The sequence below is a fragment of the Exiguobacterium sp. BRG2 genome, assembly GCF_031844245.1.
Classification (GTDB): Bacteria; Bacillota; Bacilli; order Exiguobacteriales; family Exiguobacteriaceae; genus Exiguobacterium_A.
Window position 1 is genome coordinate 230,438 of sequence record NZ_JAUZUW010000002.1, and the last position, 57,671, is coordinate 288,108.

Sequence of the window (57,671 nt, forward strand, 5' to 3'; positions counted from 1 at the left end):
CGTCTTCGTCAAGTTTTTGGAAGGAAATGAGGAACAGGCGGAACAACTCGGACGATTGCTCCACCGTCTCGGAACCGGATTGCCGGACCGACAATCGTTCGAGACATATCTGGAACTGATGCGTCGTGACAAAAAGAATCACCAAACTACGATCCGATTCGTCCTTGAGAAAGAAGGACGTTTTGACTTAGAGGCAATCAGTGAAGAACGATTGCAACAAGCGTTCAATCAAACAATGAGGTGTTTAGAATGGGATTAAGAGGAACAGTACAAGTACCGGGCGATAAATCAATGACACACCGTGCTTTTCTGTTCGGTGGAATCGCTAAAGGAACGACACATGTCAGAAATGCACTCGAAGGAGCGGACTGTCTCGCTTCATTAGAAGCGATGCGAGCGCTTGGGGCACACGTCGAGCGAACAGCAGGAGAAATTCGCATCACCGGTACGGAAACGTTTCATGAAGCAACGATCGATTGTGGAAACTCGGGAACGACGATCCGTCTTTTAAGTGGGATTCTAGCAGGCGGTCAAGCAACGTATGTACTCGATGGAGATGCTTCCTTGCGCAGACGTCCGATGAAACGGATCACGGAACCACTTGCCTTGTTCGGAGCGAACATAACAGGTGAGACGGCGCCGCTTCACATTACGGGAACGCCACTTGTCGGAACGACGTATACGTTACCGGTCGCAAGCGCGCAAGTGAAAAGTGCCGTCTTACTCGCAGGTTTACATGCGACGGGCGAGACGACGGTCATCGAGCCGATTCTATCACGGGACCATACGGAACGGATGCTGCCGCAGTTTGGCGTTGACGTATCGATCGATGACTACGAAGATGGTCGACATATTCGTGTTCAAGGTCCTGTACATTTACAAGCGACGTCACTCGACATCCCGGGGGATCCATCGTCAGCAGCGTTTTGGTGGACGGCAGCAGCGATCGGGCAGGATAGTCGGATCACGACGACGCACGTCTTGATGAATCCGACACGGATCGGTTTTTTACAGACGTTGCGCCAGATGGGGGCAAGTGTCGAAATCGATCATCGCTCAGAAGATGGTGGAGAGGAGACGGCAGATGTGACCGTCGAGACGACATCGTTGCAAGCGACCACGGTCGAAGGTGAACAAATCCCTTCCTTGATCGATGAGATCCCGTTACTTGCATTGCTTGCGACGCAAGCAGAGGGACGAACGATCATTCGCGATGCGGAAGAGCTCCGTGTCAAGGAGACGGACCGGATCGAGACGGTCGTGACGGCGTTACGGCGTCTCGGGGCGAATATCGAGGCGACGGATGACGGTATGATTATCGAAGGACCGACACCTTTGCAAGCAGCGGAAGTCGACAGTGCAGGTGATCACCGACTCGCGATGATGTTGACGATCGCGGCGACAATCAACCCGGAAATTATAGTGCATGGACGCGAAGTAGTTGAAGTCAGCTACCCAACGTTCTATGATGATTTAAAGAAACTTCAATCCGACCGATCTGAGTAAGAAATAGGCGGATGACAGAAAGTGGGGCGTTTGCCTTGAATGAACAAGTATTGAATGGCATCATCGAAGAACTAGAACACGGCCATACCTCGGAAGCCTTAGCGACACTAGAACAACTCGAAAAGACAGGGACGGATGAGGATCGCCTCGCGGTTGCCGATCTCTATATCGAACTTGGATTATCAGACCGAGCAGTTAATCTATTGGCACCGCTTTACGTCGAATACGCAGGTAACGCCGGAGTCGCCTTGTTACTGGCAGAATGTTATATCGATTTGGACCGGGAAGAGGAAGCGATTTCTGTCCTTGAGCAGGTCGACACAACGGACATGGAATATGGTCCCCGTTCTCTCGTATTACTCGCTGACCTCTATCAGTCACAAGGTCTTGACGAAGTGGCATTAGCGAAGCTGAAGGAAGCACGTAATCTCGCTCCTGAAGAACCATTACTGGCATACGGATTAGCCGAGCTCTACATGACGCTCGGTGCGTTTGATCAAGCGGTACTACTATTCGCTGAAATCGCAGAGCGTCCAGAGTTACGTGCTGAATTGCCGCTCGATGCCCTGTACGCGGAATCACTCGCGATGACAGGACAATTTGAGGATGCGATTCCACTGTATGAACGTGCTGTCGCAGAACGTTCCGACTTGCATACGCTGTTTGGTCTTGCGATGACGGCTCACCGTGTCGGTCAACACCAAAAAGCAGTCGAGACATTCCAACAATTGATTGCGCAGGATCCGGATTATACATCAGCGTATGTACCGTACGCGGAAAGCCAAGCCGAACTTGGGCTGACGAAAGAAGCACTGAACGTCATCAAGCAAGGGATGGAGCGCGATGATTATAATGACGAGTTACGGACGATGGAAGCCTTATTCCTTCTCAAACTCGGCGATCGCGCAGGAAGTGTTCAAGCGTTACGTGAAGCACTCGCTTTAAACCCGGAATCAATCGTCGCAGCGGAACGTTTGCTTTCGTTACTGGCAGAAGACGAGGATCATGAAGCAATGATTGAGACGATCTCAGCCATTGAAGAACATGTCACGGCTCCAATTCTGACATGGTACCGGGCGCGCGCTTTATATGCGTTAGAGGAATACACGCAAGCGATGGAGAACTATGCGATAGTCGAAGGCGCATTCACGGAAGACGCGCTTTTCTTGAAAGAGTATGGTTTTGCACTCGTCGAGGAAGGACGGCGTGAAGAGGGACAACGTCTCTTACGACGCGCTGCACAGTTGACACCAGAGGATAACGAACTCGTCGACTATGTTGAACGAATGGATGGATGACTTCACGGGAGAAGGGAGTAGGATTGAGATGATAGAGAGAAAGCAGCGATTCTTACGCCGCATCTTGACCTATTACACGTTAAAGCGACGGGAAGCAAAATGGATCATCGATTACTGGTTGCGTAACGAGGCAAAACTCGAGCAGGTACACTTCGTTCAAAATGCGACTTTCGCTCCGAAAGCCATTATCATGACGACATATGGATTCGATGCGGAACCGTTTCTTTTTAAAAAAGGGGACGTCACGACGCTAGATCCAGAAAAAGCGTATCATGACATTCGTTTGACATCGGAAGATATCTACATCGAGCTAAACTTCCAAGGCATGATGATGGACGATGAATACTTGTCTTTACTGGAAGAAAATCCATTTCGTCCGGAAGTCGCTGTTGAACCGCGTTTAGCAGATGAAGCGACTCATTTCATCGCTGTCACGGTCAATCGACAAGAAGAAGAACGGTTGGTCCGATTGATCGATGAAGCACTTGATGCACGCGATCAACATCGATTCCACTCCCTTTCCGAACAGTTACGTCTCGTTCGAAATCAACTCCCTTAATCAAAGAACTCTATTGCTTATAACAGGCGATAGAGTCTTTTTCGTATGTGAAGATTTGTGCAAAATATGAAGAAAAATAGGGTGGAATTTCATAAAACGTTCACATTAAGAGAGCAGGAGGAAATGTGGATATGATACATTAAATGTGACGAATTGTAAGTAAGAAAGAAAGGGGGAAATGACTTGCGTTTCAAACCATCCGACGTACAGCGGACACGAAGCGAGCAAGCGTATATCGACACGCTAATCGTGCCTTTGCTTCCGATCGGTTTCGATGAGGCGATGCATGCTTATGCGGAATGCGCAGACATGACATTGACGGTGGCGTCCGAAGTCGAACGCCAGCTATCTGGACGGGCGTTGCTCTTACCTGCCATGACCTACATCGATGTACCGTCGATCGAACAGTTGGAAGGATGGCGTCAAGCGGCTGCTTCCGGGCAATTCCGTTTCATCACCTTCATCACCGCTGATTTAAGGTGGAAGGAGACTGCCGCAGAAGAGATTATCTACGTGCCACGTCTAGCTCTTGAGACGATGAGTCGTGACCAACAAGGTCAGATGGTCGGGAATTTTGTTGGACAAGTTCTCGAACAGTTAGGAAACCGTTGGACCGCGCTATGAAGCGGTTGACGCAATGATTTTATTAAGATACTATTACCATGTGAGAAATTTGTGTGAAGTACTGTCGTCTTGGGGCACAGCGTACATCACAAGGGGGGATCGAGATGGCTCAAAACGGGTCTAACGTAACACGTCGTCAATTCTTGACGTATACATTGACAGGCGTCGGCGGTTTCATGGCTGCGACAATGGTCATGCCGATGGTCAACTTCGCAGTTGATCCAGTCCTGAAGAAATCAGGAGCAGGCGATAAAGTAAAAGTAATGAAGTTGTCGGATATCACGACAGAACCAAAACGGGTCGACTTCAAGAAACAAACGCAAGATGCGTGGTATGAGTTCGAAGAAACGTTGTCGGCTTGGGTGTTCAAAGATGATAAGGGAGAAATTTTGGCCCTTTCACCGATTTGTAAACACTTAGGTTGCCAAGTCAGCTTCGGCGCAGATCCAACGCACCCGGAGCAATTCTATTGCCCATGTCACTTCGGACGGTATACGAAGGATGGCACGAACGTACCTGGTACGCCTCCAACGAAACCACTCGATGAGTATGAAATGCAACAGAAAGATGGTTACCTCTACCTTGGTAAACCAGTCGAAAGAGGTGCGTAAGCGATGATGCAAAAAATCTATGATTGGATTGATGAGCGCGTTGATATTACGCCGCTCTGGCGAGACATCGCCGATCATGAAGTACCGGAGCACGTCAACCCGGCACATAACTTTTCAGCTTTCGTTTATTGTTTTGGCGGATTGACGTTCTTTACGATCGTCATCCAGATTCTTTCGGGGATGTTCTTGACGATGTATTATGTACCGGACATCATCAACGCACACGCGTCCGTCTACTATCTACAAAACGAAGTCGCACACGGACAAATCGTTCGTGGTATGCACCACTGGGGTGCGTCTGTCGTTATCGTAATGTTGTTCCTACATACATTACGTGTCTTCTTCACTGGTTCATACAAAAAACCACGTGAATTGAACTGGGTCGTCGGAGTTCTCTTGTTCTTCGTCGTCTTAGCTCTCGGTCTGACAGGATACCTATTGCCTTGGGACATGAAAGCGTTGTTCGCGACAAAAGTTACGATTCAGATTGCTGAAAGTATCCCGGTCATCGGTGGTATCGCGAAGACCCTCCTTGCGGGTGGAGAAATCGTCGGCGCAAGTACAATCGCTCGATTCTTTGCGATTCACGTCTTCTTCCTTCCTGCAGCATTGTTCGTCTTGCTCGGGGCCCACTTCTTGATGATCCGTAAACAAGGGATCTCTGGACCACTTTAAACCGACTATCATCTAGACAACAAAAAAGGGGGAGAACACGATGCATCGTGGTAAAGGAATGAAATTCGTCACCGATTCACGGGTGTCGATCAATAACCGGATGCCGAACAAGTCAAAAGACTATTCGGAATATCCAGGTCGAACGGAAGCGTTCTGGCCGAACTTCTTACTTCGCGAATGGATGGTTGGAGCGGTCTTCTTGATCGGCTTCATGACTCTGACAATCGTAGAAGCAGCACCACTTCAAAACATTGCCGATCCGACGAATACGTCGTACATTCCACTTCCGGACTGGTACTTCCTATTCCTCTATCAGCTCTTGAAATACCAATTCGCTGCAGGTCCATACATCTTGATGGGAACAGTCATCCTTCCAGGTCTTGCGTTCACAGCACTTCTCGTCGCGCCATGGCTCGACCAAGGTCTTGAACGCCGTCCTGCGAAACGGCCAGTCGCCGTCAGCATGATGCTCCTCGCAGTCGTCTCGATCGTCTTCTTGACATGGGAATCTGTTCAAACGACACACTGGGATACCATCCACAAGCAAGGTGAGTTGACGATGAACGAAGGACCAAAAATTGATACATCGGCAAAAGGATACGAAATTTATTCGAACCAGTCATGTGTCAACTGTCATGGTAAGAACCTCGAAGGTGGAGCAGCAGCTCCAGCGCTCGTCGGAACGAAAAAGACTGAAAAAGAGATTTATGATATCGCAGTCAAAGGTGTCGGTTCGATGCCGGCTGGTCAGTTCAAAGGCTCAGATGCCGATCATAAAGAACTTGCGAAATTCATCGCTTCATACGGTGAAGGCGGCGAAAACAATAAATAAGCCAAAAGCCGGGGGAGCAATCCTCCGGCTTTTGTCGATGATGAGGTGAAACGATTGCAAGGAATATTTACTTTACTCCGTCATAAAGCCGTGCTTTGGATCGTCGGATTGATCAACTTAGCAGGCACCTTATACGGCTACTACTGGTATGAACCACAACTCGCGACATCGAAGTGGTACTTCTATCCGTTCATTCCGGATAGCCCAACCGCATCGCTGTTCCTTACGATCATCGTTTTTCTATGGATTTTCGGACGACGTTCCCGCTTGTTTGAAGCGCTCGCGTTCGTGACATTGATCAAATATGGTGTCTGGGCGGTCGTCATGAATGCCTTGATGTTGAACGAACTCGGCACATCAAACGCCTACTTAACAACGATGGCACTGATGCTGATGGTGTCGCACGGAGCGATGGCGTTTCAGGCGTTGTTATTCAGTCCTTTGATGACATTTCGCATCAAGGAACTTGTTCTCGTTGCGATTTGGGTCGTTCATAACGATGTCGTCGATTATGTCCTTGGGCAATGGCCCCGGTACCCGGCGCTTGCAGAGCACATCAAATGGATCGGATACGGTTCTTTCTGGTTGACTGGATTATGTCTTTTGATGGGATATCTGTTTGTCGCACGCGATTCAATTGACAATAAGGTCGCTTGAACATAAAATAGACCTATAAATAAAAAAGAAAGGAACGATGTCTCGTGGCAAACTATTTGATTTATCTCGCGATCATCATGATCGTCCCGATTTGGGCTCAGATGCGGGTGCGGAGCACCTATAAAAAATATCAAGATGTTCCGATTCAGAGTGGGGTGACAGGAGCACAGGTCGCTGACTTCATCATGAAGCAGAACGGGATTACGAACGTCCGGCTCGAGCCGATTGGTGGAACGATGTCCGATCATTATGATCCGACAAATAAAGTCGTCCGGCTTTCAGAAGACGTCTATTACGGTTCGACGGTCTCAGCCGTTTCGATTGCAGCACACGAAATTGGTCACGTCATCCAAGATGCGACGGATTATAACATGATGCGTGTCCGGCACCGCATTGCACCTGTCGCCTCAATCACGTCGAACTTATCGTTCCCTCTGTTGTTGATTGGTCTATTCGCTGGGTTCACTGGTCTTGCGATGCTAGGTGTCGTGCTGATGCTTGGAGCGGTCATCTTCCAACTCGTCACGTTACCGGTCGAGTTCGATGCTTCGAACCGAGCAATGGCGCAATTGACAGATCACGGAATCATCGACGCGGAAGAAGAACGTGGTTCACGCCGTGTCTTGAACGCAGCCGCTTGGACGTACGTCGCAGCAACACTTGTCGCCGTCGCCGAGTTTCTTCGTCTCGCACTGCTCGTCTTCAACCCGTCAAGTGATGACTAAAATGAAAAACACGGATTGCTCGTTTGAGCGATCCGTGTTTTTTTTACGTTTCTTTGATTGGGACTCGATTTTCGTCGAACGTGAATCCTTCTCCCGTTACTTCATAGACATCATGCAACGTGATGAAGGCGTGCTGGTCGACACTTTTAACGAGCGTCTTCAAGCGATTGATTTCATTGCGAGCGACGACGACGTACAATACTTCGAGATCCCGTCCAGAGTAACCGCCTTTTGCGATTAGACGGGTCGTGCCACGATTCATCGTCGCATGAATACCGTCGGCAATCTCCGTCCGGTGATCACTGATGATCATCGCTGCTTTACCGGCATACGTGCCCTCTTGCATCCAATCGATGACGCGGGCACCGACGTAGACGGCAAGTAACGTATACATCGCTTGCTTGTAGTCGAGATACGTCAAGGATGCGACGATGACGAAGAAATCGAAGATCAAGAATGTTCGACCGATCGACCAACCGAAGTAGCGTTTCGTCAAACGCGCGATGATATCGACACCACCAGTCGTACCACCATTGTTGAAGATGATACCAAGACCAACGCCGATGAATACACCGGCAAAGAGCGCAGCAAGCACCATATCGTCACGCAGGTCGATGACGAGTGGTGAATATTTGGCAATCAATCCATACCAGAAGGAAAAACTGAATGTACCGATCAACGTGTAGACGAAGGTCGTCCGACCAAGAATTTTATAACTGACGAAAAAAAGTGGGACATTCAATACTAAGTTCGTGATCGATGGTGATAATCCGAACAGACCTTTTAGAATCAGCGTGATTCCGGTGAAACCGCCTTCTGCTAACTCATTTTGAACGTTAAAATGATAAATACCAAAAGCAAAGATGAACGATCCGACTAAAATCCAGAGGATGTTCTGGATCCGAATCGGGAATTGGAATGGAGGTGCCATTTCCGTATGCTCCTTTCAAATCAAGACTCTTTCTCTAGGGTAACGGCACGGTCGGAAAAAGACTAGCTTTTCCTATGAAAATCATTCGAAAAGTGATCAGTATGGTCATTCCGATTGATATTGCTTAGAATAGAGACGAATAGAAGACATAAAGAGAGTGTGGTTTTATCATGAAAAAAGCAATTGGGATTCTTTGTTATCCATCCGTCGGCGGGAGTGGGGTCGTCGCGACGGAGCTCGGAATGAAACTTGCGGACCGTGGACATGAGGTCCACTTCATTACGTCGAGCATGCCGTTTCGCCTGACGGAATATCGACCAAACATCACGGTCCACTTGGTTGAAGTCAACCAGTATTCCGTTTTTAAATATCCACCATACGACATTACGTTAGCATCAAAAGTCGCAGAAATCATTGATTTATTCGATCTTGATGTCATCCATGCCCATTACGCCGTTCCGCACGCGGTCTGTGCAGATCTCGGACGAAACATGGCTAAGAAAAAAGGCGTCGCCGTCGTGACGACGTTACACGGAACGGACATCACCGTCATCGGGCAAGATTTAGAGATGCAACCGGCTATTCGATACGGCATCGAACGATCAGACGCGGTCACGGCCGTCTCAGAGAGTCTAGCACTTGAGACGAATGCGACGCTCAATGCACACTACGACATCGATGTCATTGCGAACTCGATTGACGAGAGTGTCTATTATCCGATGCGGGATGAACGCTTGAAGCGGCATTACGGCATCGAAGCGGACGAAGTCGTCGTCATTCATATCTCGAACTTCCGACCGGTCAAACGAATCGATGATACGCTTGCGGCGTTCGCCATTGCAGCGAAAGACCGGAAGATGCGTCTGTTGCTCGTCGGGGATGGTCCAGAAATGGGACAAACGAGACGTCGCGCAAAGGAACTCGGCATTTACGACAAAGTGATCTTTGCCGGTAAACAGGAACACGTCGCGCAATTGCTCGCCATTAGTGATATTCATGTCCTGTTGTCAGAAAAAGAAGCGTTCGGGCTCGTCGTCCTTGAGGCGATGGCAATTGGGGTCCCGAGTGTCGTCTCGACAGCAGGTGGCTTACCGGAAGTCATACAGGACGGCGTCACCGGATATATCGTTCCGACTTACGACGTTAAGGTCGCTGCGGCGCGCATCGGTGAACTTGCGGATGATCCGTTGTTACGAGAACGGATGGCAGAAGAGGGTATTCGCGATACTCGTCGTCGTTTTGATTCGAATGAGATCGTCCGTCGTTATGAACAAGTCTATGAACGGGTGTGTGCGCGTCATGAACTTGCTTGAAGGGGCGCATCATATCATTCAGACGATCGAACAAGCGGGTGGTGAGGCTTATATCGTTGGTGGTGCCGTTCGCGACATGTTACTCGACCGGACACCAGGAGACTATGATTTAGCGAGTTCGATGTTACCGGAACAGATCATCGACTTATTCCCTGTCGTCATTCCGACTGGGCTCGAGCATGGAACCGTAACGGTCGTTCTCAACCACATACCGTACGAAATCACGACGTTCCGCTCGGAAGCAACCTATAGCGATCGTAGGCGACCGGATGCGGTGACGCTTGGCGTTAGTTTGGAAGAGGATTTGACCCGGCGTGATTTTACGATCAACGCGATGGCACTCAGACCATCCGGACGTGTGGATTTGTTCGGCGGAGCGCGCGACATCGAAGAGCGAATTATCCGGACGGTCGGCGAACCAGCTGAACGTTTTAATGAAGATGCGCTTCGGATGATGCGGGCGTTCCGCTTCATGAGCCAACTAGATTTCTCGCTTGACGAGGCAACTGAACGAGCAATCGTTAAACTCGCTCCGCATCTAGAGGCCGTTGCGATTGAGCGGATCGCAATCGAGTTCGAGAAACTCTTACTTGGTCCTGGAAAACAGCAGGCGTTACAGGCGATGCTCCGGACAGGAATCGAACGCTACCTCCCCGGTATGACTTCAGAAATCGTCAAAGGACTAGCGCAGCAGTCGTTTCAGGGTGTCTCAAAAGATGCCGTCTGGACACTCGTACTCGATGCCGGTCTTGCGAAAGATCAATTGACGCGCTGGAAACGATCGAAACATCAAGTGCAGCTCGCTGTGCGTTTAACACCTCTGTTACACCGACCGTTACAAGACTGGGATCGTTATCAGTTGTCGGACGAGGAACTGATGATCCTTCAGGAAATGACCGGAACGGATTATCCAGAGCGATCAGACTTACCGATTCGCAGTCGTAAAGAGCTCTCTGTCGACGGAAAAGACATGATCGGCCTCGGTCTTCAAAAACAACAGATCAAGGAAGCACTTTTGCATTTGGAATACAGTGTCGTCACGCGTGCTTGCCCAAACGACCGCGTGACATTACTGAAGGAGGTAGAGCGATGGCGCACTCAGTCCGAGAACAAATCTTGATCGCACTTCGTCAGCGGACGTGGTACTCCGGACAGGAATTAGCAGAGACGTTAAATATTTCACGTACCGCCATTTGGAAACATATGCAAACCTTAAAGGAAGAAGGATACCAGATCATCTCGAATAAAAAACTAGGCTATCAATTAGTCGATGAAGGCGATTTGCTGACGCCGATTGCCATTGAACAATGGTTAACGACAGCGCGTCTTGGTCGCCACATCCTTCATTTCGAAGAACTGGACACGACGCAGCGGATTGCACATGAGCAAGCGCAACAGCAAGCGCAGGAAGGAACACTCGTCGTATGCGATCACCAGACGAATGGACGCGGACAGCTAGGGAGAACGTGGCATGAAGCGAAAAATGAAGGCATCGCAATGAGTCTACTCGTCCGACCGGATGTACCGATGCACCAAGCAGGTCAATTAACGCTCGTAGCAGGTATTGCACTTGCCCAGTCTCTTCAAACATTCAATGTTCCGGTTACGATTAAATGGCCGAACGATATCTTGATCAACGGTCGTAAGGTGGCAGGCATTTTGACGGAAATGCAGACCGAGGCGGACCGAATCAGTTCAGTCATCATTGGCATCGGGATCAATGTGCATCACGAGCAGTTTCCGGAAGGGATCAAAGATCGTGCTACCTCGCTCGTCCGAGAATCAGGAAGAACTTTCCGACGTGCGGAGGTCGTCGCGACTTTTTTGAATCGATTTGAACGACTATACACACAGTGGCTCGAGCTAGGGTTCGGATCTTTCGTCTCCGAGTGGGAAACACTCGCAGATCGCTTACATGAACGAGTGACGTTACGGACACGTCAGATGACCGCTTCCGGAACATTGCTTGGTATTGACGAGACGGGCACGATTCGGATTGAGACGGAAACGGGGGAGACCCGTTTCCATTCGGCAGAGCTGATTTACTGGGAAAAAGAATGAGGGTTTGAATCAGACGGTTTGCAGAGAGCTTTTCCCGTCATGTATAATAAAGCCACGGATGGTATCCGCTTGCCGGAACCATACCGAATTGACAGGTGCCAGTTTTAGCTGTTTCAACTGCCTTGATCTTAACGGACAGGGACAGAAGGACGATATTCAATTATTCCGCCTTCTTTTCCGCATGCATTTATTTTGGAGAAGAAGGCGTTTTCCTTTTGTCCTCCCTACACACGTAAGGAGAGAACACGATGCACACAATGAGTCCATTACTCAAAAAACAACAAGCTGGAGAGAAGCTCGTCATGTTGACGGCGTATGATTATCCTTCAGCAAAACTATCAGAGGCAGCAGGAGTTGATATGTTGCTCGTCGGCGATTCCCTCGGGAACGTCATCCTCGGCTATGACTCAACGATTGCTGTCACGGTCGACGACATGGTTCATCATGCGCGCGCGGTACGCCGCGGCGCACCACAGACGTTCATGATCGTCGATATGCCGTTCGCAAGCTATCACGGTTCATTTGATCGCACGCTTGAATCAGCAGCGCGTATCTTCCAAGAATCGCAGGCAGATGCCTTGAAACTGGAAGGGGCAGGGGAGATTTTAAAAACGATTCGTCGTTTGACGGACGCTGGGATGCCTTGTGTCGCGCATCTCGGATTAACACCACAATCCGTCGGTGTCCTTGAAGGATTTAAAGTCCAGGGGAAATCACTAGAAGCAGCCGAACAACTGATTGCAGACAGTTTGGAAGCAGAGCGTGCCGGAGCGAAGATGCTCGTCCTCGAATGTGTACCGCATCCGCTCGCGAAACGCATTCAAGAGCTCCTCTCGATTCCGGTCATCGGCATCGGTGCTGGCGCAGACGTCGCCGGTCAAGTACTTGTTTATCATGACATCTTGACGTATGGTGTCGGTCGTTTACCGAAGTTCGTTAAAGCGTACACGGACTGGAATACTTCAGGAACGGAAGCAATCGCTGCTTACGTCAAAGACGTCAAAGCCGGTGCTTTCCCTGAACTAGCACACTCGTTCCAGATGGACGAAGAACTGATTGGTGCGCTTTATGGAGGGACCAAAGAATGAAAATCATCCAGGACGTCCAGACGTTACGCGAACGTTTAGCGGGAGCCGGTTCAATCGGTTTTGTACCGACGATGGGATTCTTGCATGAAGGGCATGCCTCCTTGCTCAAACAAGCACGACAAGAGAACGATGTCGTCGTCTTGAGTATTTTCGTCAACCCGACACAATTCGGACCAAACGAAGATTTGGATCGTTATCCACGAGACGCGGAACGCGATCAGAAGATCGCGGAGGCAGAAGGGGTCGATTATCTGTTCTATCCGACGAACGAGACGATGTATCCGCTGGATATGGCCCGTGTTACGGTCCGCTCCGGTGATGATGTCTTATGCGGCGCATCACGACCAGGACATTTTGATGGTGTGTTGACGGTCGTCAGCAAACTATTGAACGTCGTCCGTCCAACCCGTGCATATTTCGGTTTAAAGGATGCACAACAGCTCGCATTGATTGAAGCGTATGTCGCTGATTATTTTGTTCCGGTTGAGATCGTCCGTTGTCCGATCATTCGCGAAGCGGATGGTCTAGCGAAATCATCACGCAATGTCTATCTATCGGAAACAGAGCGGACGCAAGCACCGGGCATCCAGCAGGCGTTGCAACAAGCGAAACAAGCACTCGATCAAGGGGTGCCTGTTGAAACGGTTCTCGATCGGACGCGCGAAGCACTTCAATTCGAAGGGACGACGATCGATTACGTCGAAGCCGTCGACTATCCCTCACTAAGACCCGTTACGGAACAAACGACGACGATTCTCTTAGCTGTCGCCGTGCAGTTTGCATCGGCACGCTTGATCGATAATTTACTATATACGAGAGGAGCATGACGATGTTACGCACATTCATGCACGCTAAACTACACAAGGCCCGGGTCACCGAGGCAAACTTACACTATGTTGGTTCGATTACGATCGATGAAGATTTACTCGATGCTGTCGGGATTCTTGAAAATGAAAAAGTCCAAGTGACGAACAATCAGAACGGTGCACGGATTGAAACGTATGCGATTAAAGGTGCTCGTGGTTCAGGTGTCATCTGTTTGAACGGTGCGGCAGCTCGCCATTTCCAAGTCGGAGATGAGGTCATCATCATGGCGTACGCGCAACTATCCACGGAAGAAATCGCGACACATGTTCCAAAAGTGGCTGTTCTAAATGAACAGAACGACATCAAACAAATGTTGTCTCAAGAAATCGCCCACACGATCTTATGAAATTTTAGAGACCCGATCATGTCAGCGGGTCTCTTTTTTTGTTAAGATGAAGAATGAAATGCCATCCGGTCATGGAGAGGATGGATAAAAGGTGGAGGATCAGTGTTGAAGAAAAAGTACGTCGTAGTCGACCTGGAAACGACAGGTCATTCCATAAAGGCTGGCGATGAGATGATTGAGATCGGCATGGCGGTCATTGAAGATGGACAGTTGACAGAACAATTGTCTGCCTTCGTGCGTCCGACCCAACCGATTCCTCCGTTCATTTCCCAGTTGACGGGCATCACGGATAAAGATGTCAAAGAGGCCGAGACATTCGATGTCATTGCACCACGTGTCTTATCATTGCTCGATGGTGGTGTCTTCGTCGCACATAATGTGCAGTTCGATTTAAACTTCTTAAACGATGCGTTAGAAGAGGAAGGATACTTGCCGTACACAGGTCCTGTCATCGATACGGTCGAACTCGCACGAATCTTACTTCCGACAGCAGAAAGCCACGCGCTGTCGCATCTGTCAGAGTCATTACAACTTGCCCATCAAGAGGCGCACCGGGCAGGGAGTGACGCTTCGGCGACGGCTGAATTGTTGCTTGAACTACTCAAACGACTACATACGTTGCCGCTTGAGACATTGAAGCACTTAAGACGTTTATCACCACGCCTGTTCAGTGCCATCGAAGAGGAAATCGACCATGCGATTCGTTTAGTCGGCATCGAGGAGGATTCACAGTTTGATCGTTTCCGTAAAATCGCTTTGAAAAAGCGCCAGACGATGGAGCGGTTGGCACATCCACCCGTTCTTGAACCGTTCGGACCATTCGTTGATGAATTGAATGCCGTGACATTCCCTCGTCTATTCGAAGGATATGAAGAGCGACGTGGGCAGCTCGAGATGATGCGTCATGTCTATCAATCGCTCGATCAAGAAACGCCGTTACTTGTCGAAGCGGGAACGGGAACCGGGAAATCGCTCGGTTACTTAGTCCCGGCAGCGCACTACGCGCTCGAACATGAAGTGCCAATTGTCGTCAGTACACACACGATTCAATTACAGGAGCAACTGTTCGCGCGTGATTTACCGCTCTTGCGTCAATTGTTCGATACGCCGGTCCAGATTGCATTGCTTAAAGGACGAAGTAACTATATCGATTTACGGAAATTCGAGTTTTTCTTGAATGATCAAGAGGATGCCTATAACTTCACGCTCGCAAAAGCGATTCTGCTCGTCTGGTTGACGGAGACGGAAACAGGAGATTTAGAAGAAGTCAGCTTACCAGGCGGTGCAGCGCAAGGCAATATCGGAATCAAGCAATTGATTCAATCCGATAGTCAATCGCAGCTCGGACGGTTTGATCCCTGGTACAGTCGGGACTTCTTCCAACATGCGATTCGCCAAGCAAAGGATGCGACGATCATCGTCACGAACCATGCGTTGTTGTTTAGTGATCTGCAGTTCGAAGCAGGGGTCTTACCGAAAGGAAGTCCGTTGATTCTTGACGAGGCACACCAAATCGAAGAAGTCGCGAGCCATCATTTTGGTCTCGTCTTTGATGGACATACGTTTGATCGTCTGTTCCGCCAACTCGGGTATTCATCTGACAAAAAATTATTACACCGCTTGCTCGATCTGTCGGAAGAATGGGATATCGCCGAGATGGTTGAAGCCCATAGTGAGACGGTCGATGAAGCACTGACGACGTTACTCGAAGAAGCAGACGGTCTATTGATGATCATTCAAGCGTACGGGCTTGAACTGGCTTCCCGCAAAGCACGACGGGAAGGAATGGTCAGCATTCGCTTCAAGCGACTCGACCGTTCGATGCGTGCTGTCCAAGAGAGTGCCAAGCGGGTTGAATTGGTGTTGCGGCGTTTGCGTCAAGCAATCCGGGCGATTCATAAACTGTTCCATGAACACCGGGAGCAGATGAGTTATCGGGAGCGTTCGCTCGTCGCGGATTTAAAAGCGATCACGTCACAAATCGAAGAAGCGGAGCTCGCGATCTTCGAGACGATGCTTGCCCCGCACGATGACACGGTATCTTGGATCGAGACGTCTGTTAAGAACCGGAAACTAACACGGGTCTACACACAACCAATCGACATTTCAGAGCGACTGCGTCGCGAAGTCTTTTCGAAACGGACGTGTATCCTGACGTCGGCGACGTTGACTGTCTCGAACAAGTTCCAGTTCATTGAGAACCGTTTAGGGCTCGATGCGTTCGAGACACGTCGTTTCGTCGTTCCGTCACCGTTCGGATATGCCGAAAACGTTCGACTGATGATTCCGACGGACCTTCCGCTTCTACAGGATGTGCCACTGCCGGAATTCGCGGAGACGATTGCGGAAGCCATCTTACAAATCGCAGAGGTGACGGAGGGACGGATGCTTGTCTTATTTACCTCGAACGACTTGCTACGACTGACGCATGAGGCGACGAAGCCGTTGCTGCCAGACCGGTTTACATTACTCTCGCAAGGGGTCACGCAAGGTTCACGGCAACGACTGATGAAACAGTTCAAGCAACTCGATGCCTGTATCTTGTTCGGGACGGCTAGTTTTTGGGAAGGGGTCGATATCCCGGGAGATGATCTCAGTTGTCTCGTCATCGTCCGCCTACCATTCGCGCCACCGGATCAACCAATCGTCCAAGCACGCTCGGAACGGATTGAAAAACTCGGAAAATCATCATTTTTCGAATACAGCCTACCGCAAGCAATCATTCGCTTTAAACAAGGGTTTGGTCGCTTGATCCGGACGACGAACGATCGTGGTGTCGTCTTCGTGCTCGATCGCCGGATCGAGACGACGCGTTATGGAAAACGATTTGTCACGAGTCTGCCGAAAGTGCCTGTTTTATCAAAACCACTCGACGAACTGACGGCAGAACTAGAATTGTTCTTGAATGATGGCGATTGAGTCTATTCAGATAAACCCTATCGCATTATAATAGATAGAGAAAAATGAGGGAGGACATACAGATGGATTCAAAAATTGAAACACTTGCGACCGTCAAAGTGAATCGCCATGACGATACGTATAAAATCGTCGACTTATTGAACCGGACGCTGAAAACGGAAGATTTAATGTTCGGTCTTGCTCTCGATGAAAAAGATAAGGAGCAGATGGTCTTCACCATCTACCGCACATGAAGTGGAAAGTCACGCTTGGTCTGCTGAGCGCACTCATCATCTTGGCTGTTCTTGGAACAGCCGTTTATCAGGTGACGATCGCTGAGGCAAAAGACCGGGAACAGAGCGTCGCCGAGCAAGCAGAGGCACGTCTGAAAAAAGAACTCAAGCCAACGGACGTCCGGTTCGAATCTATCTTTAACGGGAAACGCCAATATGTCGTTTTTACGATGAAGCAGAGTGGACAGGCGGTACGGGCGTTCGTTCCGAAAAAAGGAGCGATTGAGACACGACCGGTTGCTGATGGTATTGCCATCAAGACGGTCATCGCGGATCATCCGGAACTCGGAGACATCGTGTCTGCTAAGTACGGCTTTGAGGATCGTGCCGTCATCGAGATCGTTTCAAAGACGACGACAGGCTATGATTATTCGTATTACACGTATCAAGAAGGTTCTTTCATCAAACGATTACGAATCAAGTAAAGGGAGTGGGCGACATGTTATCGAAACGCGTACGACAATTGACACCATCTACGACGCTAGCCATCACAGCGAAAGCCAAGGCACTACGTGAAGAAGGTCAAGACATCATCGGTTTAGGTGCGGGAGAGCCCGACTTCAATACACCGGAATTCATCATCCAAGCAGCATTCGAGGCAGCAGAAGCAGGCGATACGAAATACACGCCGTCTGGCGGAACGGTTGCCTTGAAGGATGCGATCATTGAAAAAACACGCCGTGACTTATGGATGCCATATGAACGTTCAGAAGTCATGGTCGCTTCAGGAGCAAAGCATGCACTATCAACGTTGTTCCAAGCGATTCTCGACCCAGGCGATGAAGTCATCGTCCCAGCACCATACTGGGTCAGTTATCCAGAGCAAATTAAACTCAGTGACGGCGTACCGGTCATTTTAGAGACGGACGAATCGTCTCGCTTCAAAGTGACACGGGAATTGCTCGAGCAACATATTACCCCAAAAACGAAAGCACTCGTCTTGAACTCACCATCGAATCCGACAGGAATGGTCTATTCGAAAGAAGAGCTCGAGATGGTAGCAGATGTTGCAATCAAGCACGATCTACTCGTCATCAGTGACGAGATTTATGAAAAGTTGCTCTATAACGGTGCGACACATATTTCGATCGCGTCCTTACCAGAAATGCGCGAACGGACGGTCATCATCAATGGTGTCTCGAAGTCCCATGCGATGACAGGCTGGCGGATCGGGTATGCAATCGGACCGAAGGAGATCATCTCTGCGATGACAAACTTAGCGAGCCATTCGACGTCGAACCCGACATCGATTGCGCAAGCGGCATCGGTTGCTGCGTATGCTGAAGGTGATGCACCGGTCGAAGCGATGCGTGTCATCTTTGAAGAACGACTTGAAAAAATCTATGCACGACTCATCGAGATTGAAGGATTAACGTGTCTGAAGCCGGAAGGGGCATTCTACTTGTTCCCACATGCAAAGCAAGCTGCCGAGATGTGTGGATTCGATAATGTCGATGACTGGTGTACAGCTGTTTTATCTGAAGCGAAGGTCGCCTTGATTCCAGGTTCAGGATTTGGTGCACCGGACTATGTCCGCCTATCTTACGCGACGGATCCGGCACGTGTCCTAGAGGCACTCGACCGGATTGAAGGATTCATCACGGCACATACAGCCGTTTAATAGAGAGAGGATGTTGACTGTTGAAAGCAATGATTCGGGATGTAAACAAATATGTAGGAGAAGAAGTGACGATCGGGTGTTGGTTAGCAAACAAACGCTCAAGCGGTAAAATCGCCTTCCTCCAACTACGGGATGGCTCTGGATTCATGCAAGGTGTCGTCGTCAAAGAAACGGTCGGCGAAGATTTATTCAAACAAGCAAAAGGCTTAACACAGGAATCATCACTATGGGTGACCGGTGTCATCAAATCAGATGGCGGTCGGACAGCAATCGGTCATGAAATGGAAATTTCAAAAATCGAAGTCATCCATGAAGCGATCGATTATCCGATTACACCGAAAGCACACGGAACGGACTTCTTGATGGATAACCGTCACCTCTGGTTACGTTCAAAGCGCCAGCATGCGGTCATGGTCGTTCGGAACGAATTGATTCGTGCGACGTACGAATTCTTCAACCAAGAAGGATTCATCAAAGTGGATCCGCCAATCTTGACAGGTAGCGCACCAGAAGGAACAACAGAATTGTTCCACACGAAATATTTCGATGAAGATGCGTACCTTTCACAATCTGGTCAGCTTTACATGGAAGCGGCAGCAATGGCACTTGGAAAGGTCTTCTCGTTCGGTCCAACGTTCCGTGCTGAAAAATCAAAAACACGTCGTCACTTGATCGAATTCTGGATGATGGAGCCTGAGATGGCATTCCACGATCACGAGATGAACCTCGAAGTCCAAGAAAACTATGTCTCGCACCTCGTGCAATCAGCACTGAAAAACTGTCGTGCGGAACTTGAGTTGCTTGGACGTGACTTGACGGTCCTTGAAAACATTAAAGCACCGTTCCCGCGCGTCAAGTACACGGAAGCAATCGATATGCTCAAGGAGCAAGGATTCGACGATATCGAATTCGGTGATGACTTTGGTGCACCACACGAGACAGCAATCGCAAACAGCTTCGCACGTCCTGTCTTCATCACGCACTGGCCAAAAGCAATCAAACCGTTCTACATGAAAGAAGATCCGGAAAACCCAGACTTCGTCTTGTGTGATGATTTGATTGCCCCTGAAGGATACGGGGAAATCGTCGGTGGTTCACAACGTGAAGAAGATCATGAAAAACTCCTCGCTGAGATGAAGAAACATGGTCTTGACGAGACAGGTGCTTATAAATGGTATCTCGAAACACGCCAATACGGTTCTGTTCCACACAGTGGCTTCGGTCTTGGTTTAGAGCGGACAGTCGCTTGGATCACAGGTGTCGAGCACGTTCGGGAAACAATTCCGTTCCCACGTCTGCTAAACCGCCTCTATCCATAAGCAGTAAGGAAAAACATCGACCCATCGTCTCGACGGGTCGATTTCTTGTTTAGACTAGAGAATCGAGGAAATACGATGAATCATAATTTAGTGCAATTATTCGAGGAAGGGACGGTCGTCTTACCGAAACGATTGTTCACCGAAGCAAAACGATTAGGTATCAGTTTTGTCGAGTTCACGTTAATTGGTCAACTGTTTGCCTGTCGGGCAGAAGGCATGGAGATGCCGTCTCCGGAAGAGTTAAGTAATCGACTTGGACTATCCGAGACGGAAACGATCGAGACGACTCTCGGTCTATTGCAAAAAGGATTACTAGCGATGGAGAATGTCAACGGATCAGAACGTTATTCGCTTGTGCCACTTTACGAAAAACTGATGGCACCACCGGAACAGGAAGCACCAAACTTTGATACAATCAACCCGTCTGTCTTCCAACAGTTCGAACGGGAACTGGGCATGATGTCCCCATTTCAGATGGAGCAAATCATTCAGTGGTTGACGATCGAAAATATTTCGGAAGAGCTCGTGCTCGCTGCACTTCGAGAAGCGGTCTATCATAACGTTCGCAAGATGACTTATATCAATCAAATTTTACGAACATGGGAACGCGAAGGCATCAAGACACTTGAGGATCTTGCCGGGCGAGGAGGCTGAGTAGATGTTACGGAAAGCAGAAATCGATCGGATTGAAGCGACGTTAGAAGAGATGTTTCCGGATGCATTTTGCGAGTTGATTCACCGCAATCCGTTTGAACTGGTCGTTGCGGTCGCACTGAGTGCGCAAGCGACCGACGTACTCGTCAATCAGGTGACGCCTGGATTATTTGCTGCTTATCCAGATCCTGCTTCACTTGCTGCGGCACCGGTCGAGGAAATCGAGGACAAGATCAAACGACTTGGATTATACCGGAATAAAGCCAAAAACATCAAGGCACTGGCAGCACAACTCCTTGCGCAACACGACGGTGAAGTCCCGGCGGAACGAGCCGAACTTGAAGCATTACCTGGTGTCGGGCGTAAAACGGCAAATGTCGTCTTGTCTGTCGCCTTCGATGTCCCGGCATTTGCGGTTGATACACATGTCGAGCGCGTCTCGAAACGTCTCGGAATCTGTCGGTGGAAGGATAATGTCACACAGGTTGAAGCGACACTCATGCGCCGTTTCAAACGAGAACGTTGGTCAAAACTCCATCATCAATTCATCTTCTTTGGACGTTATCACTGTAAGGCACAACGTCCGAACTGTGAAGCTTGCCCGTTACTCGACATGTGTCGAGAAGGTAAAAAGCGGACAAAAGGATTAGCGACACCATAAAAAAGTGGATCCCTATCGGATCCACTTTTTTTGAGTCATCAACCATTCCAAGGGGTATCAGACCATTCACGACGCTTTTTCGTGATCGGTACTTTTTTGAAACCCCAGTTTCGGAAATCTTGGTCCGGGCTATCGCGGCGAATGTAAATTTTATCTTTGATGGCTTTAAAAATCCGGTTTTCGTCCCCATAATGGACAAACCGTGGTTTTACCTCGATGACACCACGACGGACGCGGGACAAAGGTAAGCAGACCAAATCGGCAATCTCAAGACCAGATTGGTAGAGGTCGCTGTCTTTTTCAGCAAAGATGAAGCCCTTGATTTTTTGACGGCTTTTTTCAACGTCGAGATGGACCGTTCCTGAATTGAAGATATCGAAGAATGCCTTTTGAATCAGCAAGTTCTGATAATCATCACGACTTTCAAGCACAACACGTGCACTCGTCGCTTCTGTCTCATCAAGGAAGGAATAGAACGATTTCATTAGATGAGCGAAGGCAACGACATACGGATCCTTCGGTGTCGAGAAGAAGTCTTGCAGCTTCTGTTTATCGACTTCGACACTGACGATCGTACAATCGATATCGACTAAAAATTCCGGTAAGGCAATCCAGAAGTGACGCAACATATCGATCGTGATCCCGTCTTCTTTTCCATATGGATGTTCGGCTTTTAAAATTTCTTTGAGATGAAGCGGAATATGTGGATCCTCAAAGACTTTTGCCTTGAAGTCCATCAAACGTTGACGAAGCGGACTCGGTTCGCCCGTCTCATCCGAATCGATGGCATATTTATATTCCATCAAGACACCTGTTAGATTGAATTGTGTATTCCCCTTAGGTGTTCCCGTCTCGTCAACGAACATGATGTATTTCTTCGGGGCAGGGGTTGAGTTCTTAGGAAATCCTTTGACATCAACGCCTTTGACGTTCGATTGTACCCGTTTGTTCAAATGAATCTCCTCCAATTGCACGATAATTACACAGTCTTAAGAAAGAAATGCTCTTGATGCCACTTTACACGCTAGGCGACTGAAAAGCTATAGCCTGGCAAGTGAAACCGGTGAAACATTCCCTTATAGATTAGGTGTTCGACTCAAGGAAGATAACTCCTGTTTTTAATTATTATTCTTCGCCATTCATCAATCGATCGATATAGCGGACGGATTTAATCGTTTCATTGAAACGTTTCAGACTCGTCTTCGGCTGAAAGGCTTGGACAGAAATCTGCTTCAGTTGATCCACAGCACTTTCGACCATGCTCGGACGTAAGTAAGGACTATCTTGGGCATTCGTTTGCCACTGCGCAATCAGTTGATCTGCTCGTTCGACGAACGGTACGACGTCTCGATTGAAGTCATATTCGGTTCCGGCACGTCCTTCTTGATATATACGTTCAATCTCTTGTAATAACGGTTCAATTGTCATTGGTTTTTAACTACTCCTCTCGGCCGATACGGTACAATCACATATCATGGTACAATAAACGCGATAGGAGGGGAATCGTTTTGAACTACCCGAATGGGAAAAAATTTCAAAAGCCACTCGAGTCGCACGGAACCCGAATCAAGAAGGCACGATCAACCGATTCAACCTTTTCAAATCGTGGGATGACGCTCGAAAAATTATTGAATGAAAGTAATACGTTTTATCTGACTCATAATCGGGCAATCATTCACAAGAAACCCACTCCGTTACAAATCGTTCAAGTGGATTATCCAAAGCGGTCTGCAGCTGTCGTCAAAGAAGCTTATTTTAAGCAACCATCGACGACCGATTATAATGGTGTCTACCGCGGAAAATATATTGATTTCGAAGCGAAGGAGACGACAAATAAAACGTCCTTCCCGATAAAAAATTTTCACCCCCATCAAATCGCACACATGCGTCAATGTGTCGAACATGGAGGAATTTGTTTTGTCATCATTCGATTCAGTCTGTATAATGTGCAATATGTGCTTTCAGTCGAGCACGTGTTCCCCTGGTGGGATCAACTCGAAAGCGGACGGAAATCCATTCCGCTGACGATCATCGAACAAGACGGTATCAAAGTCGAGACTGGCGCGTACCCTGCTATTGATTATTTAAAGGCAGTGGACGAACTATATTTCAATTCAGACACTTTTTGATTGAAGGAGAAGGATAGCATATGGAAAGAAGTCGTGTCGCACGTCGTGAAGAGACGAAGTCATCTGAGAAAAAGATGAAACGGACGAAACGTCCCCAAAAGAAAAAATCAGGTGGAGGATCCGGTGGGAAAGGTCCACTCTGGAAAAAGTTATTGTTGATTGCTACCGGATTATTCATCTTGATGATGTTGATCGGAGGCGGATTTGCGGCTTATGCGATTGCTACGGCACCTGAGCTTGATGAAGCAGAGCTTCGTGATGCTTTACCGTTAAAGATTTATGCAAGTAATAAAGAGGAAATCACAAAAGGCGGAACGAGCCGAGAATATGTGTCGATCGATGAAGTACCAGAAGTCGTCAAGGACGCATTCATCTCGATCGAGGACCGTCGCTTTTATCAGCATAACGGGATTGATTTCCGCCGTCTCGGAGGTGCCATCATCGCGAACGTCACCGATGGATTTGGTTCTGAAGGCGCTTCGACGATCACACAACAGGTCGTCAAACAATCATTCCTCAGCTTTGATAAAACAATCACACGGAAAGTCCAAGAGCAATGGCTTGCGATCCGCTTAGAGCAGGATTATACGAAAGATCAGATTTTAGAGATGTACTTGAATAAAAACTACTATGGTCAAAACTCATTTGGCATCCAGACCGCTTCAAAAGCCTATTTCAATAAATCAGTTGATAAGTTGAATTATGCGGAAGCTGCAATGCTCGCGGGATTACCGCAACGTCCGACAGCTTATGATCCAATCAAAGGAGATCCGAAGCTAACGAAATGGCGTCAGACACAAGTCCTCAATGCGATGCAAACGACAGGCGTCATTACAAAAGCGCAACGAGATAAAGCGGTCAAACAACCAATTTCGAAATTAATCAATCCAGCGCCGAAGTCAACGAAGGATGAATCATATGATAGTGTCATCTTCGACATGGTATCAAAAGAGTTAGAAGATGATTTTGGTCTAGAAGGAAAAGATATCTATGGTCAAGGGTTAAAGATCTATACGTCGATTGATAAGCCGATGCATGACTATATGAACGAAGCGATCAAAAAAGATCAAATCGTTCAATTACCGGAATATGCTGAAACGGCTGCTACGGCAATTAATACGCAAACCGGAGAAATTCTTGCAGTCGTCGATGGTAAAAATCCAGGTAAAGGAACAGCGCGACGAAACTATGCAAATGAACCCCATCAACCGGGATCATCCGCAAAACCATTCTTCGCATACGGTCCGGCCATCGAAAATGACAAATGGTCGACTGCGAAACAATTGACGGATAAGCCGACAGAAGTCAACGGAAAAGAGATTGGAAACTATTATGATGGATATCGTGGTACGAATACGATTCGTCATTGGTTGAAAATCTCGGCTAACACACCTGCCATTCAAACGTTCCAAGAAATTGGTGGGGATGCAGTCGAAGCATTCGCTGAAAAGTCTGGCTTGAAAATGAAAGACGATGAGTCGATTTCACCAGCTTATGCAATTGGTGGGATGAAGCATGGTTTTAATACGACTCAGATGGCAGGAGCTTATGCAACACTGGGTAATGGGGGCGATTACATCAAACCACACGTCATTAAATCGATTGAGTACAGTGACGGATCTAAAATCAAGTCACCAATCAAATCGAAAAAGGCGATGGAAGACTACACAGCTTATATGTTGACGGATATGCTTCGTGATGTCTTGAAACCAGGCGGTACGTTCCCAAGTGCTGGGTTGTCGTTTGATGCAGCCGGTAAGACAGGGACAACCAATGATTATAAAGATGTCTGGTTTGCAGGATATACATCTGATGTCTCGATCAGTGTCTGGACAGGAACAACGAAATCAGGAAACAACAATGGATCCGGACTCAGTGGTCCATATAACAGTACGATGGCACAGCAAATCTGGAAAGATTTCATCACGAAAACACGCGATCGAACGCCAGCGCCATTTGAACAACCAAGTTCTGTCCTCAGTATCGGAAACGAATTATACGTGAAAGGGACGCAGGAACCTGTCGTTGAAAAAAAGACGGTACCCGCTCCGACCGGATTACAAGCATCTTACGATGAAGACGAAAAGAGCGGTGAACTGACTTGGAACTACAATGACGCTGCGCTTCGTGCCAATGGGTATGATAATGTATCGTTTGAAGTGAAGATGACAGATGCTGATGGTAAATCATCGACAGTCGGAACGAGTACGACGAATCGAATCAGTATCAGTGGGTTAAAGCCAGGTCGCTCGATATTCCAAGTCGTAGCGAAAGCGTCAGGAGAAAAATCGGGACCAGTCTCGACGACGGTAACGGTCACCGATCCTGAAGAAGAAAAACCGTCAACGGACGAGCCAACGACGGATGAACCAACGACGGATGAACCGGCGACGGACGAACCATCGACAGATGAACCGACAACGGATGAACCGGCAACGGACGAGCCGACGACGGATGAACCAACGACGGACGAACCAGCGACGGATGAACCAACAACGGACGAACCGACAACGGACGAGCCAACGACAGACGAACCAACGACGGATGAACCGTCAACAGATACACCGAATTTAAATGATGGTGCGAATGCACAAAACAATTCGAACGGTTCAACGGAACGAAACAACTCGAATGATAATGGAAATAATGGTCGTGGAAACGACGCTACGAATTCTACAACACCATAAGCACGACTTGTAAAGAAAGACAAGACCAAAGACGAGTAGATCGTTCTTTGGTCTTGCTTCTTTTTTTGTATAATGAAAAGTGGAAGGAAGTGAAGGCATGCAAGCGAAACAAACGCTCGTTGCATTTCTTGAAGAATTGAAACAGGACCGTTCATTCATGGAGCGGATTTCGTATATGAAAACGATGGAAGCGACAGCGGGACGCTATGTCGATTTTCCAGAACAGTTACCGGAACGCTTGCGCCAAGCTCTCCGGACACGTGGCATCACTCAGTTATACCGTCACCAAGGATTGGCGTATGAACGCGTACAAGCAGGCGAGTCGACGGTCATCGTCACACCAACCGCCTCGGGAAAGACTTATTGTTTTAATTTACCGGTCTTATCACACTTGCTCGAACATCCAAACGCACGAGCGTTGTATCTGTACCCGACAAAAGCGCTGGCACAAGATCAAAATAGTGAGTTACTCGAACTGATCGATCAATTAGAGGCTCCAATCCGTTGTTTCACATATGACGGAGATACGTCACCGACGATTCGAACAAAAGTACGAAAAGCCGGGAACATCGTCATTACGAATCCAGATATGCTACATTCCGGAATCTTACCACATCATACAAAATGGATCGAACTATTTGAGAACTTAAAATATATCGTCATCGATGAGCTTCATACGTATCGCGGTGTCTTTGGCAGTCATGTCGCGAATGTCATTCGTCGCTTACGACGGATTTGTCGGTATTATGGCAGTAATCCCGTCTTCATCATGACAAGTGCAACGATTGCAAATCCAAAGGAACTAGCCGAACGATTAACGGAGAAAACAGTCGGACTAATTGATGAGAATGGTGCGCCGACAGGACGAAAACATTTTCTCGTCTATCAACCACCGATCGTCAACGCACAACTCGGTATTCGACGCTCGGCGACACTTGAGACAAAACAATTAGCGATGCGCTTCATCAAGAACAAGTTTCAGACAATCGTCTTTGCACGGTCTCGCGTCCGCGTCGAAGTCTTACTGACGTATCTGAGAAGTATCTATCCGCACGAGCTTGGTCCTCGATCCATCGAAGGGTATCGGGGTGGTTATTTACCAAGTGAACGTCGCGATATCGAACGACGGTTACGCCAAGGAGAAATCACAGGTATCGTCTCGACAAATGCTCTTGAACTCGGTGTCGACATCGGTCAACTGCAAGTGTGTATCATGAACGGCTATCCAGGTACGATTGCTTCACTTTGGCAACAAGCAGGACGAGCGGGGCGTCGGCAAGATGATGCACTAATCATTCTTGTCGCCTCATCTGGTATGCTCGATCAATATGTTGCGGAACGACCAGAGTTATTCTTGAATCAATCCCCGGAAGCAGCGCGACTTGATCCAGATAATTTGATCATTGCCGTCGATCACGTCAAATGTGCGGCGTTTGAACTGCCTTTTACGAAAGGCGAATCATTTGGAACGCTTGATACGGAAGACATCCTCGAGTACTTAGTCGAAGAGCGTGTCCTGCATGAGCGAGGCGATCGTTTTTATTGGATGAATGACGCGTTTCCAGCACACGGGATATCGCTACGGTCGAGTGATCAAGAGAATGTCATCATTGTCGATCAGACCGAGGTACCGAATCGAGTCATCGGCGAGATGGATACCTTTAGTGCAATGACGTTGTTACATGACGAAGCCATTTATTTGCATGGGGCCGATCAATACCAAGTCGAGTACTTGGATTTTGAGGAGAAAAAAGCATTCGTCCGTGCAGTAGACGTTGATTATTATACAGATGCTAATTTTTCAGTCGACCTTTCCGTTCTCGAAGAAGATGAACAGTATGCAGTGGGAGAATACAGTGTTGCGCGTGGAGATGTCAGTGTTCGGGGGATGGCGACGATGTTCAAGAAGATCAAGTTCGGAACACATGAGAACATCGGGTCTGGTCCGATTCACTTACCAGAACGAGAGATTCATACGACAGGTGTCTGGTTCACCTTACCCGATCATGCACGCTCCTCGACGGAGCTTGAACAAGTGTTGGAAGGTGTCGCGAATAGTTTACGACGTGTTGCTCCGCTTTATTTGATGTGTGACGCTAGTGATGTCTTCGTCGTGCCGCAAGTCAAGGCGACACACACGCAGCAACCGACCGTCTATCTATATGATCGTTATCCTGGAGGCGTTGGTCTCGCAGAATCAATCTACAAACAACGTGGTGTCATGCTACGCGCAGCGCGTGATTCGATTGTCACATGTCCTTGCCAGGACGGTTGTCCTGCTTGTATCGGCATGGTCGGCGTAGCAGACGAGAAAGAACGAACGATTCAGTTGTTAGCAGAAATGGAGAAGGAATTATCATGAAAAATCGTCTTAGACGAATGCTGAAATCTACATCAGACGTCTCATCGGAGAATATAGAGCCTTCTGTCCTCGAAGTGGAAACGCTAAAACCAACAAGTGGATGGACTGAAGAGCAACAAGCCTGGATTGATCGTGGGGCGGATATCTTAACATTCGAACAAGAGTGGATTGTCAGGATCGACAAACGCTATGCTTTGACGGACCGGCATGGAGACCGGAGTTTTGCCGAAGTGTATGAGTCTTTACAGCTTCCTCATCCACCACTTGCGCTGGATGTCCCACTTGAGCAGGTCATCTTCTTTGATACGGAGACGACAGGATTGCGGGGAACCGGAACGACGATTTTTTTACTCGGGTTTGCGCGCTTTGAGCAGGGAGGATTGTTGATGCGACAATATTTCTTACCGCATCCGCACTTTGAGGCTGCCTTTTACCATCACTTCCTGCATGATATCGGGGATGATGTCCGATTCGTGACCTATAATGGAAAAAGCTTTGATTGGCCGCAAATCAAGACACGACACGTTTTCGTTCGGGAACGTGTTCCACGATTACCGAAAGTCGGTCATCTTGATTTACTCCATGTTGCGCGGCGCATTTTTAAAGGAATGTATGACTCGTATCGATTGACAGCGATGGAAGAGCGGATTGGGTTCGAGCGGGAAGGTGACCTACCTGGTTTTTTGGCACCAATGCATTATTTCCAATATGTCGAACATCAGCAACCGGAAATCATGATGGGCGTCTTACAACATCATCTAGATGACTGTCTAACGCTCGTTGGACTGTATGATGCGTGTAACCGTCTTGTCACGCATCGGGCGGAAGCACCTTCTCCTATTCAAGAGAACATCGCGATTTGGTTAGCGGATCTTGGAATCCATGAAGAATCCCATGCTCATTTTCAGCAGGTTAAAGAATTATCATCAGAAGGATGGCTACGCCAAGGGTATTTGCATAAAAAAATGAAGAACCATGAACAAGCTAGAGACTGCTTTTTAAAAAGCGATAGTTACTTGGGGTATCTCGAACTTGCGAAGTGGGCAGAGCACATTGCAAAAAATCCTGTGCTTGCTTATGATTATACGGAACGAGCACGACAACACGTCGAACGGCATCATTGGTTAATCACTAAAAAAGAACGAATATTAGCTGAACTGGATCATCGAGAACGTCGGTTAAAAAGGAAGTGTAACTCGTGAAAGTAGTTGCCATCACAGGATACAAACCAAATGAACTAGGCATCTTTGATCAAAAACACCCGGGTATCCGGGTCTTAAAGGCAGCATACCGAGAGCGGATGATTCGCTTGATTGAAGACCGTGGAACAGAGTGGTTCATTACGAATGCCTCGCCTGGATGCGAAATCTGGGCATGCGAGGTCGTTCTTGAATTAAAAGAAGAGTATCCAGATATTCATCTTGGTATCCTCTTGCCGTTTTTAGAACAGGAAGCGCGCTGGAAAGAACCAGTCCAAGCACAGTATCTTTCGATTCTTGAACAAGCTGACTTTGTCGAAGCAATCAGTCAGAAACCGTATACGGATCCATCGCAGTTGCGCAATAAAACTGAATTCATGATCCAAAAAAGCCAAGGATTGTTGTCGGTTTTTGATGAAGAGCATGGAGGATCAGCGAAATTTTTAGTAGAGCGTGCTAGAATGGAAATGGAACAATCCGATTATCAGTTATTTTTGATTACACAAGATGATTTATCTTGGCTCGAACAAGAATTACAATACAATGATCAGTGGGAGTGAAGAGGATGTATAAGCCATTGTTGACAGCGGACGATATTTACAAAAAGGAATTCAAGACCGGCCTCCGTGGCTATGTCATCGAGGATGTCGATGGGTACTTGGATCAAATCATTAAAGACTATGAAGGATTCGAACGTGAAATCGAGCGTCTGAAGAAAGAGAATGAGGCGTTGAAACAAGCACCGGCTCAACCAGAAAAACGGGAAGAGCGTCGTGTCGAACACGTTGAACCGCAAGTGTCGAGCTCGTCCAATTATGACATGTTACGTCGTATTTCGAATCTTGAGAAGGCGGTTTTCGGTCGCCCTCATCAAGACTAATGAAAAAAGACATTTCTGCCAATCGTCAGAAATGTCTTTTTTGATTTCCTTCTTTTTGAAAGAATCGTCATGTATACGAAAACGGTGTTAAGATAACTACTAATACATATTACAAAGGATGATGAATCATGTTACAAGTCATGACTGCTTCTGTTCCGGCACCACCACGCCGTCGCTTTTTTGCAAGTAAGCAATTGAATACGATGACGCATGAAACAGATGCGCTCTGCAATGAAATCCGTCATGTATGTCGTTTTGATTGGATGTTATTTGAACGTATACGTCTAACTGAAACGATTATCATTCCCTTTGCTTTGATTGGTCCAAAAGGGTTGTTTCTTGTGTTGCAAAACGATGCAGTCGTTAAATGGATGACGGAAGAATCCTGTCATGTCATCGATCCTATGCATGGGAAAAAGGTGTTTTCACCCCATCCGATTAATCAATCGAAACGAATTGTCCAAATGGTTCGAAAAACGCTAAAAAAACAAGGGATCGTCATACCGATTCATGGCATCACACTTTTTCCGAATGCACCACAGATGCGGACGGAACGAATTAAATTTCCGACGGGTCATACATTCAAAGATGTGCGAGCGTTCATTGTTTCAAAGAAATCCTCTCCTGTTCAAGAGCAAGAACGAAAACAAGTCGCGTTTTATCTCGCGCAGCAACAGGAATGAATAAAGGCAGTGAAGCGAACGCTTCACTGCCTTTCATTTAAATTTATCGTCTTGGTCGAGACGCAAGGATTTTCTCGGCTTGATCCAGGTCTTCTTTTAAGACATACACCGCTACGCGATCGTCTAAATCTTTACTGAAGCGTCGGAATAAAAACGAAGTCTTGACGCCGCGTTCGACTCGAATGTCTAGATCAGCTGCCTCAAGTCGAGCAGCATCCTTCAATAAATCTTCTCCTTTTTCACCGAATGCTTCTCCGAGAAGCGACCATCGGAGATTTTCCTTCGCTCGTCTACTGACGATGACAAGAAATGCCATAATCAGAAGAATGATCAAAATCGTTCGAATCAGTTGTATATCCATATCTGCCTTCACCTCATCTTCTATCATACCGAGTTAGCGCGCATAAAGTAAACGTTCAACATAACGGGCGAACGATTTACTTTTTAAACCTTGCTGGCGATACGCGATATAACCGTCAGGGCGAATCAAATATAGTCCGGATTGCTTAATGCCGAAGCGTCGTGCGAGTTCGCCACCTTGATCGACGACACCATCCTCTTTAAGGGATTGATGGATAGGTACTGTCTCAAATAGATCTGGATAGGTATAGGCTAGTTCCTTAAATGGCTCAAGAAGATCGTCAGTTGCGTTTTTTGGTAAGAACAGCAGTAATAAGAAATTCCGATCGGCACGACGTAATAATAGTTCGTTCTTTTTTGTCCGCGGATGGACGACTTCACTGTAAGGCATCGGTTCACCCGGCTTAGGTGTCAATGGACTGAAGTGTCCTTGCGTGACAAAGGTCAGGCTTGCTGGGTAGTGACTGTTGAGCTGAGCAATTCGATTTGTCACGAAATGATGTAAGGGTGCGATCTTGAGACTATTTCGAATGACTTTTTCTTGTAGAGGCAACAAAAACGGAATGTTGATCTGCAAGAGTTCGGTTGCTAAATTCGTTGATCGTAAGATACCTTGTGCCGCTTCGCGGCGTTCGACACTGTAAGAATCAAGCAACGGAAAACTCGCTTTGAACTGATGCACACACCAAAGTTTCCAAGCAAGGTTCATCGCATCAGCAATCCCTGTATTCATTCCTTGACCACCGACAGGGGAATTGATGTGTGCCGCATCCCCAATCAAATAAATTCGATGGTGACCAAATTTCTCGATAATTCGATTATGGACACGGAACATGGAGTACCAATGGACTTTTTTTAGCTCGAACGGTACTTTGGCTCGATTTTGTAAAAAATCATCAATCGCTTTATGATCAGTCGGAACAGGTCCGCTCGTTAGATTGCCTGTAATGCGGAATAAATTCGACTGAAGTGGGAAAGACTCGATGACTCCATGATCAGAGAAGAAAATGTGGACCTCTTCGGAAGAGAGCGGCCAGTCGACTTCGATATCGGCCAATGCCCACGACTCTTTGAACGATTTTCCGCTAAATGGAAGTCCAAGTTCTCGACGAACAAAGCTATTCGCGCCATCAGCTCCGATGATAAAGGAAGCATCTACCGTCTCTGTCTCTCCTTTATGTTGTAAGGTAGCAGTAACGAACGTTGGGAATTGAGCGAATCCTGTTAATTCCGTATCTCGTTCAACGATATGTCCGTAAGTGGCGAGTCGTGCTTCGAGAATCCGTTCCGTCTCACTTTGAGGCAAGAGCGTAACAAACGGAAAAGGTGTATTTAAATCAGTAAAATCAAGCTTTGCCTGCCATGCACCATTAACATAGAGGTTTCCTTGATTGATTTTGATCGCATTTTCCATTAAATCTTCTGCCACGCCAAGTCTTGCGAACAATTCAAGGGAACGTGCTTGAATGCCGATGGCTTTGGAGACGACAGATGGTCCACTTGCACGTTCGACGATGCGGAAGGATAATCCATAGCGCGAGAGTGCGAGTGCGAGTGTTAAACCGGTTGGTCCGGCACCAATAATGAGGACATCTAATTTTTTATTCACGGATAACCCCCCTTAATTTACATCTTAGCCAAAACTCGTTACCATTAAACTATTGATGACACGCTCGACGTGTGAAAGGATGAAACTTGTGAACGAACAACTTTTTACGACAGAACGATTAATTGCGAATTTTAAGGAATATATCCGTCAGAACGAGGCTCATCTGACAAAGCGCAATGCTTTAAACGCCTACTACAAGACGGTAGCGGGATCGATTTTATCAGACCGGATCGCTAAAAATGCGGATCTGATCGTTCGTATGCGCCATCTTGAAGAAGCGTATCATCATGTTGCACAAGAAGGGCGATGAAGCAGGTGAACTTAGCCGATATCCGAAAACACTATGTAGATTCAGAAGAACGTTTACCTCGACATGCAGCAGCCGTACTCGTTCCTTTGGTTGAACAGGATGGCGAAGTCTATCTGTTATTTCAAGTACGAGCCAAAACCCTACGTTCGCAACCAGGCGAAATCGCTTTTCCGGGTGGTCGGATCGATATCGGTGAATTACCGAAAGCAGCAGCCATCCGTGAAACGGTTGAAGAATTAAATGTCAGTGCTTCCGAGATTGAAGTGATTGGAACGCTCGAACCACTCGTGACACCGAACCGGTCAATTATTTATCCGTATCTTGGTATTCTACATGCAACGGATTTTAATCCTTCACCGGCAGAAGTCGATCATGTCTTTCTCGTATCCTTGACAGAATTGATGACTTCTAAACCAATCAAAGGGGATATGGAGTGGCGGATACGCCCTGGTAAGGAAGTGCCGACCGAACGAATGGCGAATCGAGAAGCATATCTCGATCGTACGTATACGGTCACGGAGCATTTCTATGAGCACGGGGATTATCTAATTTGGGGATTAACCGCTAAAATCTTACGCCAGTTCTTAGCTCAATTGACGCGTGACTAGCTTTTTTGGTCGTTATTTTATATGATTAACTGTAATTGAACGTGTCAGGAGATGAGTCAAATGGAAGAAACAGAAGAGTTATTCGATTATATCGTTGGCGATATGGTAAAAACGAAAGAAGGCTGGGTGGCGGAAGTAACGGCAGTATTGACAAATACGGTCGTTGGTGATGTATCCCACACGAAAAACTTTGAGGCACTCGGCTTAGAGTTTGAAAAACAAGTTTTATTAAAGTCAGAGATTGAATTGCTAGAGCGCAAAACAAAATAATACATGAAAGCATACCAAGCTACTATGGTGTGCTTTTTTTATGTTCATTCAAAAAAATGAATAATAATGAAATATGATATTGGCTGGAGTGTAGATAGGTCAATCGAAATGACTGAAAACATCGAAAAGATACATTTATTACAAAAGAGTAACAAAAGATGAATCGTAACAGAACGGTTACAAAATATAAAAGCGTTGCTACACAACGAATGAGAGCGTTTTTTGTAAGCGTGTAACCATTTCGTTACTTTTTGACAGATATATTTCAAATCATGGTGTTCGCTTTTCAAACGGTTTGTCGCCGTGATACGTTGTGCGGGTCGTAAAACGGCGAGAAAGGTTGGCACCAACATGAAACGAACATCATTCCTATTATCCCTCTGTTTAGCGGGATTCATATTTATTCTTTTGCCGCATCATGAAGCTTCAGCGGCACAAATCGGGATTGGAACAGAGAAGACGATCGTACAAAATCCGTTAGAGATGAAACGTCAAGCTGCTCAAAAAAGGCGGGAACAAGCTGAGGAAGAAAAGCGAGCTCGATTACAAGCCGTAGCCAAACAAAAAGCAGAAGCGGAGCAGAAAGCAAATGCAAATGCTAAAAAGAGAGCACGACAAGCTGCGAAGCAAAGCCGGAAGCAAGTGAAGACGAATCGTTCATCAAAACGTACGGTAACATTTGAAACAACAGCGTATACGACAAATCCAGAAAACAATGGAAGCCGCTTGTATAATGGTCGCGCCTTAACGGCATCGGGTTATGACGTCACGAATACGATTACATACGAAGGACGTCGCATCGTTGCTGTCGATCCATCGGTCGTACCGCTTGGAACTAAGGTACATGTAGAAGGTTTCGGCGATGCGATTGCGCTCGATACAGGTGGTGCGATTCGCGGGAAAATCATGGATCTTCTTGTCGGTTCAAAACAAGAAGCATTAGAATGGGGTCGCCGTCAAGTCACGGTGACGTTCGAATAAGAGGCGTATATGGGTAGGCGATGGATAGTTTCCATCGTCTTTTTTGTTTTGATGAAGAATATAATAACGATCTGTTCGATGTTGGATTTAGAAAACAGGGGAAAGAGTGGACGGAATAGGTTTTAGAATGTCCAAGAAAGGGGAATTTTACAAAGATAATAAACAGGGGAAACGAGGGATGAGGAGTGATTGAGTTCAAAGATGTCGGTAAAACGTATGCGGATGGAACAAAAGCGGTGCAACACGTTAACTTCACCGTTGATCAGGGTGAGATTTTTTGTTTGATTGGTCCATCGGGTTGCGGAAAAACAACAACGATGAAGATGGTCAATCGATTGATCGATCACACAGAGGGTCAAATTTGGATCGACGGTGAGCCGATCATGTCAATCAACGAACATGAACTGCGGCGGCGAATCGGTTACGTCTTACAACAGATTGCCCTCTTTCCACATATGACGATCGAAGAAAATGTCAGTGTCGTGCCAGAATTATTAAAGTGGGACAAAGAAAAGGTGGCGCGTCGAGTCGATGAATTATTCCGTCTGACAGGTTTAAACATATCGCTTAAGAAGAAATATCCGAGTGAACTTTCAGGGGGGCAACAACAACGTGTCGGTGTCATGCGTGCGCTCGCAGCAGAGCAAGACGTCATCTTGATGGATGAACCTTTCTCCGCCCTTGATCCAATTTCACGTGAACAATTACAAAATGATTTGTTGCATCTAAACGAAGAGCTTGGAAAAACAATTTTATTCGTTACGCACGATATGAACGAGGCATTAAAACTGGGCAGTCGCATTTGTCTGATGAATGCTGGGGAGATTGCTTTCATCGGAACAAAGGAAGAAGTACTAGCGAGTAATGATCCATTTGTTCAAGAGTTCATGCGTCAAGTCAGGGGGAAAGTCGAATGAACGGCTTGATTGAAACGTATCAAGATCGGAAAAGTGAATTGCTTCAAGCGTTAATTGAGCATATTCAACTATCGGTCATTTCGTTACTTATCGCATGTTTCATCGCCATTCCGCTTGGGATCTACTTATCACGGAATAAACGTCTGAGTGAGTGGTCGATTGGTGTGACTTCCGTCATTCAAACGATTCCATCATTAGCGCTACTTGGTCTGATGATTCCACTTGTCGGAATTGGTACAGTCCCGTCTATCATTGCACTTGTTCTCTATTCTTTATTACCAATCGTTCGTAATACCTACACAGGTCTCGCCGAAGTCGATCCTTCAATTAAAGAGGCGGCACGCGCATGTGGGATGACCCCGATGCAAAGTCTATGGAAAGTCGAACTTCCGTTAGCTTTGCCTGTCATGATGGCCGGAATTCGAACGGCGATGGTATTGATCATTGGTACGGCAACGATTGCTGCCTTGATTGGTGCTGGTGGACTAGGGTCGATCATTCTCCTTGGAATTGACCGTAATGATAACTATCTCCTTTTGCTTGGTGCGATTCCAGCAGCTCTCCTTGCTCTTCTATTTGATGGTTTACTACGCCAAACGGAAGTCGCAACTCGTAAACGGCAGACGGCACGTCTCGTGACGGCAGTCGTCTTAATGGTCGCAATCGTCATCGCACCTTTCGCATTCGGCCGTAGCGAACGACCAGATCTCGTCGTTGCCGGAAAACTGGGCGTGGAACCGGAAATCTTAATGAATATGTATAAAATCGTCATCGAAGAAGAAACGGATTTAAAGGTTCAAGTCAAACCAAACTTCGGGAAGACGACATTCGTTTATAAAGCACTCGAGTCAGGAGACATTGATGCTTATCCAGAATTCACAGGAACGGTGCTCGCTAGTTTGACGAATGAAAAACCAAAATCAAACGATGCAAAAGAAGTATACGAACAGGCGAAAACCGGTCTAAAAAAACAAGATTTGACCTTATTGCCACCAATGAACTATAACAACACCTATGCTGTAGCCGTTCCGAAGAAATTAGCGGAACGCTACGATTTAAAGACGATTTCTGATTTAAAACAGGTCGCGAATCAACTGACGGCTGGATTTACATTAGAATTCAAGGATCGCCAAGATGGTTATAAAGGAATCCAAGATAAATATGATGTCAATTTCAAGAAGGTCGTCACGATGGAACCGAAATTGCGTTATAAAGCGATTGAATCTGGTGAAATCGATGTCATTGATGCGTACTCGACCGATCCAGAGATTGCAAAATACGACATGCTTGTTTTAAAAGACGATCAGCAATTATTCCCACCGTACGAAGGAGCACCTTTACTTCGTCAAGAGACAATCGATGAGTATCCAGAGGTAAAACAAGCGCTTGAGCAATTATCGGGCAAGATTTCCGATGAAGAGATGTCGAAAATGAACGAAGCTGTCGCGTATGGTGGAAAAACTGCAAATGCGGTCGCCCGCGATTACTTGAAGAAGGAAGGCATCATCCAATGAAACTATTGCTGATCAGTAACCCGACAGCCGGTACGAATGGTACAGGATTACTTGGAGAAGTCATCGAACCGTTAAGTACGTTGTTCGACGAGATCGTCATTCGAAATACAAAACAAGCAGGAGATGCGATGCATTTTGCGGAAGAATCATCCGCGTTTGACGCTGTCGTCGTCATCGGTGGAGATGGGACGGTCTTTGAGACGATCAATGGTGTAGCGAAATTAGAAAATCGCCCGATACTTGGCATTATTCCTGGAGGTACGTGTAATGATTTCGCACGAACACTTGGCTTACCGATGGCGCCACGGCTTGCAGCAGAAGCAATTGCTATGCAACATGTCGTTCAAGTCGACCTTGGGCAAGTCGGAGATAGCTATTTCTTGAACTTTCTCGGTGTCGGTCTCGTCACCGAAGCGTCGATTGGGATCGATACAGAAGAAAAAGCGCGTCTTGGGAAGATGGGGTATTATTTATCGACGATTCGCTCGAGTTTAGAAGCAAAACCATTCGAATATGAATTAATTTTAGATGAAGGTCGTCAAATGACAGGTGAAGCAGTATTGATTCTGGCAGCAAATGGCGAATCACTGGGTGGAATCGAGACGAATTTGTCGGATGGAGCTTATAATGATGGAAAACTAGATTTGGTAATTGTTGATGAGGTAAATTTGACGACAATCCGGGACGTCATCCTTCAAAAAATTGGTCTCGCCAATGATCCATCTTTTACCCATATCTTGACGAGCGGATTTCAATTAAAGACAAAAGGAGCAAAAGTCATTGATACAGATGGTGAAAAAGCCATCCATACACCAATTACCGTCAAAGTGTTACCGGAATACCTTCGAATGTATGGTGGCACTGATTAATACAATTTGAGTCGAGAGAAGGTCGAGATAATATTCGACCTTCTTTTTTTATTTTCATGCAATGCGTATATGCGGTTATGCTTTGACGCTTTAAAGAAAATATTTGATAAAGGATGACTTTCATGATTTCTTTCTGTACAATGAAAAAGTATTTTGAAAAGGAGGTGGAGCACCATGAAAGGAAACGCATGGGCTTCAAAAGTTGGATTTATTTTAGCAGCAGCGGGATCCGCCATTGGTCTGGGGGCCATTTGGAAATTCCCGTATACGACTGGAACAAACGGAGGGGGCGCCTTTTTACTTTTATTCCTCGTGTTTACCTTGCTACTTGGATTGCCTGTCTTGATTGCTGAGTTTTTAATCGGTCGAACGAGTGGGAAAACGGCACTTCAAGCGTTCTCGGCGCTTGGTCATAAGAAGTTCACGTTCATTGGTGTCCTGGGTGTCATCGCCTGTTTCTTGTTGCTCTCTTTCTACAGCGTCATCGGAGGCTGGGTCTTAATTTATACCATTCTTGGTTTTACAGGTCGGTTAACGACAATGGATAGTGGAGCACTCGGTGAATTGTTCGGAACGATTTCAGCCTCACCGCTTTATGTCATCTCGGGGCAATTGATTTTTCTCGCTCTGACATGTTGGATCGTTTTACGTGGTGTTCAATCTGGTATTGAAAAAATGAGTAAGATCATGATGCCATTATTATTCGTGTGTTTCATCATTCTTGTCTTACGATCGTTAACGCTTGATGGTGCGATGGAAGGCGTCAAGTTTTTCGTTCAGCCTGATTTCTCGGTGCTCAACCGAACTTCTGTCCTGAGTGCCCTTGGGCAAGCGTTCTTTTCCTTATCGCTCGGTGTATCAGCGATGCTGACGTATGCATCCTATATGAAGGAACGTGGAGAAATTAACCGTTCGGCAGCATGGATTGTTGCGATGAATGTAGCCGTCTCATTATTAGCAGGATTTGCGATTTTCCCAGCCGTTTTTGCTTCAGGTCTTGACCCGGCAGAAGGCCCAGCGTTACTCTTTATCGTCTTGCCGACCGTCTTCAGCCAAATTCAATTTGGTTCGTTGTTCTTGATACTATTCTTCTTGTTATTCGCTTTCGCGTCGATCACTTCATCGATTGCGATGCTTGAGGTCGTCGTTGCTTCCTTGACGGATCGAAAAGAAAACGCGACGATGCGCGATAAAAAGCGGACGACTTGGCTTGCGACACTCGCAATCGCCATCGTCGGCATTCCATCTGCACTCTCGTTTGGAATTCTAGGTGATGTACAATTCATGGGGAAAACATTCTTTGACAGTGTTGATTTCCTCGTTTCAAACATTCTAATGCCGATTGGTGCATTATTGATTTCAATTTTTGCCGGTTACAAACTCGACCGAACTCTTATCGAGCAGGAGCTAATAACAAGTCCATTCATGAAAAAAATCGTTCCTGTGTGGCGGGTAAGCGTATGCTACTTGAGTCCGATTGCGATTTTGATCATTCTCATCTGGCCAATTTTTGGATGATATATAAATAAAACTCTCGGAAGGTAGTCGACAACGTATGTCGACTACCTTCTTTATCGTAAGAGTTGATATAAAAAAGGTGAACAGTTCGTTCTTCGGTCTGATGTCATTACTGCAAAAGTATGTTGAAATATAAATATACGAGGCGTAATATTTCGGGAAAACGGGAAACTTTTTGTTAAACGTTACGTAATGTTAAAATAAAGACACGTAGACCTGATAAAAGAATCAGCAAGAAGGAAGAGGGGATGATATGAAGTCTTCATGGTGGATATTTGGCTCCATCGGTATGATGTTCGTATTTTTACAATTGGCTGATACGTTCAACTTTTCGGGAATCTTCATCGCACTTGGGTTATGGTTCATTTGGAGTGGTTACCGGACTAAACCAGGACGACGATATCGGACTGAACGAAAGTCGACCGAAATCAAGCGGAAAAATGTCAAAAAGAAACTACTACTCGATGACGAAGATGAGTTTGTGGGCAGTGTCATCTTAAAACCCGAGCGGGCGACACGACGCTTTGAGGAGACGGATGATTTAGAACTTCAAGTCTTGCAACGGACGATTGAGGAAGGATTTGTGAAAATCCAGACGTATGATCAAATCGTTCCCTCCATACGAGATGGTGAAATTAGAAGTGAGATGCGAATGGTTTCACGCGAAGCCCATGTATTGTTCGAAGAGTTATATGAAAGTCCACGAGACGTCAAAAAAGTCCGAGACTTCTTTACATTCTACCTAGATTCCTTATTATCGATTTCAGAAAAATACGCCGATCTGGAACGCCGAGGTGCCCAAGTTCAAGTTGATACGAAAAATCAACTGATTTCGAATTTGAAAATGATTGGTCAAAAATTAAAACAACAACAAACCTTATTGCTCGAAGGGGATACCGTTGATTTAGAACGGGAACTCTTGACGATTGAAAAGGTTCTAGCACAAGAGACTGAACAACAAAAACAGGAGGAGAGTTACCGACATGACCCATTCTGATAAAGAAACGTGGCAACAATGGCCTGATGAGCAAGATCAACCAACGATCTCCGATCCGTCGGTCGATCTAAATATAGCGGAGACACCTCCTAAAATGCCGGCACGCCCTGTCGAAGAGATGATTCCTTCGGATGTTCCAGCAGAACAGCGACAAAAGATCGAACGTTTGCTACAAGTAATCGATCTTCAAAAGACGGATGCCGTCATGCAATTTGGAGCACCCGTTCAGCGTGAACTCTCTCAATTCTCCGATCAAGTCTTAAGTGAAGTAAAAATGAAGGACGGCGGGGAGGCAGGAAAACTGCTGAGTGATTTAATGCAACGTGTACGTCAAATGGATCCAGACACACTTCAAGAAAAAAAGAGTTTCTGGTCGAACGTTCCGGTTATTGGGCGAGCAAAGAAAAAAGCAGAGACGTATTTCTTGCAGTATGAGAAAATGAGTGCTTATCTCGAGGAAGTCGTACACAATCTTGATCGATCGAAATTTGGATTGATGAAAGACATCACTTTACTCGACCAAATGTATCAAAAAAATAAACGTTATTTTGAAGAATTGAACGTCTATATTGCGGCTGGCGAGACGAAAATCGCTCATGTGCGTCAGCATGAAATCGAACCGCTACGGACAGAAGTCGAGGTATCTCGGGATCAGACAAAGTTACAGGAATTAAATGACTTGATTCAATTGACGGACCGTTTCGAAAAGAAAATCCATGATTTAAAATTATCACGAACGATCAGTTTGCAAATGGCGCCGCAAATTCGCGTCATTCAACAAAATAACCAAATTTTAGCGGAAAAAATCGAATCGGCAGTCGTCAATACGATTCCGCTCTGGAAAAACCAAGTCGTCTTATCCTTAAGTTTATCACGTCAAAAAGCAGCACTCGAAATGCAAAAGGATGTCACCAACACGACGAATCAGCTACTTGAGCAAAATTCGAAGTTACTGAAAGAATCGTCGATTGAAATTGCGGAAGAAAACGAAAAAGGAATTGTTTCTGTCGAATCATTAAAAGTGGCACACCAAAACTTGATTGAGACACTTGATGAGACATTACGCATTCAACAAGAAGGAAAACAAAAACGCCGCGACGCTGAGCATGAATTAGAACGAATGGAAAACGAATTGAAACAAAAAGTCATCGAAGTTGCCTCAAAAAGTAGAGAATTACCGAATCGACCATACTAAGGAACACGAATTTTCGTGTTCCTTTCCTTCATGAAAGGAAGGATTTTAAATGAATATAGAAGAGAAGCAATTGAAGTGGGACACAACATGGTTATTATTTGCGCGGATGATGGCAGATCGTCATTCAAAATGCGCCTCAAAATCCGTTGCTTGTGTCATCGTCAAAGACGAAAAGCCGATTTCGATCGGGATAAACGGAACACCCAGTCAGCATGTGAATTGTAATGAAATTTACTTAAAGCAAGAGGGTATTCTCTATACATCAAGATCCGACCATCCGATTACTGAAGAGTCGATTGAACGAAACGGGATTCTCTTTTATCGTTGTGAAAATCAAGAGGAACATCATGAGTGGTCGAAGCAGCATGAGATTCATGCTGAAATCAATGCACTCGGTAAGCTAGCTGCCGATTCGACGAGTGCGCGTCATGCGACAGCATACGTCACACATAGTCCGTGTCATGCGTGTAGTTTAGCGCTCATTGCCTCTAAAATTGATCGTGTCGTCTATTCGACAGGATATGAATATGGGGACGGATTGAACCTGATGCGACAAAGTGGAATCGAAGTCATCCACTTACCACTCGCAAACGAATATTTTCTTGAAAAAATTTAACGGAAAAGGGTTGTAAACGCTTCCATGGCATTGTATGATGAAATCAAGCATTGCCATGGTAATTATTCACTCTTCCATTCGGACTGATTTTCAATCGAAAATCGGTCCACTTTTTTTAGAAAAGAATTGACAAGACTTGAATAGTTTGGCATGATGACAATAGAATATGACGAAGCGGAACGCCGCATTTTCATACAAAACCAATCAAGGAGCTGGAATGCCAGGTCGTTGAATGAAAAATCCTGACTCATACGAGTCAGGATTTTTTTGTTATGGATGAACAAGCATGGTTTCCTTGAGACGCTTAGCACGGATTTTACATTTTGTAGCGACTGCACCCGCGAGGATTGTCATAAACCGTTGACAAAGAATGTCTGGTTGCGACTGATGTAAAAACAGTTGATGCAATAGTCGATTGAAAGCGGCATCAAGTGTAGAAAGATGTCGTTTGATAGCGGTCGGTGACATATGTTGAATTTCTTCTGCTAAATAACCTGCATCACATTGGAAAGCAGAGAGGATCAACAATTCCGTCTGCATATCAGCCAAGGATAGTCCTTCTTCTTTAACACAATGACATGCCTGACGTAACTCATGAAGCAACAACTCTTCCAGTGCATGCGACGTATGCGATTGGTACGGATCATACGATTGAACAGCTTGCCGAATCTGGTCGCGTGTCACGATTTTGAATGGATCCAATTGATCGTGTGTGACGACAGCTTCGCTGTATAAATGAGTAAGTGGTCGAATCATCGTTTCTCCTCCTTTAAGCATAAAAATTGACTTCCACGTTCATCATAATTCATTTAGAAAACGCTTACAATATATGTTTGATAGTAGTCGTGATGAAATCGTCTCTGCTATGATATGGATGAAGAAAAAGGAGTGAGATGAAGTGATACAATTATTCAAGGCGCTTCCAGAAGTGACGATGCCTTCTAATGAAAATGACGCTTTTTCTATCAATCAATCAAATCAACCGATTGGACTTTCGCTAGATACACTTGTTCCTGGTGAGCGAATCGAAGAAGTACTACTCGTTGCCTCGGGTGAAATTCGCACAGGTCAAACCGGACGAGAGTGGTTACAGTTTACATTCAACTCGCCTGCTGGATCTTGTAAAGGAAAACAATGGATCAATCAAGGAACAGCAGAAGAAGCACTCCGTCCATATCTCGAGACACGAATTGTTCGAGTCGAAGCAAAAGTAGAAGAGTATCCGCCGCAATCCGGTAATAAATCATTGACGGTTCAACGCGTCACACCGATTTATGATGCTTCACCTACGCAGTTCTTGCCGCAGCTACCGTCAGAGGAGTCGCTTGAAACGTATCGTGATCAGTTACTTGGATTGATCGATCAACTAGATACGCCTTACCGAGAAATCGCGCTATCGATTCTGAGACAGTACTGGGCGGACTTTTCAACGCGACCGGCTGCCTTATTTCATCACCATGCTTATATCGGTGGATTATTAAAACATACTGCCTGTATGATGACGATTGGTCAAGGAATCTGTGATAGTGAACAACCGTATTTGACATTGCTGAAATGTATCCAAGAAGCAGAGGCCGATCACAAAAATGAACTATTCCAAGCATCTGAACGAGAGATGCGTCAATTTTCTTGGGATGACAGCTTTGATGCGCTTTATCAAGCAGCAAAAGGAATTGCTCTGTTAGATCAACGACCGAATCCGAATGAATTGTTGCTCGGTATTTTATTGCACGATATCGGTAAACTATGGGAATATACACATGCAGGTGCATCGACAGATCGTTTTTCGAGACTGTTACACGTAACCGAAGAAGAAGAAGAACTAGCAGGTATTGCGCTTGATCCAGATGGTGTTCTTATAGGACATATGCCATACGGATGCTTCGTGCTCGAACAAACGCTTCGAGAAGAAGATATTCGGTTACCACGAGCGGTCTATCACCGTCTCATGCATATGGTATTATCACACCATGGGAAACGCGAGTGGGGATCAAGTGTTACGCCGCAAACGGCGGATGCCTGGTATCTTCATGCGATTGATCTGCTCGATGCACGAAAAGAAAAATGGCGTCAGCAACAAGGACGCTAAGGAGTGAAATCATGCCAGACAAAATACGTACGACCGTCATTACTGGTTTTTTAGGTGCCGGTAAGACCACGTTACTCAACCATCTTGTTTCTCAACCGACAGAGAAGTTTGCGTTGCTTGTCAATGAAGTAGGTTCTGTTCACATTGATGAAGCATTGATTGAGCGAAGTGATGAAGAGATGATCGAATTGACAAATGGTTGCATCTGTTGTTCTATTCGAGGCGATTTACGGGATGCATTGCTACGGATTGCCAAACGTCGCCGTGATGGGGAACTATCATTCGATCGATTATTGATCGAAACGACTGGTGTCGCTGATCCAGGACCGATTCTTCAGACATTTTATTTTGAACCAGCCGTTGAACAGTCTTATCAGATTTCAAGTGTCGTCACAGTCATCGATGCGTATCACTTAGAACGACAATTGACGTTCCAAGAAAATGTGAAACAAATCGGATTTGCTGATGTACTTGTATTAAATAAGATGGATTTAATTAAAGCATCAGAACGCGAACCGTTGATTGCTTTGCTGCGCGAACGAAATCCATCTGCAGCCATCATTGAAACGGAACAGGGACAACTGGAATCAAATCGACTATTTGAAACATTCCATTTTCCAAAAGAAGAACAAGTGCGACTCAGCCAACAAACAGATCAGATTCATCAATCCGTCGAAGATTTTACGGCACTAACGATCGTTGAGGAACGACCATTGAATCGAAATCGATTCGGTATGGTCCTACGTGAGGTGTTAGAAGCCTACGCGGAAGATCTCTATCGTTATAAGGGGATCATCCATTTTGCAGATACAGAACGAAAAGTAATCTTACAAGGGACAGGGATGATTTACGGAACAGCAATCCGAGAACCATTTAGCGAACAACCAAAGACGACGCTCGTCTTCATTGGGAAAGGGCTAGATGAGCAAGCGATACGAAAAGGAATCGAGGCGGCAATTGAACATGGTTGAACTTTATTTTGACGGAACGGTCCGTCCCTCAAACGACGAAGCAGCGGTTGGACTGTTTAGCAAAAGCTCCGAGGGCGAAGTCACAGAAAAAATGTATCAAATTCAAGCAATTAATAATCATGAAGCAGAATTCATCGCATTTGCAAAAGCCGTCGAGTGGGCGCACGAACTAATTATTCAAGGAGAAAGCGTCATTTCGTTTCGGACGGATTCAGAAGCGGTTGCATTAGCGGTCGAACGTGAATTCGTCAAGAATAAACGAACGCAGACGATCTTTGATCCTGCTTTTGAACGCTATCAACTCTTACCACTCGCCTTCGTGAAGTGGATTCCGCGGTCTGAGAATAAAGCAGATCGCGTCGCACGCGAGGCATTACGATTATACGAAGCATAATTGAAGGCAAACACCCCTATCCTTATGGAAGGGGTGTTTGTTCATGTTCGATGCGTTCAATCAGGATTTGATCGACGCGACGTCCGTCTAAGTCAACGACTTCAAATCGGTATGATCCAATCACGACAGCACTTCCACGCGTTGGTACATCACCTAACATATACAGGATTAAACCGGCAACTGTATGATAGGCGTTTAACTGTTCACCGGGTAAGTCATCTGTATAGCCGAGCGTTCGTTTTAAATCATCGATGTGCAATAATCCGTCCGCTAGGAACGAACCGTCTTTCCGCATGACGAGTTCCGGTTCTTCCTCGACGCTTGAAATCTCGCCGACGAATGCTTCGAGAATATCGAACAAGGTGATCATGCCAAGAAAACCACCGTACTCGTCTAAAACGAATGCAATCGATACAGTTTCCTTCCGCATCCGTTCAAGTAAAACGGTTGCTTTCAGTTGGCGGGGAACAATCAGTGGAGATTGAATCAATCGTTCAAGTTCTTTGACAGGATTTTCCGTTGATAGTATTTCTTTTGCATCGATGAATCCGACAAAATGATCCAAATCCCCGTGACCGACCGGTAAGTTTCGGTGTCGCGCTTGTCGGAGCTCTTGTAGGATCGTGTTGGGTTCATCAGCTAAGTCAATCCACTCCGTAACCGTTCTGGGCTCCATCAGTTCATACGCATATAAATCATGAAAATCAAAGACACGAGAAACTTGCTCAGCTTCTGAACGATTAAATGTTCCCTCTTTCGTGCCACGAATTAGTAATTGCCGGACTTCGTCTTCCGTCTCGTCTTTCGTCTGCAATCGATCGAGACCAATCAAGCGGAAGATGGAACTCGTCGATTTACTCAAAACCCAAATGAATGGTCGAAGAACGATCGAGAAGAAGCGCATCGGTGGGGCGAGCCACATCGTAACTCGTTCTGGACTGACAAGAGCAACACGTTTAGGAACGAGTTCACCGATGACAAGCGAAATATAGGTGATGATTGTCACGACAAGAATATAACCGATTGTACTGGCATAAGGAGCAATCCATCCGAATTGAGCGAGCCAATTGATGACAGGACCAGAGAGCGCGGCACCACCGAATGCACCATTAACGATTCCAATTAACGTGATGCCGACTTGAACAGTCGATAACAGGTCAGTCGGTCGATCCAGCAACTCTAATGCGACATGGGCTGATTTTTTACCATCATCCATTGCTTTTTCTAATTTCGATCGTTTGGAAGAGAGCAAAGCGAGTTCGGTCATCGCAAATATACCGTTCGCCAGAATCAATAATAAAACAATTATTAAATTTATTAACCACATGAAATCTTCACTCCTTTTCGATAATAAACTATTCCCCAAAACTGTCTCCCTCATTCCCATTCTGCGAGCTTTCCGGTAAACTAGAAGAGAAGTAATCAAAAGGGGGAATTTGTTTATGGAATACCGTGTAGAACGTGACACGATGGGGGAAATTCGTGTACCGGAAGCGCAGGAGTGGGGCGCACAAACACAACGTAGTCTAGAAAACTTTAAGATCGGAACGGAAAAAATGCCGATTGAAGTCATTCGTGCCTTTGCAGTCCTGAAAAAAGGAGCGGCGCTTGCGAACCGCGACTTAGGTGTGCTTGAGACAGAAAAAGCTGGTGCCATTGCTGAAGTATGTGACGAAATCATCGCGGGGAAATTCGATGATGAGTTTCCGCTTGTCGTTTGGCAAACGGGTTCAGGTACTCAGTCTAATATGAACGTCAACGAAGTGATCGCTCGGGTCGCGACACGCAAATTAAAGGAACAAGGCAGTGAAACGACGATTCATCCGAATGATGATGTCAATAAATCACAAAGTTCAAATGATACATATCCAACAGCGATGCATTTAGCGGCAAAAACAGTCTTATTAGAATCACTTTTCCCAGCTATCGATGCTCTACATGCGACACTTGACGAAAAAGCAAAGGCTTTTGTGGATATCGTTAAAATCGGACGAACACACTTGCAAGATGCTACACCAATCACACTTGGTCAAGAAATCAGCGGCTGGGTCCGGATGCTTGCGCTTTCGAAGCAAATGATCGAACGGACGCTTGATCCATTAACGGAACTAGCAATCGGCGGTACGGCTGTTGGTACGGGGATTAATGCACATCCTGAGTTTGGTGATTTGGCAGCGAAGAAGATGAGTGAAGAGACGGGTTATGAATTCACGAGTGCGGAAAACAAATTCCACGCTTTAACAAGCCACGATCAACTCGTCTTCACACATGGTGCTGTCAAAGCACTAGCGATGGACGCGATGAAGATTGCAAATGACGTCCGCTGGCTTGCATCTGGTCCACGAGCAGGAATCGGTGAAATCACGATTCCAGAAAATGAACCAGGGAGCTCAATCATGCCAGGAAAAGTCAATCCGACTCAAAGTGAGGCATTGACGATGGTCGCTGCGCAAGTCCTCGGAAATGACGCAACGATTGGTTTTGCTGCAAGTCAAGGTAACTTTGAACTAAACGTCTTCAAGCCGGTCATCATGTATAACTTTATTCAATCCGTTCGTTTACTTACAGACGCCTTGCATTCGTTCAATGACCATTGTGCGGTCGGCATTGAACCTGAGCAGTCCGTCATCGCTGAGAACGTCGAACGGTCACTGATGCTCGTAACAGCGCTCAATCCGCATATCGGATATGAGAATGCAGCAAAAATTGCGAAAGCGGCGCATCAGTCAGGATCGACATTAAAAGAAGCGGCACTTGCGACAGGATTGCTAACAGAAGAACAATATGATCAATGGATTGTACCAGCAGACATGGTTCGTCCGAACTTAAAAGCATGAGTTGAAAAAGCGGGGGATATTCCCTCGCTTTCTCTTTATCCGAGAAATGTTATTCGGATCTATAGAAAGAGAGGGAATTGCATGGAGCAAAATCGAAAGCGGGCAGAAAAACAATTACAGCAAACGATCAATATGGTAGAGACATTACTTCGGATGCCGGCTGTACCACGATCAGAATTGCTTGCATTGGCGAGCTGGATGGAAGGACTCGGCAGAGAGGAACTCTTTAAGGGACTCGCCGATCAAGTAAGCCATGAAAAAATTACTTGGGAACGAGTAGACGTTGTCATTGATCAGTCAAGCGTCAAAGAATTATTGCAACCTATCGTCGATCAGTTATCAGAGCGCTCACGTGCTAACCGGGTCCGAAAGGAATTAGTCGTCACTGTGACAAAACGTTTTCTTGAGAATATCAAATGGAAAAAGTCACTGGAACAAGCGCGCTATATGTCACGTTTTTTTAGCTCGGTAGAAGATACCTTATCAATGTCACACGACATTAGGATGGACGCCGTCATCATCGATTATGCATGTATCACTGATTCAGTGGAAGTGTTCAAAAAGCTCATGAAGCAGATGGAATCCGCATTCGTTCCGATCATCATCGTCGGTCCGAGCCAATCAGAAGTCCGACAAAGTAGTTATGAGATGGGGGCCGATGATTATTGGGATGAAACTGTGAGGAATGAAGAACGTCATGTCCGCCTTGCGCGACTTTTACGAAAACTGAGAGTGGTATCGTCAACAATTTTGGTCGATGAATTGACAGGGGCTTATAATCGGAAATACCTTCAGAATGCATTTGATCGTCGCACAGCACGTTTAGAACGTGAACAACGAACATTTGGATTAGCGATTTTTGATCTTGATCACTTCAAACGAATCAATGACTTACATGGACATCCGACAGGAGACTTAGTCCTATCCGAACTAGCGACCGTCGTTCAACAAGCGGCTCGTCTCGACGATGAGTTCATTCGTTTCGGTGGTGAGGAATTCATTTTACTGTTTTCAGCAGAAACATTGCCTCAAGCAATCGCTAATATGAATAAAATACGTGAACGTATCGAACGACATGTTTTTGCGAATGGATTAAAAATTACTGTTTCGATTGGTCTATCCTTTTCATTTGATATACATACGACGCTTGCTCAAGCGACGGCGGAGGCAGATGAAGCGTTATATCAAGCAAAACGTAATGGACGTAACCAAGTCCTTTCCTATTCTACGGCAATATCGATTGAAAAATTATCGGTGTCTATCCGTGTCGAGGAAAGATTGCTTAAACAAGTCCGTCAGTTGGATCTACCCGATCATCCCAAATACCACTTCGAAGTGGTTCCATTAGACGATCGGCAGACAACACAACTACAACTGGCGATTCTTTCGCTTGATCAATTAGCGATCGAGAACTTTCTGCGACTAGAAGAATGGAGAAAACAACGAGATTCAATCATTGATGTTTTGGTCGTGACGGAACAAGAAGATGATCGTCTTGCAGAAGCCTTATCTCGAGGGGCTACCGATTATGTGATGGTAACTCATGTAGATCAAGAAGTGGAAGAATGGATCACAGAGTGGATTATGCAAATACCGTAAAAAAAACCAGCCTTTTCCTTCCGCTATTCGGATGGAAGAGGCTGGTTTTATAATGATCGATCATATTGACGAATGACAAAGGAGTAATCATTTCCTTCTACTGCATCATAATGCGTTTCAGACGTGATTTGAAAAGTAGACGGGATCTCGGGATAATAGACATCTCCCTCAAGCGTCGCATCAATTTCTGTTACATAGATGCGCCGTACGAGAGGAAGCGTTTGAACGAATAATTCCCCTCCACCAATCAAAAAGACTTCTTCCTCTGAATCAACATATGGGTGTAAGGTAGATAAATCATGCCAAATTGTCACACCATCTACTACATAATTTTGATCACGCGTGATGACGATGTTCTCTCGACCAGGTAACGGGCGTCCAATTGATTCGAACGTCTTTCTCCCCATGATGATCGGTTTACCAAGCGTCGTACGCTTAAAGTGTGCTAAATCAGATGGAAGGTGCCACGGCATGGCATTATCGCGTCCGATGACATGATTTTTCGTGTACGCTACGATGTGTGTAATCATACAGCTACTACACCTTTAATATGCGGATCAGGATCATATCCTTCGATGATGATATCTTCGAAGCGGAAGTCTTCAATACGATCGACAGTTCGAGCGAAGCGCAGCGTCGGTAATTTTTTAGGGGTACGTGTCAACTGAAGATTGACTTGTTCCACATGGTTCGAATAGATGTGGGCATCTCCGAGCGTATGGACGAAGTCACCGACTTCGAGTCCACACACATGAGCAACCATGTGTGTCAGTAAGGCATAGGATGCAATATTAAACGGTACGCCTAAAAAGACGTCGGCAGAGCGTTGATACAGCTGACAGGACAGTTTTCCGTCAGCGACATAAAATTGGAACAAGAGATGACATGGAGGTAACGCCATCTCATCGACTTGTCCAGGATTCCAAGCGCTGACGATCAAACGACGGGAATCCGGATTCGTCTTGATTTGTTCGATGACTTGTGCGAGTTGATCGACCGTTGTTCCGTCAGGACGTGGAAAAGAACGCCATTGTGCCCCATACACAGGTCCTAAATCCCCATTCTCATCTGCCCATTCGTTCCAAATGCGCACTCCGTTTTCCTGCAAGTAACGAATATTCGTATCACCCGAAATAAACCAGATCAACTCATGGATGATCGACTTCATATGTAGCTTTTTCGTCGTGATAAGCGGAAAGCCATCTTGAAGGGAGAAGCGCATTTGGTGACCAAACACGCTCAGCGTTCCCGTTCCTGTCCGGTCTTCCTTTTTTGTTCCGTGTTCCAAAATGTGTTCGCAAAGTGCATGATATTGTTCCATCGGATGACAGCTCCTTTTAAAAAAATCCAATTCCCATTGTACCATAAACCATCACGATTTTGAGGAAGCTGGCAGATGTCTTGTGAACAGATAGCGGAATAGACCAAAAAGAGGAATGCCGTCTTGCCATTGCAATGATTGTTTATTTCGAAGACGAATGCGTCGTAATAAATAAATCTGAAGAATATAAAACAGTAATAAATCGACTGTCATCGTTCGAACGAATTGATTCGTCTCGAAATAAATACGGAAAATATTCCAATCGGAACGTGCGAGGGCAAGCCAAAGCAATAATGTCGTCACGACACTCAGTAAAGCGACGACAGTTGGAATCCAACCTCGACGCTGAAACGGTAAAAAGGTTTTCCTTGGAATAGCGAGTGCGACATAGGGCATTAAAACGAATGCACCTAAGAAGAACGACCCTATGCTCGCAACGAGCGGTCCTGGTCGCATGAATCGTTTTTCATCTAAAAATAATAAAAAGAAAGCAAATGGATAAATGCCAAGTAAAGCAAACAAACTTAATGCGGAAGTATCAAATTGACTTTGGTCGAAACGTAAAAATGAAATTAAGAAACCTTCTGGAAAGACACGATTATTTCCAAATAACAAGATAAAGACAATGGCAATCGCCCAGACCAAGAAGAGCAAATACCGACGATACATTCGCCCACACTCCTTTCTCATACCGTTCTTTCCCATTATATTAGATGCGGTAAACACCCCTATTTCATATTCCATGATATCAAATAAGTAAAAGTTCTCACTTGAGCACCTCTTGTGGACATGTTAAGATGACGTTGTGAGAATTGAAAGCGCTTTTACAAATTAATGCAATCGTTTGCTCAATATGTAGCACCACAGGTACATAAAAGAGGAGAGTGTAGAAGATGGAACGTAAATGGTGGCATGATAGTGTCGTTTATCAAATTTACCCTCGTAGTTACAAGGATTCGAATGGAGATGGAATCGGTGACTTAAACGGAATCGTTGAAAAATTGGATTATCTGAAGACACTTGGCATCGACGTCATCTGGTTAAGTCCAGTCTATGATTCACCGAATGACGACAATGGATATGATATCCGAGATTATGAAGCCATCATGAAGGAATTTGGAACAATGGATGATTTTGATCGTCTTCTAGATGAAGCGCATGCACGAGATATCAAAATTGTCATGGATCTCGTCATCAATCATTCGTCGGATGAACATCGGTGGTTTGCGGAATCGCGTCAAAGCAAGGACAATCCGTATCGGGATTATTACATGTGGCGTTCAGCAAATCCAGACGGTTCATTACCGAACAACTGGGGTTCGATTTTCTCTGGTCCTGCATGGGAATATGATGAGTCAACAAATGAGTATTACTTACATCTATTCTCGAAAAAACAGCCTGACTTGAATTGGGAAAATGAACAGATGCGTCAAGAGGTTTATGGGATGATCCGTCGTTGGTTGGATCGAGGAATCGATGGTTTCCGGATGGATGTCATCAACTTGATTTCAAAGACACCTGGATTACCCGATGCGACGGTCCATCCAGGAGCATTGTATGGAGATGGTGGAGAACACTATATCAATGGACCGCGTGTCCATGAATTTCTACATGAGATGAACGAAGCATCGTTTGGAAAGTACGATGTTTTGACAGTCGGTGAGATGCCGGGAGCAACAACAGATGATGCCATTCTTTACACGGATCCGGCGCGTAAAGAGGTCAACATGGTCTTTACGTTCGAACATATGGATCTTGATTCAGGTCCGAACGGAAAATGGGATGTCATTCCGTTTGATTTGCTTAAACTCAAGCAAAATTTCACCAAATGGCAAACAGCGTTGCATGAAACAGGCTGGAACTCCCTCTATTGGAACAACCACGATCAACCTCGAGTCGTCAGTCGATTTGGTAATGATACGACGTATCGCGTCGAGTCAGCTAAAATGCTCGCTACGCTCTTACACCTTCTAAAAGGAACGCCATATATCTATCAAGGCGAAGAAATCGGAATGACGAATGTCGCGTTTGAAGACATTACGGACTATGAAGATATCGAAATTCGGAACATGTGGAAAGAACGTACGGAACAAGGAGCATCACCAGCGGAACTACTACGCTCCATCCATATCAAAGGACGCGACAACGCGCGGACACCGATGCAGTGGGATGCATCTGAAAATGCTGGTTTCTCGACTGGAACACCATGGTTGAAGGTCAATCCGAATTATCCAGACATCAATGTGGAACAGGCACTTGCCGATGAACAGTCCATCTTCTATTACTACCAGCAATTGATTCGACTACGACATGATCATGAACTCGTCGTATACGGTCGCTATGAACTCTTACTTGAAGATCATCCGGAAGTCTACGCGTATTCGCGGACGCTTGAAGGAGAAACGTGGTATATCTATTGTTCGTTTGCAGATCATGACATTCATGTACCGATTTCTCACGCGACAACAGATCGCGTGATTGGTAACTACGCTGACATCAATACATCGGATGGCTTGACATTACGGCCATATGAATCTGTCGTTTTCCGAACGTTTGACGCTTAAATTTTCTGATTAAAAAATGGCATTGCCCTTACAAATGTAGGGCGATGCCATTTTAGTCTTTATGAAGTGACCGTTCTAATTGCACGATCTGTTTCACTTGTGAAATAATTTTTTCGCGATCAGTTATTGTCGAATTAAGATGGATACCGTACAACCGTTCAGGACCAGAAGGCTTCTCATGCAATAAAAATCCATCTATGCAGAGCGGCTCGTGCCCTTCGATTAACGAGAACTCAACAACGATTTTCATTGATTTTTGAAGAGGCAGTTTTAATGCAGTAGTGATTGCGATTCCATTTGGTGAGATATTATGAATCTTCATCAAGCCTTTTGGTGTCCGTTGCTCATTTTTTAGCAAATAAAACTCGCCCGTTACGGGTGTTTTCAATGTATATCGAAACGGTTCATTACGTTTAATCTTCATCTAGGCACCTCCGTTCCTATTATCCGACAATTTGCAAAACTCTTCTAGTCTTTTTTATCAGGCTGCAGCATCTGTTGATCGTTTCGTCGGATGGATGCGCTTTGCTAAATACATGAATGGTGTCGCGAACCAGGCGACGACGAATTTTGCGAGATATGTCGTAATGAAGATTTGCCACCAAATAGAGAATGGCATATCGTGAAAGGCGATCGCACAAAATGTCAACGTATCGAGTAGTTGGCTTAATACAGTTGATCCCGTCGTCCGTAACCAAAGTTTTCGTTCGCCTGTCTTTTGACGAATCTTCGAATAAATGAAGACATCAAACAATTGCGACACGAGATAAGCGGCAAGACTACCGACAGCAATCCATGGCAGGAGTCCGAATAGTAGATGTAAAGAATCAGATGTTTCGAGTGCTACTTTATCGGCGAGTGGGGTATACAAGAGACTGAATTGCATGAGGACGGTCGTCGTGATCAAGGAAAAGAAACCCATATAGACACCTTTTCGAGCGACCTGTTTGCCATATTTCTCATTGAGAATATCCGTCGCTAAATAACAACTGCCATAAACGACATTTCCTAACGTGAAGACGAAACCAAAAATATCGACGGTTTGTGTGACTTGAATGTTTGCAATGATTGTTGCGATGGCAATCCACATCAACAATCCGGTCTTTCCAAATAGATAATAACTGAAAATCAATAATCCCATCGTTAATAAAATGGAAGGGATCCATAACCATTCGTTCATGAGGTAGACTCCTTTCTGTTCATACAGATGAAAATTGTACGCTGAAATCGATCGCCTGTCAAAGGTGAGGTACACATGTGACCAATATAAAAAAAGACCATGAATCTCATGGTCTTTCAGATAGTGTTCAACCGAGTCGTTGTAAAGAATATCGACGTCGTCTCCCTTTGACGTAATATTTCTCAATCGACGTAAAGTCATTTGCTTCTAAAATACGTTTCGCGTAAAAAGCGTGTGGTGATTGATCGAGAACACGCGCGCGTACTTCATGACGATCTAGTACTCCCGAATGCTTTAATGCTTCGGCAACTGCTTGAGTAGCTATACCACGTCGTGTATAAGGATCAAACACCATAAAGTCGAGTTGAAAATAGTGACCCATTTTCAAAAGTAGAACCCGCCCGACGATCGTATCTGCTTCAACGATATCATAGTAGTAATCTTCAGGATAACTGTGCTCGACGGAATCAAAAGCTCGCTCTTCTCCAAGCTCATGGTCATACCCTTTGATTTCTTGCGGAGACAGCCCATATGCTTGCTCGCCATACTTCAAGAAATGGTCGTACTCAGCTTGATCGACATGACGTAATGCTCGACGTCTTAATTCCATCACAAAATCCTCCCTCATCCCAATTGATGCTACGTTTACATTATAGCGATACCCTCCTTGCAATTGCAAAAATTAACTGGAACCGATCCGCAGGAAAAAAAATTAAAAAATCATTTTGTAATCATCTTGTGATTGTTTTAATTACCTCGAAATATGGTAAAGTAATGATGTAGACAACTGCATACTGGAAGGGGCTGGAAACGTGTTCACAGAACGTGACGGAATCAAATTGCGTTTAGAGCAAATCGAACGATTGTATTCGGACTTGAATCGTGAAGCGAAACAATTGACGGAACGCTTACGCCAATTAGATGAACAAGGGGATGAAGTACAACATGATCTTTCTCTTAACAAAGAAGATCGTGATCATTTGAAGTCAAGCATCGATGAGACACTTCAAGCTCTCATGAAACGGACTACGGTCGATGCAAAAGTCGAACAGGAAAAGCAAGAAGACCTGATTTCGAAAAAAGCATTGATCGAAGATATTGAAGGATTATTGAAGAAAAAGAAATGAGCTAGCTGCGGCTGGCTTATTTTTTATGGGGGAAAGAAGTATGAAATTAACCATTGGACTGACGACGTGTCTTCGTCCGACTGACGTCGTGCATGATCGTGTGAAGCAGTTGTTAGCGGATGAGACGATACATTTCGTCTATATCGCGCGGCAAAAAAAAAGCATAGAACACCTGCAACAGGAGACGGGATTGTCGGTATTAGTCGTCGATAAGAAACGACTAGATTTATACCCACTAGGCGAAACGACATCGTTCTTTTTCCATCCTTCAAGTGCGGTCTTTCGCATCAAACAAATTGATTCAGGTGGAAGAGATCCTCTCGTTGTGATGGGACGCCTATCAAAA

The 57,671-nt window shown here is 45.9% G+C and carries 63 protein-coding genes (2 of these 63 running past the window's edge); 49 read left to right on the forward strand and 14 right to left on the reverse strand.

What is annotated here, in order from left to right; all coding sequences use genetic code 11:
• The 10 genes from aroB to Q9R23_RS03915 form a co-directional block, all read left to right on the forward strand.
• Positions 1-259, forward strand: partial view of a 3-dehydroquinate synthase gene (gene aroB, locus Q9R23_RS03870; protein ID WP_311246431.1) — the end only. Its footprint begins 803 nt before the window's first position; 259 of the gene's 1,062 nt are visible here — the last part of the coding sequence; its start codon lies off the left edge, out of view; its stop codon occupies positions 257-259.
• Positions 250-1,506, forward strand: coding sequence for a 3-phosphoshikimate 1-carboxyvinyltransferase (gene aroA, locus Q9R23_RS03875; RefSeq protein ID WP_035407177.1), 1,257 nt, complete (start codon positions 250-252; stop codon positions 1,504-1,506). Before aroB ends, aroA begins: the two co-directional genes overlap by 10 nt.
• Positions 1,507-1,517: 11 nt before the next feature.
• Positions 1,518-2,804 (forward strand): tetratricopeptide repeat protein, encoded by a 1,287-nt coding sequence (locus Q9R23_RS03880; protein WP_311246432.1) that lies wholly within the window; start codon positions 1,518-1,520, stop codon positions 2,802-2,804.
• Between the two features lie 28 nt (positions 2,805-2,832).
• Positions 2,833-3,363, forward strand: coding sequence for a ReoY family proteolytic degradation factor (locus Q9R23_RS03885; RefSeq protein WP_035407179.1), 531 nt, complete (start codon positions 2,833-2,835; stop codon positions 3,361-3,363).
• Positions 3,364-3,546: 183 nt separating this feature from the next.
• Positions 3,547-3,987: a DUF2487 family protein gene (locus tag Q9R23_RS03890; RefSeq protein ID WP_035407181.1), complete on the forward strand. Its 441-nt coding sequence runs from the start codon at positions 3,547-3,549 to the stop codon at positions 3,985-3,987.
• Positions 3,988-4,091: 104 nt separating this feature from the next.
• Positions 4,092-4,598, forward strand: a complete 507-nt coding sequence (locus Q9R23_RS03895; RefSeq protein ID WP_035396830.1) for a ubiquinol-cytochrome c reductase iron-sulfur subunit — start codon at positions 4,092-4,094, stop codon at positions 4,596-4,598.
• A 3-nt stretch (positions 4,599-4,601) separates the two neighbouring features.
• Positions 4,602-5,273: a menaquinol-cytochrome c reductase cytochrome b subunit gene (qcrB, locus tag Q9R23_RS03900; protein ID WP_214854423.1), complete on the forward strand. Its 672-nt coding sequence runs from the start codon at positions 4,602-4,604 to the stop codon at positions 5,271-5,273.
• A gap of 40 nt (positions 5,274-5,313) precedes the next feature.
• A complete protein-coding gene (locus Q9R23_RS03905; protein WP_035407183.1) occupies positions 5,314-6,105 on the forward strand; it encodes a menaquinol-cytochrome c reductase cytochrome b/c subunit in 792 nt (263 codons plus the stop codon).
• Positions 6,106-6,159: 54 nt separating this feature from the next.
• Positions 6,160-6,762, forward strand: coding sequence for a DUF1405 domain-containing protein (locus Q9R23_RS03910; RefSeq protein WP_311246433.1), 603 nt, complete (start codon positions 6,160-6,162; stop codon positions 6,760-6,762).
• 44 nt (positions 6,763-6,806) lie between these two features.
• Complete coding sequence (locus Q9R23_RS03915; RefSeq protein ID WP_214854420.1) at positions 6,807-7,487, forward strand: zinc metallopeptidase; 681 nt, start codon at positions 6,807-6,809, stop codon at positions 7,485-7,487.
• A 43-nt stretch (positions 7,488-7,530) separates the two neighbouring features.
• Here Q9R23_RS03915 and Q9R23_RS03920 read toward each other — a convergent pair whose 3' ends face one another.
• The gene (locus Q9R23_RS03920) at positions 7,531-8,418 is read right to left on the reverse strand and encodes a YitT family protein (RefSeq protein WP_035396836.1); all 888 of its coding nucleotides are present in this window, start codon (positions 8,416-8,418) and stop codon (positions 7,531-7,533) included.
• A 170-nt stretch (positions 8,419-8,588) separates the two neighbouring features.
• On the opposite strand from Q9R23_RS03920, the gene bshA reads away from it, so the two are divergent.
• The 3 genes from bshA to Q9R23_RS03935 are packed head-to-tail and all read left to right on the forward strand — an operon-like array spanning position 8,589 to position 11,792.
• A complete protein-coding gene (gene bshA / locus Q9R23_RS03925; RefSeq protein WP_311246434.1) occupies positions 8,589-9,731 on the forward strand; it encodes an N-acetyl-alpha-D-glucosaminyl L-malate synthase BshA in 1,143 nt (380 codons plus the stop codon).
• Complete coding sequence (locus tag Q9R23_RS03930) at positions 9,718-10,851, forward strand: CCA tRNA nucleotidyltransferase (RefSeq protein WP_251137855.1); 1,134 nt, start codon at positions 9,718-9,720, stop codon at positions 10,849-10,851. Before bshA ends, Q9R23_RS03930 begins: the two co-directional genes overlap by 14 nt.
• On the forward strand, positions 10,821-11,792 hold the full coding sequence (locus Q9R23_RS03935) for a biotin--[acetyl-CoA-carboxylase] ligase (protein WP_214854414.1): 972 nt from the start codon (positions 10,821-10,823) through the stop codon (positions 11,790-11,792). The genes Q9R23_RS03930 and Q9R23_RS03935 overlap by 31 nt, the downstream gene beginning before the upstream one ends.
• Positions 11,793-11,829: 37 nt before the next feature.
• Here the strand turns inward: Q9R23_RS03935 and Q9R23_RS03940 are convergent, their stop codons facing one another.
• A complete protein-coding gene (locus Q9R23_RS03940) occupies positions 11,830-11,952 on the reverse strand; it encodes a hypothetical protein (protein ID WP_256429275.1) in 123 nt (40 codons plus the stop codon).
• A gap of 88 nt (positions 11,953-12,040) precedes the next feature.
• Here Q9R23_RS03940 and panB point away from each other — a divergent pair, with 88 nt between their 5' ends.
• The 10 genes from panB to nth all read left to right on the forward strand — a co-directional run bounded on the left by panB (position 12,041) and on the right by nth (position 21,539).
• Positions 12,041-12,880 (forward strand): 3-methyl-2-oxobutanoate hydroxymethyltransferase, encoded by an 840-nt coding sequence (panB, locus tag Q9R23_RS03945; RefSeq protein ID WP_214854411.1) that lies wholly within the window; start codon positions 12,041-12,043, stop codon positions 12,878-12,880.
• The gene (gene panC / locus Q9R23_RS03950) at positions 12,877-13,707 is read left to right on the forward strand and encodes a pantoate--beta-alanine ligase (RefSeq protein WP_214854408.1); all 831 of its coding nucleotides are present in this window, start codon (positions 12,877-12,879) and stop codon (positions 13,705-13,707) included. Before panB ends, panC begins: the two co-directional genes overlap by 4 nt.
• Before the next feature lie 2 nt (positions 13,708-13,709).
• The gene (gene panD, locus Q9R23_RS03955; protein WP_029341994.1) at positions 13,710-14,093 is read left to right on the forward strand and encodes an aspartate 1-decarboxylase; all 384 of its coding nucleotides are present in this window, start codon (positions 13,710-13,712) and stop codon (positions 14,091-14,093) included.
• Positions 14,094-14,195: 102 nt separating this feature from the next.
• Positions 14,196-17,012 (forward strand): ATP-dependent DNA helicase DinG, encoded by a 2,817-nt coding sequence (gene dinG / locus Q9R23_RS03960; RefSeq protein WP_311246435.1) that lies wholly within the window; start codon positions 14,196-14,198, stop codon positions 17,010-17,012.
• 62 nt (positions 17,013-17,074) lie between these two features.
• A complete protein-coding gene (locus Q9R23_RS03965) occupies positions 17,075-17,245 on the forward strand; it encodes a YpmA family protein (RefSeq protein WP_012370646.1) in 171 nt (56 codons plus the stop codon).
• Positions 17,242-17,709, forward strand: a complete 468-nt coding sequence (locus Q9R23_RS03970; RefSeq protein WP_311246436.1) for a hypothetical protein — start codon at positions 17,242-17,244, stop codon at positions 17,707-17,709. Before Q9R23_RS03965 ends, Q9R23_RS03970 begins: the two co-directional genes overlap by 4 nt.
• 14 nt (positions 17,710-17,723) lie before the next feature.
• Positions 17,724-18,905 carry a pyridoxal phosphate-dependent aminotransferase gene (locus Q9R23_RS03975; RefSeq protein WP_214854399.1) on the forward strand — a complete coding sequence of 394 codons (1,182 nt, stop codon included), beginning with the start codon at positions 17,724-17,726 and terminating at the stop codon, positions 18,903-18,905.
• A 29-nt stretch (positions 18,906-18,934) separates the two neighbouring features.
• Positions 18,935-20,224, forward strand: coding sequence for an asparagine--tRNA ligase (gene asnS, locus Q9R23_RS03980; protein WP_174316766.1), 1,290 nt, complete (start codon positions 18,935-18,937; stop codon positions 20,222-20,224).
• Between the two features lie 75 nt (positions 20,225-20,299).
• Positions 20,300-20,878: a DnaD domain-containing protein gene (locus Q9R23_RS03985; RefSeq protein WP_023468616.1), complete on the forward strand. Its 579-nt coding sequence runs from the start codon at positions 20,300-20,302 to the stop codon at positions 20,876-20,878.
• A gap of 4 nt (positions 20,879-20,882) precedes the next feature.
• Entirely contained in the window at positions 20,883-21,539 is a 657-nt protein-coding gene (gene nth / locus Q9R23_RS03990) for an endonuclease III (protein WP_311246437.1), read from the forward strand.
• A 38-nt stretch (positions 21,540-21,577) separates the two neighbouring features.
• Here the strand turns inward: nth and Q9R23_RS03995 are convergent, their stop codons facing one another.
• Both Q9R23_RS03995 and Q9R23_RS04000 read right to left on the reverse strand, forming a co-directional pair.
• Positions 21,578-22,492: a DUF3800 domain-containing protein gene (locus Q9R23_RS03995; RefSeq protein ID WP_023468614.1), complete on the reverse strand. Its 915-nt coding sequence runs from the start codon at positions 22,490-22,492 to the stop codon at positions 21,578-21,580.
• A 172-nt stretch (positions 22,493-22,664) separates the two neighbouring features.
• The gene (locus Q9R23_RS04000) at positions 22,665-22,967 is read right to left on the reverse strand and encodes a DUF1798 family protein (protein ID WP_023468613.1); all 303 of its coding nucleotides are present in this window, start codon (positions 22,965-22,967) and stop codon (positions 22,665-22,667) included.
• A gap of 74 nt (positions 22,968-23,041) precedes the next feature.
• Here Q9R23_RS04000 and recU point away from each other — a divergent pair, with 74 nt between their 5' ends.
• The 7 genes from recU (at position 23,042) to Q9R23_RS04035 (ending at position 31,479) form a co-directional block, all read left to right on the forward strand.
• Entirely contained in the window at positions 23,042-23,668 is a 627-nt protein-coding gene (gene recU / locus Q9R23_RS04005; protein ID WP_035409519.1) for a Holliday junction resolvase RecU, read from the forward strand.
• Between the two features lie 20 nt (positions 23,669-23,688).
• Entirely contained in the window at positions 23,689-26,355 is a 2,667-nt protein-coding gene (locus tag Q9R23_RS04010) for a PBP1A family penicillin-binding protein (RefSeq protein ID WP_311246438.1), read from the forward strand.
• A 97-nt stretch (positions 26,356-26,452) separates the two neighbouring features.
• A complete protein-coding gene (locus Q9R23_RS04015; protein WP_311246439.1) occupies positions 26,453-28,717 on the forward strand; it encodes a DEAD/DEAH box helicase in 2,265 nt (754 codons plus the stop codon).
• On the forward strand, positions 28,714-29,919 hold the full coding sequence (locus tag Q9R23_RS04020) for a ribonuclease H-like domain-containing protein (protein ID WP_214854383.1): 1,206 nt from the start codon (positions 28,714-28,716) through the stop codon (positions 29,917-29,919). Before Q9R23_RS04015 ends, Q9R23_RS04020 begins: the two co-directional genes overlap by 4 nt.
• Entirely contained in the window at positions 29,916-30,476 is a 561-nt protein-coding gene (locus Q9R23_RS04025; RefSeq protein ID WP_035407264.1) for an SLOG family protein, read from the forward strand. Before Q9R23_RS04020 ends, Q9R23_RS04025 begins: the two co-directional genes overlap by 4 nt.
• A 5-nt stretch (positions 30,477-30,481) precedes the next feature.
• Positions 30,482-30,796 (forward strand): cell division regulator GpsB, encoded by a 315-nt coding sequence (gene gpsB / locus Q9R23_RS04030; protein WP_035407267.1) that lies wholly within the window; start codon positions 30,482-30,484, stop codon positions 30,794-30,796.
• A 128-nt stretch (positions 30,797-30,924) separates the two neighbouring features.
• On the forward strand, positions 30,925-31,479 hold the full coding sequence (locus Q9R23_RS04035) for a nuclease-related domain-containing protein (protein WP_311246440.1): 555 nt from the start codon (positions 30,925-30,927) through the stop codon (positions 31,477-31,479).
• A gap of 43 nt (positions 31,480-31,522) precedes the next feature.
• Here Q9R23_RS04035 and Q9R23_RS04040 read toward each other — a convergent pair whose 3' ends face one another.
• Together Q9R23_RS04040 and Q9R23_RS04045 are read right to left on the reverse strand one after the other, a co-directional pair.
• A complete protein-coding gene (locus Q9R23_RS04040; protein WP_311246441.1) occupies positions 31,523-31,840 on the reverse strand; it encodes a hypothetical protein in 318 nt (105 codons plus the stop codon).
• A 33-nt stretch (positions 31,841-31,873) separates the two neighbouring features.
• Entirely contained in the window at positions 31,874-33,448 is a 1,575-nt protein-coding gene (locus tag Q9R23_RS04045) for an FAD-dependent monooxygenase (RefSeq protein WP_214854377.1), read from the reverse strand.
• A gap of 79 nt (positions 33,449-33,527) precedes the next feature.
• On the opposite strand from Q9R23_RS04045, the gene yvfG reads away from it, so the two are divergent.
• From yvfG to Q9R23_RS04100, 11 genes are all read left to right on the forward strand, one after another.
• The gene (gene yvfG, locus Q9R23_RS04050) at positions 33,528-33,758 is read left to right on the forward strand and encodes a protein YvfG (RefSeq protein WP_231496844.1); all 231 of its coding nucleotides are present in this window, start codon (positions 33,528-33,530) and stop codon (positions 33,756-33,758) included.
• Complete coding sequence (locus tag Q9R23_RS04055; RefSeq protein WP_035407281.1) at positions 33,755-34,366, forward strand: NUDIX hydrolase; 612 nt, start codon at positions 33,755-33,757, stop codon at positions 34,364-34,366. The genes yvfG and Q9R23_RS04055 overlap by 4 nt, the downstream gene beginning before the upstream one ends.
• A gap of 60 nt (positions 34,367-34,426) precedes the next feature.
• Positions 34,427-34,636, forward strand: a complete 210-nt coding sequence (locus Q9R23_RS04060; protein WP_023468601.1) for a hypothetical protein — start codon at positions 34,427-34,429, stop codon at positions 34,634-34,636.
• Positions 34,637-34,987: 351 nt separating this feature from the next.
• The gene (locus tag Q9R23_RS04065; protein ID WP_311246442.1) at positions 34,988-35,617 is read left to right on the forward strand and encodes a 3D domain-containing protein; all 630 of its coding nucleotides are present in this window, start codon (positions 34,988-34,990) and stop codon (positions 35,615-35,617) included.
• A gap of 185 nt (positions 35,618-35,802) precedes the next feature.
• Positions 35,803-36,534 (forward strand): ABC transporter ATP-binding protein, encoded by a 732-nt coding sequence (locus tag Q9R23_RS04070; protein ID WP_214854362.1) that lies wholly within the window; start codon positions 35,803-35,805, stop codon positions 36,532-36,534.
• The gene (locus Q9R23_RS04075) at positions 36,531-38,048 is read left to right on the forward strand and encodes an ABC transporter permease/substrate-binding protein (RefSeq protein ID WP_311246443.1); all 1,518 of its coding nucleotides are present in this window, start codon (positions 36,531-36,533) and stop codon (positions 38,046-38,048) included. The genes Q9R23_RS04070 and Q9R23_RS04075 overlap by 4 nt, the downstream gene beginning before the upstream one ends.
• Positions 38,045-38,917, forward strand: a complete 873-nt coding sequence (locus Q9R23_RS04080) for a diacylglycerol/lipid kinase family protein (protein WP_311246444.1) — start codon at positions 38,045-38,047, stop codon at positions 38,915-38,917. The genes Q9R23_RS04075 and Q9R23_RS04080 overlap by 4 nt, the downstream gene beginning before the upstream one ends.
• Positions 38,918-39,091: 174 nt before the next feature.
• A complete protein-coding gene (locus tag Q9R23_RS04085; RefSeq protein WP_311246445.1) occupies positions 39,092-40,435 on the forward strand; it encodes a sodium-dependent transporter in 1,344 nt (447 codons plus the stop codon).
• Between the two features lie 253 nt (positions 40,436-40,688).
• Complete coding sequence (locus tag Q9R23_RS04090) at positions 40,689-41,432, forward strand: 5-bromo-4-chloroindolyl phosphate hydrolysis family protein (RefSeq protein ID WP_035407298.1); 744 nt, start codon at positions 40,689-40,691, stop codon at positions 41,430-41,432.
• Complete coding sequence (locus Q9R23_RS04095; RefSeq protein WP_214854348.1) at positions 41,419-42,627, forward strand: toxic anion resistance protein; 1,209 nt, start codon at positions 41,419-41,421, stop codon at positions 42,625-42,627. Before Q9R23_RS04090 ends, Q9R23_RS04095 begins: the two co-directional genes overlap by 14 nt.
• Before the next feature lie 49 nt (positions 42,628-42,676).
• Entirely contained in the window at positions 42,677-43,243 is a 567-nt protein-coding gene (locus tag Q9R23_RS04100; RefSeq protein ID WP_056062130.1) for a deoxycytidylate deaminase, read from the forward strand.
• A 270-nt stretch (positions 43,244-43,513) separates the two neighbouring features.
• On the opposite strand, the gene Q9R23_RS04105 is transcribed toward Q9R23_RS04100, so the two are convergent.
• A complete protein-coding gene (locus Q9R23_RS04105) occupies positions 43,514-43,999 on the reverse strand; it encodes a hypothetical protein (protein ID WP_311246446.1) in 486 nt (161 codons plus the stop codon).
• Positions 44,000-44,141: 142 nt separating this feature from the next.
• Here Q9R23_RS04105 and Q9R23_RS04110 point away from each other — a divergent pair, with 142 nt between their 5' ends.
• The 3 genes from Q9R23_RS04110 to Q9R23_RS04120 are packed head-to-tail and all read left to right on the forward strand — an operon-like array spanning position 44,142 to position 46,697.
• Complete coding sequence (locus Q9R23_RS04110; RefSeq protein ID WP_214854342.1) at positions 44,142-45,332, forward strand: HD domain-containing protein; 1,191 nt, start codon at positions 44,142-44,144, stop codon at positions 45,330-45,332.
• An 11-nt stretch (positions 45,333-45,343) separates the two neighbouring features.
• Positions 45,344-46,303: a CobW family GTP-binding protein gene (locus tag Q9R23_RS04115; protein ID WP_311246447.1), complete on the forward strand. Its 960-nt coding sequence runs from the start codon at positions 45,344-45,346 to the stop codon at positions 46,301-46,303.
• Complete coding sequence (locus Q9R23_RS04120; protein WP_290759053.1) at positions 46,296-46,697, forward strand: reverse transcriptase-like protein; 402 nt, start codon at positions 46,296-46,298, stop codon at positions 46,695-46,697. The genes Q9R23_RS04115 and Q9R23_RS04120 overlap by 8 nt, the downstream gene beginning before the upstream one ends.
• A gap of 22 nt (positions 46,698-46,719) precedes the next feature.
• Here Q9R23_RS04120 and Q9R23_RS04125 read toward each other — a convergent pair whose 3' ends face one another.
• Positions 46,720-48,024, reverse strand: coding sequence for a hemolysin family protein (locus tag Q9R23_RS04125; RefSeq protein ID WP_311246448.1), 1,305 nt, complete (start codon positions 48,022-48,024; stop codon positions 46,720-46,722).
• 115 nt (positions 48,025-48,139) lie between these two features.
• On the opposite strand from Q9R23_RS04125, the gene fumC reads away from it, so the two are divergent.
• Both fumC and Q9R23_RS04135 read left to right on the forward strand, forming a co-directional pair.
• On the forward strand, positions 48,140-49,534 hold the full coding sequence (fumC, locus tag Q9R23_RS04130) for a class II fumarate hydratase (RefSeq protein WP_290784320.1): 1,395 nt from the start codon (positions 48,140-48,142) through the stop codon (positions 49,532-49,534).
• Positions 49,535-49,615: 81 nt separating this feature from the next.
• Positions 49,616-51,133, forward strand: coding sequence for a diguanylate cyclase (locus Q9R23_RS04135; RefSeq protein ID WP_311246449.1), 1,518 nt, complete (start codon positions 49,616-49,618; stop codon positions 51,131-51,133).
• A gap of 47 nt (positions 51,134-51,180) precedes the next feature.
• Here Q9R23_RS04135 and Q9R23_RS04140 read toward each other — a convergent pair whose 3' ends face one another.
• The 3 genes from Q9R23_RS04140 to Q9R23_RS04150 are packed head-to-tail and all read right to left on the reverse strand — an operon-like array spanning position 51,181 to position 53,123.
• Positions 51,181-51,663, reverse strand: coding sequence for a dihydrofolate reductase (locus Q9R23_RS04140; protein WP_214854330.1), 483 nt, complete (start codon positions 51,661-51,663; stop codon positions 51,181-51,183).
• Complete coding sequence (locus tag Q9R23_RS04145) at positions 51,660-52,454, reverse strand: thymidylate synthase (RefSeq protein ID WP_311246450.1); 795 nt, start codon at positions 52,452-52,454, stop codon at positions 51,660-51,662. The genes Q9R23_RS04140 and Q9R23_RS04145 overlap by 4 nt, the downstream gene beginning before the upstream one ends.
• A gap of 51 nt (positions 52,455-52,505) precedes the next feature.
• A complete protein-coding gene (locus tag Q9R23_RS04150) occupies positions 52,506-53,123 on the reverse strand; it encodes a hypothetical protein (RefSeq protein WP_311246451.1) in 618 nt (205 codons plus the stop codon).
• A 224-nt stretch (positions 53,124-53,347) separates the two neighbouring features.
• On the opposite strand from Q9R23_RS04150, the gene Q9R23_RS04155 reads away from it, so the two are divergent.
• Positions 53,348-55,018, forward strand: a complete 1,671-nt coding sequence (locus Q9R23_RS04155) for a glycoside hydrolase family 13 protein (protein WP_311246452.1) — start codon at positions 53,348-53,350, stop codon at positions 55,016-55,018.
• Between the two features lie 52 nt (positions 55,019-55,070).
• Here the strand turns inward: Q9R23_RS04155 and Q9R23_RS04160 are convergent, their stop codons facing one another.
• The 3 genes from Q9R23_RS04160 to Q9R23_RS04170 all read right to left on the reverse strand — a co-directional run bounded on the left by Q9R23_RS04160 (position 55,071) and on the right by Q9R23_RS04170 (position 56,808).
• A complete protein-coding gene (locus Q9R23_RS04160; RefSeq protein WP_035407335.1) occupies positions 55,071-55,442 on the reverse strand; it encodes a PilZ domain-containing protein in 372 nt (123 codons plus the stop codon).
• Positions 55,443-55,499: 57 nt separating this feature from the next.
• Positions 55,500-56,198 carry a queuosine precursor transporter gene (locus tag Q9R23_RS04165; protein WP_311246453.1) on the reverse strand — a complete coding sequence of 233 codons (699 nt, stop codon included), beginning with the start codon at positions 56,196-56,198 and terminating at the stop codon, positions 55,500-55,502.
• Positions 56,199-56,325: 127 nt separating this feature from the next.
• On the reverse strand, positions 56,326-56,808 hold the full coding sequence (locus tag Q9R23_RS04170; protein ID WP_311246454.1) for a GNAT family N-acetyltransferase: 483 nt from the start codon (positions 56,806-56,808) through the stop codon (positions 56,326-56,328).
• 202 nt (positions 56,809-57,010) lie between these two features.
• On the opposite strand from Q9R23_RS04170, the gene Q9R23_RS04175 reads away from it, so the two are divergent.
• Both Q9R23_RS04175 and Q9R23_RS04180 read left to right on the forward strand, forming a co-directional pair.
• A complete protein-coding gene (locus Q9R23_RS04175) occupies positions 57,011-57,325 on the forward strand; it encodes a hypothetical protein (protein ID WP_023468579.1) in 315 nt (104 codons plus the stop codon).
• Between the two features lie 40 nt (positions 57,326-57,365).
• Positions 57,366-57,671, forward strand: the start of a protein-coding gene (locus Q9R23_RS04180; protein WP_311246455.1) for a class I SAM-dependent methyltransferase. 486 nt of this gene lie beyond the right edge of the window; the window shows 306 of its 792 coding nt (coding positions 1-306); its start codon is at positions 57,366-57,368; the stop codon falls past the right edge of the window.

What these genes read in the sequence shown, in the direction of transcription:
- aroA (WP_035407177.1), top strand. Translation starts at nt 250, where the DNA reads ATGGGATTAAGAGGAACAGTACAAGTACCGGGCGATAAATCAATGACA.
- Q9R23_RS03880 (WP_311246432.1), top strand. Translation starts at nt 1,518, where the DNA reads ATGACAGAAAGTGGGGCGTTTGCCTTGAATGAACAAGTATTGAATGGC.
- Q9R23_RS03885 (WP_035407179.1), top strand. Translation starts at nt 2,833, where the DNA reads ATGATAGAGAGAAAGCAGCGATTCTTACGCCGCATCTTGACCTATTAC.
- Q9R23_RS03895 (WP_035396830.1), top strand. Translation starts at nt 4,092, where the DNA reads ATGGCTCAAAACGGGTCTAACGTAACACGTCGTCAATTCTTGACGTAT.
- qcrB (WP_214854423.1), top strand. Translation starts at nt 4,602, where the DNA reads ATGATGCAAAAAATCTATGATTGGATTGATGAGCGCGTTGATATTACG.
- Q9R23_RS03905 (WP_035407183.1), top strand. Translation starts at nt 5,314, where the DNA reads ATGCATCGTGGTAAAGGAATGAAATTCGTCACCGATTCACGGGTGTCG.
- Q9R23_RS03920 (WP_035396836.1), bottom strand. Translation starts at nt 8,418, where the DNA reads ATGGCACCTCCATTCCAATTCCCGATTCGGATCCAGAACATCCTCTGG.
- bshA (WP_311246434.1), top strand. Translation starts at nt 8,589, where the DNA reads ATGAAAAAAGCAATTGGGATTCTTTGTTATCCATCCGTCGGCGGGAGT.
- Q9R23_RS03930 (WP_251137855.1), top strand. Translation starts at nt 9,718, where the DNA reads ATGAACTTGCTTGAAGGGGCGCATCATATCATTCAGACGATCGAACAA.
- Q9R23_RS03935 (WP_214854414.1), top strand. Translation starts at nt 10,821, where the DNA reads ATGGCGCACTCAGTCCGAGAACAAATCTTGATCGCACTTCGTCAGCGG.
- panB (WP_214854411.1), top strand. Translation starts at nt 12,041, where the DNA reads ATGCACACAATGAGTCCATTACTCAAAAAACAACAAGCTGGAGAGAAG.
- panC (WP_214854408.1), top strand. Translation starts at nt 12,877, where the DNA reads ATGAAAATCATCCAGGACGTCCAGACGTTACGCGAACGTTTAGCGGGA.
- panD (WP_029341994.1), top strand. Translation starts at nt 13,710, where the DNA reads ATGTTACGCACATTCATGCACGCTAAACTACACAAGGCCCGGGTCACC.
- Q9R23_RS03965 (WP_012370646.1), top strand. Translation starts at nt 17,075, where the DNA reads ATGGATTCAAAAATTGAAACACTTGCGACCGTCAAAGTGAATCGCCAT.
- Q9R23_RS03970 (WP_311246436.1), top strand. Translation starts at nt 17,242, where the DNA reads ATGAAGTGGAAAGTCACGCTTGGTCTGCTGAGCGCACTCATCATCTTG.
- Q9R23_RS03975 (WP_214854399.1), top strand. Translation starts at nt 17,724, where the DNA reads ATGTTATCGAAACGCGTACGACAATTGACACCATCTACGACGCTAGCC.
- asnS (WP_174316766.1), top strand. Translation starts at nt 18,935, where the DNA reads ATGATTCGGGATGTAAACAAATATGTAGGAGAAGAAGTGACGATCGGG.
- Q9R23_RS03985 (WP_023468616.1), top strand. Translation starts at nt 20,300, where the DNA reads ATGAATCATAATTTAGTGCAATTATTCGAGGAAGGGACGGTCGTCTTA.
- nth (WP_311246437.1), top strand. Translation starts at nt 20,883, where the DNA reads ATGTTACGGAAAGCAGAAATCGATCGGATTGAAGCGACGTTAGAAGAG.
- Q9R23_RS04000 (WP_023468613.1), bottom strand. Translation starts at nt 22,967, where the DNA reads ATGACAATTGAACCGTTATTACAAGAGATTGAACGTATATATCAAGAA.
- Q9R23_RS04010 (WP_311246438.1), top strand. Translation starts at nt 23,689, where the DNA reads ATGGAAAGAAGTCGTGTCGCACGTCGTGAAGAGACGAAGTCATCTGAG.
- Q9R23_RS04015 (WP_311246439.1), top strand. Translation starts at nt 26,453, where the DNA reads ATGCAAGCGAAACAAACGCTCGTTGCATTTCTTGAAGAATTGAAACAG.
- Q9R23_RS04020 (WP_214854383.1), top strand. Translation starts at nt 28,714, where the DNA reads ATGAAAAATCGTCTTAGACGAATGCTGAAATCTACATCAGACGTCTCA.
- gpsB (WP_035407267.1), top strand. Translation starts at nt 30,482, where the DNA reads ATGTATAAGCCATTGTTGACAGCGGACGATATTTACAAAAAGGAATTC.
- Q9R23_RS04035 (WP_311246440.1), top strand. Translation starts at nt 30,925, where the DNA reads ATGTTACAAGTCATGACTGCTTCTGTTCCGGCACCACCACGCCGTCGC.
- Q9R23_RS04040 (WP_311246441.1), bottom strand. Translation starts at nt 31,840, where the DNA reads ATGGATATACAACTGATTCGAACGATTTTGATCATTCTTCTGATTATG.
- yvfG (WP_231496844.1), top strand. Translation starts at nt 33,528, where the DNA reads ATGAAACTTGTGAACGAACAACTTTTTACGACAGAACGATTAATTGCG.
- Q9R23_RS04055 (WP_035407281.1), top strand. Translation starts at nt 33,755, where the DNA reads ATGAAGCAGGTGAACTTAGCCGATATCCGAAAACACTATGTAGATTCA.
- Q9R23_RS04060 (WP_023468601.1), top strand. Translation starts at nt 34,427, where the DNA reads ATGGAAGAAACAGAAGAGTTATTCGATTATATCGTTGGCGATATGGTA.
- Q9R23_RS04065 (WP_311246442.1), top strand. Translation starts at nt 34,988, where the DNA reads ATGAAACGAACATCATTCCTATTATCCCTCTGTTTAGCGGGATTCATA.
- Q9R23_RS04075 (WP_311246443.1), top strand. Translation starts at nt 36,531, where the DNA reads ATGAACGGCTTGATTGAAACGTATCAAGATCGGAAAAGTGAATTGCTT.
- Q9R23_RS04080 (WP_311246444.1), top strand. Translation starts at nt 38,045, where the DNA reads ATGAAACTATTGCTGATCAGTAACCCGACAGCCGGTACGAATGGTACA.
- Q9R23_RS04085 (WP_311246445.1), top strand. Translation starts at nt 39,092, where the DNA reads ATGAAAGGAAACGCATGGGCTTCAAAAGTTGGATTTATTTTAGCAGCA.
- Q9R23_RS04090 (WP_035407298.1), top strand. Translation starts at nt 40,689, where the DNA reads ATGAAGTCTTCATGGTGGATATTTGGCTCCATCGGTATGATGTTCGTA.
- Q9R23_RS04095 (WP_214854348.1), top strand. Translation starts at nt 41,419, where the DNA reads ATGACCCATTCTGATAAAGAAACGTGGCAACAATGGCCTGATGAGCAA.
- Q9R23_RS04100 (WP_056062130.1), top strand. Translation starts at nt 42,677, where the DNA reads ATGAATATAGAAGAGAAGCAATTGAAGTGGGACACAACATGGTTATTA.
- Q9R23_RS04105 (WP_311246446.1), bottom strand. Translation starts at nt 43,999, where the DNA reads ATGATTCGACCACTTACTCATTTATACAGCGAAGCTGTCGTCACACAC.
- Q9R23_RS04115 (WP_311246447.1), top strand. Translation starts at nt 45,344, where the DNA reads ATGCCAGACAAAATACGTACGACCGTCATTACTGGTTTTTTAGGTGCC.
- Q9R23_RS04120 (WP_290759053.1), top strand. Translation starts at nt 46,296, where the DNA reads ATGGTTGAACTTTATTTTGACGGAACGGTCCGTCCCTCAAACGACGAA.
- Q9R23_RS04125 (WP_311246448.1), bottom strand. Translation starts at nt 48,024, where the DNA reads ATGTGGTTAATAAATTTAATAATTGTTTTATTATTGATTCTGGCGAAC.
- fumC (WP_290784320.1), top strand. Translation starts at nt 48,140, where the DNA reads ATGGAATACCGTGTAGAACGTGACACGATGGGGGAAATTCGTGTACCG.
- Q9R23_RS04135 (WP_311246449.1), top strand. Translation starts at nt 49,616, where the DNA reads ATGGAGCAAAATCGAAAGCGGGCAGAAAAACAATTACAGCAAACGATC.
- Q9R23_RS04140 (WP_214854330.1), bottom strand. Translation starts at nt 51,663, where the DNA reads ATGATTACACACATCGTAGCGTACACGAAAAATCATGTCATCGGACGC.
- Q9R23_RS04145 (WP_311246450.1), bottom strand. Translation starts at nt 52,454, where the DNA reads ATGGAACAATATCATGCACTTTGCGAACACATTTTGGAACACGGAACA.
- Q9R23_RS04150 (WP_311246451.1), bottom strand. Translation starts at nt 53,123, where the DNA reads ATGTATCGTCGGTATTTGCTCTTCTTGGTCTGGGCGATTGCCATTGTC.
- Q9R23_RS04155 (WP_311246452.1), top strand. Translation starts at nt 53,348, where the DNA reads ATGGAACGTAAATGGTGGCATGATAGTGTCGTTTATCAAATTTACCCT.
- Q9R23_RS04160 (WP_035407335.1), bottom strand. Translation starts at nt 55,442, where the DNA reads ATGAAGATTAAACGTAATGAACCGTTTCGATATACATTGAAAACACCC.
- Q9R23_RS04165 (WP_311246453.1), bottom strand. Translation starts at nt 56,198, where the DNA reads ATGAACGAATGGTTATGGATCCCTTCCATTTTATTAACGATGGGATTA.
- Q9R23_RS04170 (WP_311246454.1), bottom strand. Translation starts at nt 56,808, where the DNA reads ATGGAATTAAGACGTCGAGCATTACGTCATGTCGATCAAGCTGAGTAC.